Source organism: Duganella sp. GW822-FHT06D06 (genome assembly GCF_058799615.1).
On record NZ_JBXALQ010000017.1, the window covers coordinates 54921 to 111534 of the forward strand.

The 56614-nt window shown below is 64.7% G+C and carries 51 protein-coding genes (1 of these 51 running past the window's edge); 18 read left to right on the forward strand and 33 right to left on the reverse strand.

The annotated features are described in order from the left end of the window. Positions 1 to 27 precede the first annotated feature (27 nt). Positions 28 to 351, reverse strand: a complete 324-nt coding sequence (locus AC1RMD_RS24945) for a hypothetical protein (RefSeq protein ID WP_492930448.1) — start codon at positions 349 to 351, stop codon at positions 28 to 30. 121 nt (positions 352 to 472) lie between these two features. Here AC1RMD_RS24945 and AC1RMD_RS24950 point away from each other — a divergent pair, with 121 nt between their 5' ends. Together AC1RMD_RS24950 and AC1RMD_RS24955 are read left to right on the forward strand one after the other, a co-directional pair. Then, positions 473 to 2872 carry a TonB-dependent receptor gene (locus tag AC1RMD_RS24950; RefSeq protein WP_492930450.1) on the forward strand — a complete coding sequence of 800 codons (2400 nt, stop codon included), beginning with the start codon at positions 473 to 475 and terminating at the stop codon, positions 2870 to 2872. Next, positions 2872 to 4050, forward strand: a complete 1179-nt coding sequence (locus AC1RMD_RS24955) for a glycerophosphodiester phosphodiesterase (protein WP_492930452.1) — start codon at positions 2872 to 2874, stop codon at positions 4048 to 4050. Before AC1RMD_RS24950 ends, AC1RMD_RS24955 begins: the two co-directional genes overlap by 1 nt. A 95-nt stretch (positions 4051 to 4145) precedes the next feature. Here the strand turns inward: AC1RMD_RS24955 and AC1RMD_RS24960 are convergent, their stop codons facing one another. Together AC1RMD_RS24960 and AC1RMD_RS24965 are read right to left on the reverse strand one after the other, a co-directional pair. Then, positions 4146 to 5546 carry an ATP-binding protein gene (locus AC1RMD_RS24960; protein WP_492930454.1) on the reverse strand — a complete coding sequence of 467 codons (1401 nt, stop codon included), beginning with the start codon at positions 5544 to 5546 and terminating at the stop codon, positions 4146 to 4148. After that, positions 5543 to 6238: a response regulator gene (locus AC1RMD_RS24965; protein WP_492930456.1), complete on the reverse strand. Its 696-nt coding sequence runs from the start codon at positions 6236 to 6238 to the stop codon at positions 5543 to 5545. Before AC1RMD_RS24965 ends, AC1RMD_RS24960 begins: the two co-directional genes overlap by 4 nt. Positions 6239 to 6396: 158 nt before the next feature. Between AC1RMD_RS24965 and AC1RMD_RS24970 the strand changes: the two genes are divergently transcribed. Next, positions 6397 to 7176 carry a MipA/OmpV family protein gene (locus tag AC1RMD_RS24970; protein WP_492930458.1) on the forward strand — a complete coding sequence of 260 codons (780 nt, stop codon included), beginning with the start codon at positions 6397 to 6399 and terminating at the stop codon, positions 7174 to 7176. Here AC1RMD_RS24970 and AC1RMD_RS24975 read toward each other — a convergent pair. From AC1RMD_RS24975 to AC1RMD_RS24995, 5 genes are all read right to left on the reverse strand, one after another. Further along, positions 7170 to 7841 carry an SCO family protein gene (locus AC1RMD_RS24975; RefSeq protein ID WP_492930460.1) on the reverse strand — a complete coding sequence of 224 codons (672 nt, stop codon included), beginning with the start codon at positions 7839 to 7841 and terminating at the stop codon, positions 7170 to 7172. The two genes, AC1RMD_RS24970 and AC1RMD_RS24975, sit on opposite strands and share 7 nt — an antisense overlap. Further along, positions 7822 to 9108 carry a methanethiol oxidase gene (gene mtoX / locus AC1RMD_RS24980; protein WP_492930462.1) on the reverse strand — a complete coding sequence of 429 codons (1287 nt, stop codon included), beginning with the start codon at positions 9106 to 9108 and terminating at the stop codon, positions 7822 to 7824. The genes AC1RMD_RS24975 and mtoX overlap by 20 nt, the downstream gene beginning before the upstream one ends. Before the next feature lie 154 nt (positions 9109 to 9262). Beyond that, the gene (locus tag AC1RMD_RS24985) at positions 9263 to 10015 is read right to left on the reverse strand and encodes a DUF4440 domain-containing protein (protein WP_492930464.1); all 753 of its coding nucleotides are present in this window, start codon (positions 10013 to 10015) and stop codon (positions 9263 to 9265) included. A 57-nt stretch (positions 10016 to 10072) separates the two neighbouring features. After that, positions 10073 to 11254 (reverse strand): hemin-degrading factor, encoded by a 1182-nt coding sequence (locus AC1RMD_RS24990; protein ID WP_492930466.1) that lies wholly within the window; start codon positions 11252 to 11254, stop codon positions 10073 to 10075. 9 nt (positions 11255 to 11263) lie between these two features. Continuing rightward, a complete protein-coding gene (locus AC1RMD_RS24995; protein ID WP_492930468.1) occupies positions 11264 to 13597 on the reverse strand; it encodes a TonB-dependent receptor domain-containing protein in 2334 nt (777 codons plus the stop codon). 198 nt (positions 13598 to 13795) lie between these two features. Here AC1RMD_RS24995 and AC1RMD_RS25000 point away from each other — a divergent pair, with 198 nt between their 5' ends. Both AC1RMD_RS25000 and AC1RMD_RS25005 read left to right on the forward strand, forming a co-directional pair. Further along, positions 13796 to 14872 carry an extracellular catalytic domain type 2 short-chain-length polyhydroxyalkanoate depolymerase gene (locus AC1RMD_RS25000; RefSeq protein ID WP_492930470.1) on the forward strand — a complete coding sequence of 359 codons (1077 nt, stop codon included), beginning with the start codon at positions 13796 to 13798 and terminating at the stop codon, positions 14870 to 14872. 18 nt (positions 14873 to 14890) lie between these two features. After that, positions 14891 to 15358: a hypothetical protein gene (locus AC1RMD_RS25005; RefSeq protein WP_492930472.1), complete on the forward strand. Its 468-nt coding sequence runs from the start codon at positions 14891 to 14893 to the stop codon at positions 15356 to 15358. An 80-nt stretch (positions 15359 to 15438) separates the two neighbouring features. On the opposite strand, the gene AC1RMD_RS25010 is transcribed toward AC1RMD_RS25005, so the two are convergent. The 12 genes from AC1RMD_RS25010 to pyrG all read right to left on the reverse strand — a co-directional run bounded on the left by AC1RMD_RS25010 (position 15439) and on the right by pyrG (position 24762). Further along, positions 15439 to 15969, reverse strand: a complete 531-nt coding sequence (locus AC1RMD_RS25010) for a gamma carbonic anhydrase family protein (RefSeq protein ID WP_492930474.1) — start codon at positions 15967 to 15969, stop codon at positions 15439 to 15441. Positions 15970 to 15973: 4 nt separating this feature from the next. Beyond that, positions 15974 to 16594, reverse strand: a complete 621-nt coding sequence (locus AC1RMD_RS25015) for a glutathione S-transferase family protein (protein ID WP_492930476.1) — start codon at positions 16592 to 16594, stop codon at positions 15974 to 15976. 27 nt (positions 16595 to 16621) lie between these two features. Further along, positions 16622 to 17314: an aspartate/glutamate racemase family protein gene (locus AC1RMD_RS25020; RefSeq protein WP_492930478.1), complete on the reverse strand. Its 693-nt coding sequence runs from the start codon at positions 17312 to 17314 to the stop codon at positions 16622 to 16624. Positions 17315 to 17406: 92 nt separating this feature from the next. Continuing rightward, positions 17407 to 17796 carry a VOC family protein gene (locus tag AC1RMD_RS25025; protein ID WP_492930480.1) on the reverse strand — a complete coding sequence of 130 codons (390 nt, stop codon included), beginning with the start codon at positions 17794 to 17796 and terminating at the stop codon, positions 17407 to 17409. 49 nt (positions 17797 to 17845) lie between these two features. Then, positions 17846 to 18157 carry a DUF4124 domain-containing protein gene (locus AC1RMD_RS25030; protein WP_492930482.1) on the reverse strand — a complete coding sequence of 104 codons (312 nt, stop codon included), beginning with the start codon at positions 18155 to 18157 and terminating at the stop codon, positions 17846 to 17848. A gap of 78 nt (positions 18158 to 18235) precedes the next feature. Next, the gene (locus AC1RMD_RS25035) at positions 18236 to 19150 is read right to left on the reverse strand and encodes a L,D-transpeptidase family protein (protein ID WP_492930484.1); all 915 of its coding nucleotides are present in this window, start codon (positions 19148 to 19150) and stop codon (positions 18236 to 18238) included. 67 nt (positions 19151 to 19217) lie between these two features. Continuing rightward, on the reverse strand, positions 19218 to 19598 hold the full coding sequence (locus AC1RMD_RS25040; protein ID WP_492930486.1) for a VOC family protein: 381 nt from the start codon (positions 19596 to 19598) through the stop codon (positions 19218 to 19220). A gap of 42 nt (positions 19599 to 19640) precedes the next feature. Continuing rightward, positions 19641 to 20438 (reverse strand): substrate-binding periplasmic protein, encoded by a 798-nt coding sequence (locus AC1RMD_RS25045; protein WP_492930488.1) that lies wholly within the window; start codon positions 20436 to 20438, stop codon positions 19641 to 19643. Positions 20439 to 20445: 7 nt separating this feature from the next. Then, complete coding sequence (gene ftsB / locus AC1RMD_RS25050) at positions 20446 to 20766, reverse strand: cell division protein FtsB (protein ID WP_492930490.1); 321 nt, start codon at positions 20764 to 20766, stop codon at positions 20446 to 20448. 43 nt (positions 20767 to 20809) lie between these two features. Then, the gene (eno, locus tag AC1RMD_RS25055) at positions 20810 to 22093 is read right to left on the reverse strand and encodes a phosphopyruvate hydratase (protein WP_332855572.1); all 1284 of its coding nucleotides are present in this window, start codon (positions 22091 to 22093) and stop codon (positions 20810 to 20812) included. A gap of 129 nt (positions 22094 to 22222) precedes the next feature. Next, positions 22223 to 23077 (reverse strand): 3-deoxy-8-phosphooctulonate synthase, encoded by an 855-nt coding sequence (gene kdsA, locus AC1RMD_RS25060; RefSeq protein ID WP_492930493.1) that lies wholly within the window; start codon positions 23075 to 23077, stop codon positions 22223 to 22225. Then, positions 23074 to 24762 carry a CTP synthase gene (gene pyrG / locus AC1RMD_RS25065; RefSeq protein ID WP_492930495.1) on the reverse strand — a complete coding sequence of 563 codons (1689 nt, stop codon included), beginning with the start codon at positions 24760 to 24762 and terminating at the stop codon, positions 23074 to 23076. The genes kdsA and pyrG overlap by 4 nt, the downstream gene beginning before the upstream one ends. A gap of 223 nt (positions 24763 to 24985) precedes the next feature. Here pyrG and AC1RMD_RS25070 point away from each other — a divergent pair, with 223 nt between their 5' ends. Beyond that, positions 24986 to 25405: a PRC-barrel domain-containing protein gene (locus AC1RMD_RS25070; protein ID WP_492930597.1), complete on the forward strand. Its 420-nt coding sequence runs from the start codon at positions 24986 to 24988 to the stop codon at positions 25403 to 25405. On the opposite strand, the gene AC1RMD_RS25075 is transcribed toward AC1RMD_RS25070, so the two are convergent. Then, on the reverse strand, positions 25402 to 28575 hold the full coding sequence (locus AC1RMD_RS25075; protein WP_492930497.1) for an error-prone DNA polymerase: 3174 nt from the start codon (positions 28573 to 28575) through the stop codon (positions 25402 to 25404). The two genes, AC1RMD_RS25070 and AC1RMD_RS25075, sit on opposite strands and share 4 nt — an antisense overlap. A gap of 228 nt (positions 28576 to 28803) precedes the next feature. On the opposite strand from AC1RMD_RS25075, the gene AC1RMD_RS25080 reads away from it, so the two are divergent. From AC1RMD_RS25080 to AC1RMD_RS25115, 8 genes are all read left to right on the forward strand, one after another. Beyond that, positions 28804 to 31206 (forward strand): TonB-dependent receptor plug domain-containing protein, encoded by a 2403-nt coding sequence (locus AC1RMD_RS25080; protein ID WP_492930499.1) that lies wholly within the window; start codon positions 28804 to 28806, stop codon positions 31204 to 31206. Between the two features lie 161 nt (positions 31207 to 31367). Further along, positions 31368 to 31808, forward strand: coding sequence for a DUF2844 domain-containing protein (locus AC1RMD_RS25085; RefSeq protein WP_492930501.1), 441 nt, complete (start codon positions 31368 to 31370; stop codon positions 31806 to 31808). A 10-nt stretch (positions 31809 to 31818) separates the two neighbouring features. After that, complete coding sequence (locus AC1RMD_RS25090; RefSeq protein WP_492930503.1) at positions 31819 to 33597, forward strand: DUF3443 family protein; 1779 nt, start codon at positions 31819 to 31821, stop codon at positions 33595 to 33597. A 349-nt stretch (positions 33598 to 33946) separates the two neighbouring features. Then, complete coding sequence (locus AC1RMD_RS25095) at positions 33947 to 36043, forward strand: bifunctional 2',3'-cyclic-nucleotide 2'-phosphodiesterase/3'-nucleotidase (RefSeq protein WP_492930505.1); 2097 nt, start codon at positions 33947 to 33949, stop codon at positions 36041 to 36043. Between the two features lie 60 nt (positions 36044 to 36103). Further along, positions 36104 to 36847, forward strand: coding sequence for a tetratricopeptide repeat protein (locus AC1RMD_RS25100; protein ID WP_492930507.1), 744 nt, complete (start codon positions 36104 to 36106; stop codon positions 36845 to 36847). 72 nt (positions 36848 to 36919) lie between these two features. Beyond that, positions 36920 to 37204 (forward strand): hypothetical protein, encoded by a 285-nt coding sequence (locus AC1RMD_RS25105; RefSeq protein ID WP_492930509.1) that lies wholly within the window; start codon positions 36920 to 36922, stop codon positions 37202 to 37204. A 2-nt stretch (positions 37205 to 37206) separates the two neighbouring features. Beyond that, positions 37207 to 37497, forward strand: a complete 291-nt coding sequence (locus AC1RMD_RS25110; RefSeq protein WP_492930511.1) for a type II toxin-antitoxin system RelE/ParE family toxin — start codon at positions 37207 to 37209, stop codon at positions 37495 to 37497. A gap of 80 nt (positions 37498 to 37577) precedes the next feature. Next, positions 37578 to 38084, forward strand: coding sequence for a hemerythrin domain-containing protein (locus AC1RMD_RS25115; RefSeq protein ID WP_492930513.1), 507 nt, complete (start codon positions 37578 to 37580; stop codon positions 38082 to 38084). A gap of 18 nt (positions 38085 to 38102) precedes the next feature. On the opposite strand, the gene coaD is transcribed toward AC1RMD_RS25115, so the two are convergent. The 5 genes from coaD to AC1RMD_RS25140 form a co-directional block, all read right to left on the reverse strand. Next, a complete protein-coding gene (coaD, locus tag AC1RMD_RS25120) occupies positions 38103 to 39251 on the reverse strand; it encodes a pantetheine-phosphate adenylyltransferase (protein ID WP_492930515.1) in 1149 nt (382 codons plus the stop codon). A 32-nt stretch (positions 39252 to 39283) separates the two neighbouring features. After that, a complete protein-coding gene (locus AC1RMD_RS25125; RefSeq protein ID WP_492930517.1) occupies positions 39284 to 40672 on the reverse strand; it encodes an ATP-binding protein in 1389 nt (462 codons plus the stop codon). Continuing rightward, entirely contained in the window at positions 40669 to 41328 is a 660-nt protein-coding gene (locus AC1RMD_RS25130; RefSeq protein WP_492930519.1) for a response regulator, read from the reverse strand. The genes AC1RMD_RS25125 and AC1RMD_RS25130 overlap by 4 nt, the downstream gene beginning before the upstream one ends. 43 nt (positions 41329 to 41371) lie before the next feature. Beyond that, the gene (locus AC1RMD_RS25135) at positions 41372 to 42874 is read right to left on the reverse strand and encodes a Do family serine endopeptidase (protein ID WP_492930521.1); all 1503 of its coding nucleotides are present in this window, start codon (positions 42872 to 42874) and stop codon (positions 41372 to 41374) included. A 157-nt stretch (positions 42875 to 43031) separates the two neighbouring features. Continuing rightward, entirely contained in the window at positions 43032 to 43490 is a 459-nt protein-coding gene (locus AC1RMD_RS25140) for an Hsp20 family protein (protein ID WP_492930523.1), read from the reverse strand. 256 nt (positions 43491 to 43746) lie between these two features. Here AC1RMD_RS25140 and AC1RMD_RS25145 point away from each other — a divergent pair, with 256 nt between their 5' ends. From AC1RMD_RS25145 to AC1RMD_RS25155, 3 genes are read left to right on the forward strand one after another with little or no spacing between them, the layout of a single operon-like run. Next, a complete protein-coding gene (locus tag AC1RMD_RS25145; protein ID WP_492930525.1) occupies positions 43747 to 45621 on the forward strand; it encodes a M61 family metallopeptidase in 1875 nt (624 codons plus the stop codon). 60 nt (positions 45622 to 45681) lie between these two features. Then, complete coding sequence (locus AC1RMD_RS25150) at positions 45682 to 46608, forward strand: sensor domain-containing diguanylate cyclase (RefSeq protein ID WP_492930527.1); 927 nt, start codon at positions 45682 to 45684, stop codon at positions 46606 to 46608. A gap of 56 nt (positions 46609 to 46664) precedes the next feature. Next, a complete protein-coding gene (locus AC1RMD_RS25155; protein ID WP_116990312.1) occupies positions 46665 to 47012 on the forward strand; it encodes a hypothetical protein in 348 nt (115 codons plus the stop codon). A gap of 9 nt (positions 47013 to 47021) precedes the next feature. Here the strand turns inward: AC1RMD_RS25155 and AC1RMD_RS25160 are convergent, their stop codons facing one another. From AC1RMD_RS25160 to imuA, 4 genes are all read right to left on the reverse strand, one after another. Beyond that, positions 47022 to 48011: a thioredoxin fold domain-containing protein gene (locus AC1RMD_RS25160; protein WP_492930529.1), complete on the reverse strand. Its 990-nt coding sequence runs from the start codon at positions 48009 to 48011 to the stop codon at positions 47022 to 47024. Between the two features lie 70 nt (positions 48012 to 48081). Continuing rightward, positions 48082 to 48837, reverse strand: coding sequence for an alpha/beta hydrolase family protein (locus AC1RMD_RS25165; protein WP_492930531.1), 756 nt, complete (start codon positions 48835 to 48837; stop codon positions 48082 to 48084). A 31-nt stretch (positions 48838 to 48868) separates the two neighbouring features. After that, on the reverse strand, positions 48869 to 50347 hold the full coding sequence (locus AC1RMD_RS25170) for a Y-family DNA polymerase (RefSeq protein WP_492930533.1): 1479 nt from the start codon (positions 50345 to 50347) through the stop codon (positions 48869 to 48871). Next, complete coding sequence (gene imuA, locus AC1RMD_RS25175; RefSeq protein ID WP_492930535.1) at positions 50277 to 50996, reverse strand: translesion DNA synthesis-associated protein ImuA; 720 nt, start codon at positions 50994 to 50996, stop codon at positions 50277 to 50279. The genes AC1RMD_RS25170 and imuA overlap by 71 nt, the downstream gene beginning before the upstream one ends. A 133-nt stretch (positions 50997 to 51129) precedes the next feature. Between imuA and AC1RMD_RS25180 the strand changes: the two genes are divergently transcribed. Then, complete coding sequence (locus AC1RMD_RS25180; protein WP_492930537.1) at positions 51130 to 52383, forward strand: putative Na+/H+ antiporter; 1254 nt, start codon at positions 51130 to 51132, stop codon at positions 52381 to 52383. On the opposite strand, the gene AC1RMD_RS25185 is transcribed toward AC1RMD_RS25180, so the two are convergent. The 3 genes from AC1RMD_RS25185 to hrpA all read right to left on the reverse strand — a co-directional run. Further along, positions 52319 to 52672: an addiction module antidote protein gene (locus AC1RMD_RS25185; RefSeq protein WP_492930599.1), complete on the reverse strand. Its 354-nt coding sequence runs from the start codon at positions 52670 to 52672 to the stop codon at positions 52319 to 52321. The two genes, AC1RMD_RS25180 and AC1RMD_RS25185, sit on opposite strands and share 65 nt — an antisense overlap. 21 nt (positions 52673 to 52693) lie before the next feature. After that, a complete protein-coding gene (locus AC1RMD_RS25190) occupies positions 52694 to 53833 on the reverse strand; it encodes an extracellular catalytic domain type 1 short-chain-length polyhydroxyalkanoate depolymerase (RefSeq protein WP_492930539.1) in 1140 nt (379 codons plus the stop codon). Between the two features lie 78 nt (positions 53834 to 53911). Next, positions 53912 to 56614, reverse strand: the 3' portion of a protein-coding gene (gene hrpA, locus AC1RMD_RS25195) for an ATP-dependent RNA helicase HrpA (RefSeq protein WP_492930541.1). The gene runs 1632 nt beyond the window's last position; only the last 2703 of its 4335 coding nucleotides appear in the window; its start codon lies beyond the right edge, outside the window; its stop codon occupies positions 53912 to 53914.

The window sequence follows — 56614 nt, forward strand, 5'->3', positions numbered from 1 at the left end:
TGCTTTTTACATCGCCCCCTGCTCATCTCACGTCTTGGTGCAACGGGTTTCCATCACTTCGACCGCGCCCAGTGTTTGCGTGGACGTGGCGCTGCGCATCAGGTCGACCCGCTCGACGCAGGAACCGCGCAGGAAGCGCTCCTGGTTGCGGGTGCAGATCGTCACCGAGCCGGCGGTGCTGGTGCTGCAGTAAAAATCCTCGGCGCGCATGCGCACCAGCGCCTGCTCCAGCGGCATGCCCGGCTGTACCGTCTGCGTGACGAAGTTGCCCAGCCCCGCCTGGTTCACCGTGTAGCAGCCGGCCAGTTGGACCAGCCCCCCCAGCAGCGCCAGCATCAAAAGTTTGCGCATCGCGATCCTCTCATTATTTCCAGCCAGCAGTGTATCGCACCAGCGTCATGATCCGGTAACACTCGGTGCCTATCATGCGCAAAGTTTCCATTTCCTCCAACTGGTATCCAAGGCAAATCTGATGAACAAGAAATTATCCGCAGTGTGCTTCGCCGCGCTGAGCTTCCCTATGCTGGCGATGGCCGCCAACGTCGCCGCCGCCGTGGCCGACATGGCCGCCGATGCGCCCGCAGCGGCCGCGCAAGGCCAGGCTACGGAACTCGCAGCGGCGGTCGCCGCGCCGGTCGCCACGGTGGAAGTGTCTACCCGCAGAACCCGCTCCTCGGTGGCGCTGACCAAGGGCGATATGCAGAAAATCCTGCCGGGGATTAATCCTTTGAAGGCCTTGCAAACCTTGCCAGGCGTGAGCTTCCAGACCGCCGATCCATGGGGCAACAACGAGCAGAACCTGTCGCTGTTCGTGCACGGCTTCAGCGGCCCGCAACTGGGCTACACCATGGACGGCGTGCCGCTGGGCGACCAGCAGTACGGCAACTACAACGGCCTGTCGCCGCAGCGCGCCGTCATCAGCGAGAACGTCGGCAGCGTGATCCTGTCGTCCGGCGCCGGCGACCTGTCGACCGCGTCGACCAGCAACCTGGGCGGCACCATCGAGACCTTCTCCAGCGATCCGCAGCGCAGCCGCAACCTGGCCGTGCAGCAGACCGTCGGCAGCTACAACACCTCGCGCACCTTCGTGCGCTACGACACCGGCGACTTCGGCAACGGCAACAGCGCCTACCTCTCGGCCGTGCACCACGAACAGAAGGCCTGGGACTTCAACGGCCGCCAGGGCGGCAACCAGGTCAACGCCAAGTACATCAACCAAGGCAACGCCGGCAAGCTGACCCTGTACTTCAACTATTCGGACAAGATCGAACCGAACGAGGACGCCACCGTGCGCTCGGCCGCCGAGAAGTACCAGCCCTACACCCGTCCATTCATGTACCCGAACTTCCAGACCGCGCTGGCCTACCTGTCGCCGACCGGCGCCACGCCCGCGGCCGAAGGCAACAACTACCGCAACTACTACAGCGACGCCCAGCGCAAGGACTACTTGACCTACGCCAAGTACGACATGAGCGTCGGCGACTCGAGCACCTGGTCCAACCAGGTCTACTACCACAACGACGACGGCGTCGGCGTGGTGGCCGGTCCGATCGGCGTGGCCGGCCTGCCTGGCCTGTTCGCGGTCTACTTCCCCGGCCAGAACCTGAAGCAGGTGTTCGGCAACTCCGGCTACGCCACCCGCACCACCGAATACGCGATCAACCGCAACGGCTGGCTGTCGACCCTGACCAGCGAGTTCGGCAACCACAAGCTGCAGGCCGGCCTGTGGCTGGAGCATAACCGCTCGTCGGCCTACCGCCGCTGGTACGCGCTGGATGTGAACCACCCCAGCTCGCCATACGACCGTCCAGGCAATCCGCTGATCACCCAGTACGGCAGCGAGATCAACAACAAGGTCGTCCAGCTCCACCTGCAGGACGAATGGCGCGTGCGCGACGACCTGGCTCTGCAGGCGGGCTTCAAGTCCAGCCTGCAGTTTGCCGATGGCCAGTACCCGGTGCAGCCGGCCAAGGGCGCGATCGCCAACGGTTCGCTGGCGCTGCCGGTGGGCGAGATCATCACCAAGAAATGGTTCCTGCCGCAGGTCGGCGCGCGCTGGGACATCACGCCGCAAGACCAGATGTTCGTCAACGTGCAAAAAAACATGCGCCAGTTCGTCACCTACGGCGGCGGCGGCGCTTCGCCGTGGAGCCTGGCGAGCCAGGCCGCGTTCGACCTGTTCAAGAGCAGCGCCAGGCCTGAAACCTCGATCACCTACGAACTGGGCATGCGCACCAGCCACCAGCTGGACCTGGGCCCGCTGAAGGCCATCGACGGCCAGGTCAACCTGTACCACGTCGACTTCAAGGACCGCCTGCTGACCATCAGCCCGACCCCGGTGATCACTTCCATCATCGGCGGCAATCCGGTGCTGGCCAACGTCGGCAGCGTCAAGACCGACGGTATCGACATCTCCGGCACGCTGCATTTCGGCCGCATGTTCTCGTTCTACGATGCGCTGTCGTTCAACCGTTCGACCTACTCGGACAACTACAGCAACGGCAAGGACATCGTGCAGACCGCCGGCAAGGCCGTGCCGGGCAGCCCGGAGTGGATGAACAAATTCGTCGCCACGATGACCGTGGCCGACACCGAGTTCCAGCTGATCGGCGACTACGTCGGCAAGCGCTACGCCACCTACACCAACGACCTGGACGTATCGAGCTACTTCCTGATGAGCCTGGGCGTATCGGGCAAGCTGCCGTTCCTGAACAACAGCTGGGTGAAGAATGCGCGCTATCGTCTGAACGTCAGCAACCTGGCCAATCGCGAAGGCAACCTGAACGTGGTGGTCGGCGCGGCCAGCGGGACTTACAATACCTTCCCGATCGCACCACGCCAGGGTTTCCTGACTTTGATGGCTGACTTCTGATGAACCATCTTTATTTGCCCAAGCGCCTGTCGCGGCGCGGCTTCATCCAGGCGGCGGCGCTGACCGCCGCTACCACCGCTTCGTCTCTGATCCTGCCGGGTTCGGTGCTGGCCGCGACCACGCCGGACCTGTCCGGCATGCCGGGCGTCGGCCCGGTCGGCGCCGGCGCCAAGACCCCGCTGGTGTTCGGCCACCGCGGCGCCAGCGCGCTGCGTCCCGAGCACACGCTGGCCTCGTACGCCAAGGCCATCGCCGACGGCGCCGACTACATCGAGCCGGACCTGTGCAGCACCAGGGACGGCGTGCTGGTCGCGCGCCACGAGGCCTTCCTCAGCGAGACCACCGACGTCGCCAGCCATCCAGAATTTGCCAGCCGCAAGACCCGCAAGACCATCGACGGCGAAACCCACGAAGGCTGGTTCGTCGACGACTTCACGCTGGCCGAACTGAAGACGCTGCGCGCGGTGGAACGCCTGCCGCAATACCGCCCGGCCAGCGCGCAGTACAACGGCATGTTCCAGGTGCTGACGTTTGAAGAGATCATCGATTTCACCGCGGCGGAAGCGGCGGCGCGCGGCCGCATCATCGGCCTGGTGCCGGAGCTGAAGCATTCGACCTACTTCGCCAGCGTCGGCCTGCCGCTGGAGGACCGCTTCCTGTCCATCCTGGCGGCGCACGACTACACGCGCCGCAATCCGGTCGAGATCCAGTCGTTCGAAGTGGCCAACCTGAAATACATGCGCGGCAAGCTGGGGCAGCGCGCCAATTTGCGCCTGATGCAATTGGTAATCGGCGAGAACGTGCGGCCGATGGACGTGGCCAAGGCCGGCGGCACGCTGACCTTCTCGCAGATGTGCACGCCGGCCGGCCTGCGCGACATCGCGCAGTACGCCGACGTGGTGGCGCCGCCGACCCGTTCGCTGATTCCGTTGAAGAAGGATGGCAGCCTGGGCCAGCCAAGCGCGCTGGTGGACGATGCGCACAAGGCCGGCTTGCGGGTGGAGCCGTGGACCTTCCGTCCGGAGAATCATTTCCTGGCGGCGGACTTCCGCAACAACGCCGGCGACGCCGCGCGCAACGAGGCCGGTTCGATCGCCGAAATCAAGCGCTACATCGCCACCGGCCTGGATGGTTTCTTCACCGACGATCCGGCACTGGGCCGCGCCGCCCTCGCCTAAAGGCCGGGGGTCAAGTCTGACATTCAGGCCGGGGGTCAAGTCTGACATTCGGACACGAGCTCTACCGCTGTTGCGGTAGAGCTCGTGTCCGAATGTCAGACTTGACCCCCGCACAGCGGCAACTGGACCGTTGCCAACAGGCCGCCGCCCTGCGCGTCGCTCAGTTCGATGCGGCCACCGTGGCTGGCCGCCGCCGTGGCCGCGATCGCCAAGCCCAGTCCGCTGCCGCTCTTGGTCTGCTGCGGATCGCGGAAAAAGCGATCGAACACCCTTACCCGCAGTTCCGGCGCGATGCCCGGCCCCTGGTCCTCCACCGTCAACACCGCCTGCCCACCCGCGCAGGCCAGGCCGACCCGCACCACCCCATGCGGCGGACTGTACTTGATCGCGTTCTCCACCAGATTGTCCACCAGCGACACCAGGCTCTCGCGCTGCCCCAGGATGCTGGCCGGCGCCGCCACTGCCAGCTCCAGCTCCACACCCTCGCGCGACGCCAGCCCCGACAGCGCCGCCAACCGGTCCTGCAACAAGGCATCCAGCGCCAGCCGCACCTGCGGTTCGCTGCCGGTGGCGTCGCTGCGCATCAGTTGCAGCAACTGGCCGACCAGCCGCCCGGCGCGGTTGCCGCTGCTGAGTATGCCGTTCAACAATTCACGCTGCACCGGGCCGTTGGCCTGCCCCTGCATGGCTTCCGCGTTGACCCGCATGGCCGCCAGCGGCGTGCGCAGCTCATGCGCGGCATCGGCGATGAAGCTGCGTTCGCGCAGCGCGCTCTGGCTGACCCGCAGCAGCAGGGCATTGACGCTGTCGACCATCGCCGCCAGCTCGCGGTGCGGCGGCTTGAACGTCAGCGGCGTCAAGTCCTGCGGGCCGCGCGCCGCCACTTCCTGCGCCACCCGCCGCCACGGCCGCATGGCGATCCGGATCGACCACCACGCCGGCAAGGGCAGCAACGGCAGGCTGATCAACAAAGGCAGCAGGAAATAGCCGCGCGAATTGATCGTCATGAACACATTCAGGATGCCGACCGGCGCCGCCACCATCACCTGGGTGTCCGACGTCGGCGAGCGCACGGTGCGCGTGCGATAGCGCTCACCCTGCAGATGCACGGTATGGATACCCTCCGCATCGCCGCGTCGCAGGCCCGGCGGCATGGCTTGCGTATGGTAGACCAACCGTTCGCCTTGCCACACCAGCAGCAGCGGACCGAGCGATTCCAGTTTGCTGTCATCGAACTCCTCGCGCAGCGCGCCGTCGATCGCGGCCAGGCTCTGTTGCTGCCGGGCCGGCTGGCTGGCCAGGCTATCGGCCACGCTGACGATCGCATCGAAGGTCCTGAACGAGTTCAGGTAGCTGGGGCTGTCGCCGCCGTTGTGGACCACGATGGCGACCACGCCGCCCCACATCACCAGCACCAGCACCACCTGCACCAGCATCAAGCGCCGCACCAGGGTCGGCTCGGCGACCACCCGCCACAGGCGCCGCAGCCAACTCATGCCGCACCGCCCGGCGCCTGCTGGTCGATCACATAGCCGATGCCGCGCACGGTGCGGATATAGCCCTCGCCTATCTTGCGCCGCAGGTTGGCCATGTGGACGTCCAGCGTATTGCTGGCATTGGTCTGGCTGCCGGGCAGGGTTTGCTCCTCCAGCACGCGCCGGGTCAGCACGCGGTCGGTGCGCATCATCAGCATCTTGAGCAGCGAGTACTCGCTGGCCGTCAGCTCCACCGCGCGGCCGGCCACGCTGACGCGCCGGGTCGGCGCATGCAGCACCAGGCCGCGCACGTCGATGGTCTCGCCGTCGTAGCCGTAGCTGCGGCGCGCCAGCGCGCGCACCCGCGACAGCAGCTCGGCCAGCACGAAGGGCTTGACCAGGTAGTCGTCGGCGCCGCCGTCCAGGCCGGCCAAGCGATCGTCCAGCGTGTCGCGCGCGCTGAGGATCAGCACCGGCAGGCCGCCGCTGCTGTCGCCCTGCGCCTTGTTGCGGCGCAGCTGTCCGAGCAGGGTCAGGCCGTCGCCGTCGGGCAGGCCGAGGTCGAGCAGCACCAGGTCGCAACCGTCGCGCGCCAGGCTGCGCGCGGCGTCGTCCAGGGTGCGCACCCACACCACCTCCATGCCCTGCTCCGACAGCGCGATGCGCACGCCGTTGCCCAGGTCCAGGTCGTCTTCTATCAACAGGATTTTCATAGGCCGTATTAGACCATCCGAATCTGAAGATGAGCTAAAGAAGTCGTCTTCATGTTTCCTTCATCAAAGGCTCAGATTACCTTCATGGCAGCTGGCCATACTGCACCCAGTTGACCGGGCCATCGTGGCGCCGGTACTACTTCCGAATGGATGCAACCATGAACTTACGCCTGATCTCCACCGCAGCGGCTTGCCTGCTGCTTCCCTCCCTGGCCACGGCGGCCGACGACAGCCAGTTCGTGCTCGGCGGCGGCGTTGCGGCCGGCGCCCGTTACTCCGGCTCCAAGCAGAACACCGTCGCGCCGCTGATCCTGCTGGACTACAGCCATGCCAGCGGCTTCTTCGCCAGCACCATGCGCGGCGTCGGCTACGGCGGCCAGGGCGGCCCGCTGAGCTACAGCGCGGCCTTGGGCTATCGCGGCGAACGCAAGGAAAAGAACGAGAAGGGAGCCTTCGGCAACACCGGCAGCGCGGAACTGAAAGGCATGGGCGACATCAAGGGCAGCGCCAGCGCCATGCTGAGCCTGGGCTACAAGCCGGTGTCCATGCTGGAGCTGAACGTCAGCGCGGACATTCCGCTGTCGCAGCGCGAGAACGGCAAGAACTTCCACGCCGGCGTGAGCGCCCAGCTGCTCGACGCACCCAACGACCAGCTGTCGCTGAGCGCGGCGGCGGGCTTTGCGGACAGCAAGTACGCGCAGACCTACTACGGCGTGACGGCCAAGCAGGCGTCAACGTCGAAGTTCAAGGCCTACCAGGCCAAGTCCGGCCTGTACGAAGCGAACCTGATGCTGAGCTGGCAGCACAAGATCGACCAGAAATGGAGCGTCACCACCATGCTGGGCGCCAACCACCTGCTGCGTGTAGCGTCGCGCAGCCCGCTCACCCAGCGCAAGACCAGCCCCACCGGCGCGGTCTACGTCAGCTACGCCTACTGAGGTTCCAGCAGCAGGGTCTGGATGTCGCGGTAGATCAGCTCGGGCTGCAGGAAGGCCGGGCTATAGATCTCGCGCACCCGCCCCTGCCGGTCGAGCAGGAACAGCTTGACCTGGTGGTAGTACAGCCGCGTCGGCTTGCCCTCGTTGTCGAGCTGGACCGAGGTGCTCTGCCCCAGCTCGTCGAGGATGGGTTGCAGTTGTCCCACCGAGCGCGAGGTCAGGAAGTGCCAGCGCAGCTGCTGGCCGGGCAGCGCCAGCGCGCCGCCATAGTTTTTCATGGCTTCCGGCGTGTCGTTGACCGGGTCGAAGGAAATGCTGACGAACTGCACCCCGCGCGCCAGCCCTGGCGCGGCCAGCAGGCGCCCGCGCAGGTCATGCAGCGCGGACAACAGCGCCGGGCAGCCGACCGGGTCGCTGCAATAGGTGTACATGAAGTTGAGCAGCGTCACGCGGCCACTGGTGTAGCGCTCCAGCGGCACGTCGCGGGCCTCGCTGTCGAGCACCACGCCGTGCGGCCCCGGCTGGATCACCGGCAGGCTGTAGCTGCCGGCCGCCGGCACCATCAGTTGCGGCGGCGCGGCCGCCGGCCGCTGCGCCGCATCGGTTCCACTCAACAACAGCAGCACCAACACCAGCGGCCAGAAATCAACGCGACGACGCCACATTCGGGGCCGGCCTGGCGCTGAACTTCATGTGGTGCGGACGACCCAGTTTCTCCTTGTAGAAATCGATCTTCCATTGCTGGGCCAGCTCCTTGCCGTCCCAGTGGAACAGCTTGATGAAATGGTCGTCGTTGTCCAGGTCCCAGTGTTCCAGCAGGCTGGTGGTGATGTACAGGCGCTTGCCGTCCCAGCTCTGGCTGACCATGTTGACGTGCTTGCCGGTGACTTTTTCATAGACCTGGCGCGGCGCTTCCGGATTGCTCAGGTCGAACAAGCGGGTCTTGCCGTCCATGAAGGTGTTGACCCACAGGCCCTTGCCGTCGGCCGTGATCGACATATCGACCGGCAGCGGAATCTTGGCCGGGTCGCCGATCGGTCCGACGTCGCGCGCCTGCCAGCGGCCGCTGGCGTCGGGCTTGACCAGCCACAGCTTGGAGGTCAGCGCGGTGGCGGTGATCGCCCAGTTGTCGCCGCTGGCCTGCGACCAGCGCACTTCCAGCGGCGCGCCGGGGGTGCTGAAGATCTGCAGCGGCTTCATGGCCTTGAAGTCCCACAGCACCATGGTGTTGCCGAATTTTTGCATGGCCGCCGGGTCCTTGATCAGCTTGCCCAGGTCGGTGCGGTAGTTGTGGTAGCCGGTGAAGCTGGAGCTCAGCATGGCGTTGCGGGCGGGGTTGATCGCCAGGTCGTAGCCGTAGCCGTCGCCCTGCACGTCGCCGATCTTGCCGGTCGGGTTGGGATAGCTGGCCACCACGTCGCCCTTGTTGTTGTACACCGCCATGCCGGTGGCGCCGCCCATGTCGCGCGGGTTCGACAGGAAGCCGACCAGCATCCGGCCCGGCAGCGCATAGAAGGTGTGCGGGCCGACGAAACCGCTCTTGTCGACCACGTCATTGATGGTCTTCACCAGCTTAGGGTGGGCCGGGTCGGTGCCGACGTCGAACACGAAGATCTTGCTGTCCTGCAGACGCCCGGCCCACAGGTATTTGCGGTCTTCGGTGAAGCCGACGTGGTGGGCGTCGCCACGGCCCGCCACCGACAGCTTGTTGATCACCTTGCCGTATTGCGGCGAGGCCGGGTTGGCGTCGATGGTGACCAGCTTGTCGTTGCCGTCGCCGATGCCCTTGATGCCCAGCGTCCAGACGTGGACGTAGTCTTCCTGGCCCTTGATCAGGTTGGACATGTAGGGGGAGTTGCAGGTTTCGTCGGCGCCGGCCGGGCCGGACAACAATGCGGCAACGAGCAAACTGGCGATAGGCAGCGATTTCATTCCGGACTCCGTATATGTTTATTAATATATACAATTTGACATCGTCCGATTGAAAAATCAACCGTTACTTTTGTCTAGAGCGAAAAGCAACACGTCGCTATCGGTATGCAAGTTCCGCCAAAGTTTGCTCATTTTGCGAGATCTGCCGCGCCTGCTACACCACCGCGCTGCTGTGAACCACCGCCAACTGCCACTGGCCCTTGTCCGCTTGCCGCCAGATGCGGGTGAAGCGCAGCAAGGCTTCGAAATTCTGTCCGCCGTAGGAGCCGTCGAGCTTGACGCAGATCGAGGTCATCGGCAGGGCCGCATTGCCCAGCACTTGCAACTCGACCGTTTCAACGCTGCGGAAGCGCAGCGTGCCGGAGCGGTGCAGCGCCAGGTCCTGCGCCTTGTCGATGACCTGCCCCATGTGGTTGGTGAACAGCAGGTCGTCGGCCAGGATCTGGTCCAGCTCCTTGACGTCCGAGGCCAGCATGGCCAGCCGCAGGCGCTCTTCGGCCGCGCGGATTTCCACGTGCCGCTTCAACGCGCCCAATACCTCGGGGAAGTCGCCCACCACCATCGGCCCGAACGCGGCTTCCTGCGGTCCGCTGATCTCGGTGCTGTAGCTGATGCGCGTCTGGCCCGATGGCAGCGCCTCGATGCGGTGGAACACCAGCACCCGGTTGCCGTCGACGACGGTCTCGTCGTTGAACTCCTGGTTCTCGCGCACCGCCCGCAGGGTGCTGGTGAAGATGGCGTCGCCTGGCACCTGCATGGTGAAACCGGTGCCTTCCGCGAACGGGCCGTGCAGTTCGATGTTAACGATGCCGGCGTTCCAGCGCTTCCAGCCGGCGACGTCCGAGAACAGCGCCCAGACCTGCGCCGGCGTGGCGCTGGTTTCTATGCTTGCTACGTGGGTCCACATGGAATTCTCCTTGATTCGATGGAGGCCCAGCATAGCGAAGCATTAACAATAAAGCGATCAGCGACTGGCCTGGCGCGCCACGGCGTCCGGTTTGGGCAGCGCGGCCGTCATGTCGACCCAGCTTTGCGGCTGCGGCTTGTTACGCTCGCGCACGCCGAAGAAGCTCACCACCAGCTCGCCGTTCTTGTCGAAGAATTCCACCGACGTCACGCCGGCGCGCTTGATCACGTAGCCGCTGTTGAAGGCGTTGTCGCGCAGGTGCAGATTGAATTCCGGGTCCAGCACGTTGAACCAGCCGCCCGCCTCCTGCACCTTGTTGACCTTGCCGCTGAAGATCTGGATCGTCGACTCATTGCCGAGGAAGGCCATGATGTCCAGCTTCTGCTTGGCCGATTCTTCCAGCAACTGGCGCACCGCCAGCGGCGTGACGCGTTGCACCGCGCTGGCCGGCGCCAGCCGCATCGCCTGCTCGCGCGAGACGCCGAACTCGGCCAGCAGACGGTTGAACTGGTGCACATCGGTCAGTTCGTTCCACGCCAACTGGAATTCCTTGGCGTCGACCGCGCTGTCCGGTTTCTCGGCCACCTTGGCTGGCGCGGCAACGACCTTCAGCTCAGCGCTCTGCACCGGGTTGCGGAACTCGGCCACCAGCTTGTCGAACACCGGCACGCCGGCCTCGCTCTTCACATAGATCTTGTGCGCGGCGTTGCCGTGCGTGTCGAAGAATTGCAGACTGCGCGTGAGCGCGCCATCCTTGCCCGGCTGGACCACGGCGAACGCGTACTTCCAGTTCTTGAAGGTGAAGCGCAGGTCGATCTCGCCGCCCAGGTAGCCGCCGGCGATGTTGCGCAGGCGGGCTTCGCGTTCTTTTTCCTTGTCGGCGTCGAGGCCGACGATTTCTTCCTGCGGCTTGAGGCGGGTGGCGACGCCGGTGCGTTCCAGCACGCCGTTGTCGTTGCGCGTCAGCGCCATGACGGTGCCCAGGTCCAGCGCCCGGCGCATGATTTCGCGCGGCACGTTATCGCCTTCCCGCAAGCGGGTGACGGTCTTGCCGATGCCGACCGCCAGCAGCTCGGCCTCGGAGACGTTGAGCGTCTTGGCGGCGTCGCGCAGTTGCAGCTTCGGTTGTTCGGCGCGCAGCGCGTCGTAGCGCTCGGCCAGGCTGGTGGCGTTGGCCGTCAGGTTGGTGAGCAGCAAGGCGCCGGTCAGCGCCAGGGCAAAACGGTGATGAGCTTTCATGTGGACTCCTTAGTAGATCACTTTGAGGTTGACCGCGTAGTTGCGGCCCGGACGGACGTTACGTTCGATATCGGCCAGCGTCGCGGCGGTGGTGCCGGCCGGCAGGCCGCGCGCCGACGCATAGTCCCAGTACTTCTTGTCGCCGAGGTTGTAGACGCCGGCGTTGATGACGGCGTGCTTGCCGATGTTCCAGTAGGCGGTCAGATCCATCACCGTCGAACCGGGCACGGCAAAGCGCGTGACGGCGGCGTCGGCGATGATGTCGTCGCCGGCTTTCTTGCCGCGCACGGTGCTGACCACCAAGGCCGCGCCGCCGCGCAGCGCCGGATCGTCGTAGGCGAAGGTGGCGTTGGCCTTGTACGGCTGGATCGACGACAGCTCGCCTTTCTTGCCGGTCAGGCGGTTCTCAGCCGTGCCGCGCGATACGCCGCCTGCCAATGCCACGCTATAGCCCTTCATCTGCTCGATCCACTGGCCCAGCAGGAACCGGCTGCTCACCTCGCCGCCCCAGGTGGTGGCCTTGCCGACGTTTTCCGGACGGAACAGGCCGGATGTAATGGTCGGGTAGTTGACCGGATCGGGCGCCTGCGCGGCGTATTCGATCAGGTTGCTGTAGCGGGTGTAGAACACCGAAGTGCTCAGTTCCACGCCGCTGCTTGGCCCACCTTTCAGGCCCAGCTCGAAGGCGTTGCTGGTTTCCTTTTTCAGGTTCGGATTGCCCAACACCGCGTAGCCGTTGCCGGCGCCGGTGTAGCTGAACGAATCGTAGGTGCCGGTGCGTTCGGCCGCAGTCGGCAGGCGGGTGCCGCGGCTGTACTGACCGTAGGCACTGAAGCCCGGCGCCAGTTCGACTGACAGGTTCAAGCTGGGCGTGAAGAAGGAATCGGTGCTCTCCTTGATTTCCTTGGCCGCGCTCGGCACGGCGATCAGGTAGGCCGCCAGGTTCTTCGGCGTCAGCTTGCGCTGCTCGCCGCGCAGGCCGGGCGTCAGCGTGGCCTGCCGGCCCAGCAGCGTGAAGCCGAACTCGCCCCGCACATAGGCGGCCAGCTTGTCGGTGTCCATGTCGGCCATGCGGTTCTTCATGGTGACCTGGTGCGCGCCGGTCTTGATGACGGTGCGGTCCTCCAGCCACGGACGGCGCGACTCCTGCTGCTCGTAGCTGACGCCGTAGCTCAGCAGGCTCAGCGGATCGAGCTGCCTGGTGGCGTCCAGCGCCAGGCCCTTGCTGTTGTTGTAGAAGCCGGTCGAGATATTGCGCAGGTAGGGTTGGCCGCCGGTGAGGTAGCTGGCGCGGGTCAGGTCCACCACCGACGAGTTCTGCGTGTAGGCGCGGGTGTCCAGCGTGTCGAACAGCAGACCGGAACCCGGCGTGTAGCGATGCTCGACGCTGTAGCGGGTGCGCTCGGTGCGCGAGTCCTGGGTCGTGCCTTCCGGATAGGTCGGGCCCAGCTTGTTGGAGAAGATACGGTCGTGCTGGGCCTTGTAGTTGTCGACGGTGAAGTTCAGTTGCTGGTCGCGCGCCAGCTTCCAGTTCAGCTTGGCCAACACGGCGTCGGAGCTCCAGTCGTCCGGGTTTTGCGGCGCGCTGCCCTTGCTCTTGCCTTGCTCGCCTTCGCGGTGCACGCCGACGATCAGGCCTTTCAGGTTTTCGCTGAGCTTGGCGGCGGCGGTCACCGCGTGCATGCGCTGCGCGTGGTCGGAGGTGTAGCCGAACTTGTAGTCGGCGTAGAGGTTGCGCGTGCTCAGGTAGTCTTCCGGCGCCTTGGTGATGAACGAGACCGAGCCGCCGATGCCGGGCGTGCCGGCGCCGGCCGGGCTGGTGCCGGAACCGATGCGCACTTCGCGGAAGGTCTCGGGATCGAAGTAGTCGCGGCCGATGCCGAAGGCGTTGGTGCTGGTGCCGTCCGGTTTGGGCGCGGCCTCGGGCAGCGCGACGCCGTCCAGTTCCAGGCTGACGCGGTTGCCTTCGACGCCGCGGATATTGAAGCCGGTATTGCCGGCGCCATCCCAGATATTGCCGGATCCGCTGGCGGCGGCGGGGACGCTGACCAGCGGCGAATAGCGGGCGATGTTGGCCATGTCGATGGCGTTGTTCTGGCTGATCTGCTCGGCGGTGACGACGACGGCGGCGCCGCTGCGGGTGTTGCCGCTGTCGTCGCGCTTGGCTTTGACGACGATCTCGCCCAGCGCGGTCGCGACGGGCGCGTCGGCGGTTTCGGCGGCATGGGCGGGCAGCAGCGCGGCGCCCAGCAGGGTCAGCAAGGCGGATTGCACCGCCAGCGTGACGGCGTGGAGGGACAAAGGCGCGGCCGGATGCCGGGCGCCCGAAATGATAGCGGCCATAGAGTTCCAAGAGTGGGGTGACGGCTGGCTCTCGGACCTACGGCGATTGCTGGCAAAAACACATCTTAACAATAATGATTCTCATTTACAAGCATCGATTGATTCTACGCGTATCTTGATGGGGATCAACAACCTTCCATGGGGCGGCCCGCAGAATACCGCTTCTACGCGATGACTTAACCCCACCGGAGGTCCACGATGGTTGCAAATGCAAACGGGAAAATTGTACAACTCGGATCGTACCAGGCGTCGAAGCAGAACAACTCCGTCTCCGGCCTGTCGTCCGGGGCCTTCATGACGGTGCAGCTGCACTTGGCGCGCTCGGCCAGCTTTGCCGGCGCCGGCATCATCGCCGGCGGGCCGTTCCGCTGCGCCGAGACCTACCAGCCGAGCGGGCTGGTGACGCCGGAGGATGCCCGCATCGAGAACTCGCTGTACATCTGCATGAATCCGCTGACCGCGCAAACCGGCCCGGATGCGCGCCGTCTGGTCGCCATGGCCAGGAACACCGCCGAGGCGGGCCTGATCGACGACATCGCCAACCTCGCCGACGACCGGCTCTACATCTTCACCGGCAGCAAGGATGACAAGGTGTCTTCCGACGTCGTTGAAAAAACCCGGCAGTTCTACGAAATGCTGGGCGTACCGCAGCAAAATATCAGCTACCGCGACGACGTGCCCGCAGGCCACAGCATCATCACCGACAACCCGGAAGATTCGGCGCTGGAGCTCAACCAGCCGCCCTACATCAACAACGGCGGCTTCATGCAATCGCACGACATCCTGCGCCATATTTACGGCGACCTGAAGGACCCGGTCGAGCAGCTCGCCGGCAAGTTGCTGTGTTTCGACCAGCGGGAATTTGTTGGCGACGATGCGCCGTGGGCCAGCATGAGCCACTTCGGCTACGCCTATATCCCGTCCAAGGTGCTGGCCGGCAGCGTGAAGCAACCGCGCGTGCATATCGCCCTGCACGGCTGCAAGCAAGGCTACAACTACACCGACTTCGTCAACGGCCGCGCCGACACCGCCAACCAGCCGCCGTATGGCAACCGCTACATTACGACCACCGGCTACAACCACATCGCCGAAAGCAACGACATCATCGTGCTGTATCCGCAGGCCGAAGGCACGGACAACGGCCAGATCCAGAATCCGGACGGCTGCTGGGACTGGTGGGGCTATAGCAACAAGAATGAAAACTCACCCTACTATTCGCGCGATGCGGTCCAGATCAAAGCGATCCACGCCATGCTCGACCGCCTTTGCGCTTGAGCGAACCAGGAGTATGCAATGAGCAAATTTCCCATTTCCATGCCAAAAGACGGCGTCGTCGCCGAAACCGTGGCGCTGGCGACGAACACGATGGCGCCGCTGGCGCATGCGATGACCGCGCAACGACTGGTGCAGAAAGACGCCACCCACCTGCTCAACAACGGCACCATGACCCTGGCGCTGGCGGCGAAGCTGTGGGATCCGGTCGTCTGGAGCGAGTGGACCCAGTTGCAGGCCGCCATCGTGCAGCGCCTGTACACCCAGCACCAGGACTGGCACAAGGGCTGCGCGATCCTGGTCGATGACTACGGGCAGCTACGGCAGGCCAACACCATGTCCAAGCTGCTGGAAAAGCAGGGCAATCTCATCTCGCAATCGACCGCGTTGCTGACCAGCCAGGCCACCAATTTCATGGTGCTGCTGGAAACCATCGACGTCGATTTTGGCTACTGGGCCAGCCAGAAACTCCAAGGGGGTCAAGTCTGACATTCGGACACGAGCCCAGCTGTAGAAGGTTAAGCGGCCGAGCTTGTGTCCGAATGTCAGATCTGACCCCCGGCGTTTTTTTAGCCGGCGAGGTAGTTATTTTTCACGCGCACGTAGTGCTCGGCCGAGTACTTCAGGTAGGCGATCTCCTCGTCGGTGAGCGCCCTCACCTTCAGCGCCGGGCGGCCAACGTACAGATGGCCGCTCTCCAGCACCTTGCCGGGCGAGACTAGGCTGCCGGCGCCGACCATCACGTGGTCCTGCACGACGACGTCGTCCATGATGATGGAGCCCATGCCGATCAGGCACTCGTTGCCGATGGTGCAGCCGTGCAGCAGCACCGAGTGGCCGATGGTGACGTAGTCGCCGATGATCAGCGGCGAGCCGTCCGGCTTGGCGGCGTTCTTGTGCGAGACGTGGCCCATGGCGAAATCCTGCACGTTGCTGCACGCGCCGATGACGATGCGGTTGACGTCGCCGCGCAGCACGGTGTTGCACCAGACCGAGCTGTCGCGGCCGATGCGCACGTCGCCGATCACTTGCGCCGAGGCGTGCAGATAGATGTCCTCGCCGAGGACGGGGCTGGTGTTCAGATAGTTCGATACAGGCATGGCGTTAAGCGACATAAGTGCTGTCGCCGTGCGGCGCAGCTTGGAAGGCAGGCAACGCTTCAGCCTGGCGCGAGAATTCAACTTGCAGCGGATAGCGCGACGCATCGACCACTTCCGGCAGCATCTGCTGCATGAAGTGCCAGGTCACGGCGGTCATCACGCCGGCATGGTCCAACTGCGCCACCGACAGCGGATGCGCGCGCAGCTCGGCTTCCAGCGCATCGAAGGCCGCCAGCATCTGCACGGTCACGCGCTCGGCCCACGGCTGGTGCACGGTCGGACGCACCATGCGCTCGTACACCAGCTGCACACCCTTGTCGCAGGCGGCCAGCGCCAGGCCCAGCACGCGCAGCGAGCGCAGCAGCTCGGTCGGCATCGACGGCGTCAGGCGGCTGGCCGGCATGGCCAGCGCTTCCGCGTACTGCACGATCAAGGTCGAGTCCATCAGCACGGTGCCGTCGTCGGCCACCAGGGTCGGCGCCTTGACCACCGGATTGAGCTGGCGGAACTGCTCGAAGGTGCTGAACACCGACAGCGACTGGTGCTCGAAGCGCAGGCCCATCAACTGCAAGGTCACCGCCACGCGGCGGACGTAAGGGGAATCGAGCATGCCGATTAGTTTCATATTTTTCTCCAGTAGTTATGTCAGCAACTAAGCCAGCGCCCACTCGGCGGCCTTGCGCGCATGAATGGCGGTGGTGTCGAACAGCGGCACGTCGGCGTCCGGCTGCGCGACCAGCAGCGAGATCTCGGTGCAGCCCAGGATGATAGCCTGTGCGCCCTGCGACACCAAGCCGGCGATGATGCGGCGGTACTCGTCGCGCGAGGCGTCGACGATGCGGCCCAGGCACAGCTCTTCGTAGATGATGCGGTGGACGATGTCGCGGTCGTGCTGGTCCGGCACGATCACGTCGAGGCCGTGACGCTCGCGCAGGCGGTCCTTGTAGAACGCCTGCTCCATCGTGAAGCGGGTGCCCAGCAGGCCGACCTTGCCGTAGCCGGCGTGCTTGATTTCAATGGCGGTGGGATCGGCGATGTGGAACAGCGGAATGTCCACCGCCGCCTCGATGGCGTGCGCCACCTTGTGCATGGTGTTGGTACACAGCACCAGGAAATCGGCGCCGGCGGCGCGCAGCGAGCGCGCGGCGTCGGCCAGCAAGGCGCCGGCCGCGTCCCAGTCGCCGGCATGCTGCAAGCGCTCGACTTCGTGGAAGTCCACGCTGTACAGCACCACCTTGGCCGAATGCAGCCCGCCCAGATGCTGCTTGACCGTCTCGTTGACCTGACGGTAGTAAGGCACCGTCGATTCCCAGCTCATGCCGCCTATCAGTCCGATTGTTTTCAATTGCGCTCCTCCAGAAATCCGGCCTCGCGATCCGCAGCCTCTGGACGCAAGCATACACGGCGCGGCGTTTTTCCGCTGCGGACGCGCTCGCTTCAGGCTTCTGGTCGAGCGTAGCTGACGGTCAGGATTTCCCACTGGTGGCCGCCCGGCTCGTTCCAGTAGACGATGCTGCCGCCGTGGTAGCTGCCAACCTGATGATCGACCTCGGCATGCACCGAGCTGCGATAAGGAATGCCGGCGGCCCTGATGCGGCCAAGGATGGCGTCGAAGTCGGCCTGTTCCACGCGGAAGCAATAGTGCTGCAGCGGGATGGGTTCCGGCCACTGGTCGAAGTCGATGGTCAGGCCGTCGTTGACGAACACCGGCGCGAACGGACCGACGCCGGTGGGCGACCACGGCACGTCCAGCAATTCCGCCAGCTGCTTTGCCGCCACGAGCTTGTCGCGCACCGGCACCAATAAATGATCAAGATGAATAGTCATAAGCACCTCCACCGCCATTTTAAAACAGCCCGGCGGCGGCAGGCGCGAGTCAGGACTGCCGGCTGGAAGCCTGTTGCGGCGCGGCCTGTTGGCGCGGACGATAGTTCGGCGCCAGCAGCTTGTATTGCTGGCGGCGTTTGAATTCCGCGTCGCGCTGCTGCCAGGTCGGGCCGTTGGCTGGCGGCGCCGGCAGCACGGTCGGCTCGCCGTTCATTTTCAACTCGGCGATGGGCGCGTCGCCGGCATCGTCCTTGTTGTCGGTGTAGTGGATGCGGCCTTGGGCGTCGGCCCATTTGTAGATTTGCGCGTGGCTGCCGGCGCTGGCGCACAGCAAGGTGAAAGTCAGTAGTGTGCGGAACATGGAGGATTGTTCTCATGAAGAATCGACCCGCCGATTGTACAAAAAATTTCCATATAGAAATCTATTGAAATGTCACCACTATTGCAACAGCACCACCGCACCGCGCACGATCGAGCGCACCACGGCCATCACGTCCCAGTTGGTCAGGCGGATGCAGCCGTGCGATTGGGTCTTGCCGATCTTGCCCGGCTCGGGCGTGCCGTGGATGCCGTAGTGTTCCTTGCTCAGCTCTATCCACGCCAAGCCGACCGGGTTGTTGGGACCGGCCGCGAGGCGGGCCTTGGCGTCGCCGGCCTTGGCGTCCCAGAACAGCTTGGGGTTGTAGCGGTATTCGGGATTGGTGGCGACGCCGCGCACCTGCCAGCGGCCTTCGGGCAGCGGATCGTGCTTGCTGCCGGTGCTGGCGGGGAACTGCGCGAACGGCATGCCGCCGGCGTCGAGCAGGGTCAACGTGCCTTCGCGCGCGTCGACCAGGATGGAGCTGGCTTTCGGCAGCGGCTTGGCGGCGGCCACGTTGGGCACCGTCAACTGGGTGCCGGCGCGGGTCAGCGACTTGCCGGGATTGAGGCGGCGCAACAGATCGGGGCTGCAATGGAAACGTTCGCCCAGCGCTTCTACCAGGCTGGCGTAGCCCAGCGCGGGCAGCTTGGCCTTGGCCATCATGCCGGCCGGCACCGGCGCGTACGGACCGGCGACGTCCTGCGCGGTGATGGTGTAGCTGTCCAGCACCGGCGCCTGGTCGCGCTCCAGCTCGGTCCAGGTGGCGGCATCGAGCACGCCGGTCAGCGGCAGCTGGTGCAGCTTCTGGAAGCCGCGTATGGCCTGGCGCATATTGCTGCCGTAGGCGCCGTCCATTTCGCCCGACGAAAAGTGCGCGCGGTCCAACAGCACCTGTGCCCGCAGCACCTGGGCGCCCTTCGCGGGCGGCCCGGCGGTGGCGGCGTTGGCGATGCCGGACAGCGCCAGCACTGCCGCAAAAAATAAGACTCTCAAACCAAAACTCGCAGAACGAAGGGGGCGCCTATTCTAGCTTAAGCGTGCTCGCCGCGGCGCTTGCAAGTCAGGCGGCGGCGTCGTTGATAACCGCCTCGATACGATGGCCATCCGGGTCGACCAGGAAGGCGGCGTAGTAATGGTCGCCGTAGTCGGAGCGCAGGCCGGGGGCGCCGTTGTCGCTGCCGCCGACGCGCAGCGCGTCGGCGTGGAAGGCGTCCACGGCGGCGCGGCTCGGCGCGGCGAAGGCCATGTGGAAGCCGGCGCCCGGCGCTGCGGCGGCGTCGCGCTGCTTCAGGCACAGCAGGTCCTTGTCTTCTTCCAGGCCGTAGCCGATGGCTTCATCGTCCTCGAATACGCGGCGAAAGCCGAGCGCGCCCAAGGCGGCGTCGTAGAAAGCGCCGGCTAGCGCAAGATCGCGCACGCCAAATGAAATGTGATGCAGCATATTAGGAATCCAGTTTTTGATTGATGGCGCCGGGATGGATTGCTACTCCGGCTTGCGGTATTTTTGCATCACGTCGCCGAGGCGGCCGCGGTGCGCGTCCAGCCAGCTCCACAGCGCTTCGACCTGCTCGCGATGGGCGCGGTAGTAGTTGGCGTTGAAGGCCAGCCACAGCCGTGTGTTGATCAGCGGCTGCGGCAGTTGCACCACCGCGCCGCGATAGCGCTTCAGCGTGGCCGCCAGGTGCTCGGGCTTGACCAGGTTGACCACCACGCCGTCCACCCGGCCCAGCTTGAGCTTCTCGATATTGCGCTCCAGGTCGCGGGCGCCGTCGTCCAGCGTCAGGCCGGACTCGCGCAGGCGCGCGTTGTAGCCATTGCCCTGCGCCGAACCCAGCACCCTGCCGCGGAAGTAGTCGTTGGGATTGGTAGCGGCCGGGATCTTGTCCTTGGCGCGCACCAGCACCACCAGCGTGTTGTGCAGCGCGCGGTTGCGGTCGACGTTGCCGTCCCTGTCGCGCGGCAGCGCGATCTCGGCCGCGTAGCTCGGTTGTTCGCCGAGCGGCGTCATGTCGATGTCGCCCGATTCCAGCGCCACCCGCAGGCGCGCCACCGGCAGGCGCACCAGCGTCGGCAGGCAGTTGAAGCCGGAACCCATCACCGCATTGCGGATCAGGTCGACCGCCGCGCCCGGCGGTTCAGGCACTTGCTCACCCTCGCCTATCCAGTACGGCGGCCGGTTCTGATCCATATAGCCGACCCGCAATGGCGTGCAGACGCCCGCGCCATGCGCAACCGGGACAAGCGTGGCCAACATCAGCAGTATGCCAGCACGGATCGTCATGGAGGACTCAGTGTTCGGGAGGTTTGGGCGCCAGCGGCGGCGGCGCTGCGGCCTGGCCCTTGCCGACGATCTGGATGAAGATTTCGTTTTGCTTGATCATGCTGAGCTCGTAGCGAGCACGCTCCTCCACTGCGCCGGTGCCGTCCTTGAGGTCGCGCACTTCGGAGTCGAGCTTGGCGTTGCGGGCGATCAGTTCCGCGTTTTTCTTGTGGGAGGCGTCGACCTGGCCCTCGAAGTCCTTCACGCGCAGCCAGCCCCCCTTCCCCAGCCAGAGCGGGTACTGTATCAGCAGCAGCAGGGCTGCCAGTGCGAGGGTGATCAGACGCATGGAATCGACAGCGGCCGGAGCTGGTCCGGCCGCGCTTGCTTAATTACTTCAGATTATAGAACGCGTCGCGGCCCGGGTAGGAAGCGATATCGCCCAGATCTTCTTCGATACGCAGCAGCTGGTTGTACTTGGCCATGCGGTCCGAACGCGACATCGAGCCGGTCTTGATCTGCAGGGCGTTCATGCCAACGGCGATATCGGCGATGGTCGAATCTTCGGTTTCGCCCGAACGGTGCGAGATCACGGCGGTGTAGCCGGCGCGCTTGGCCATCTCGATGGCGGCGAAGGTTTCGGTCAGGGTGCCGATCTGGTTGATCTTGATCAGGATCGAGTTGGCGATGCCCTTCTGGATGCCTTCTTTCAGGATCTTGGTGTTGGTGACGTACAGGTCGTCGCCCACCAGTTGGATCTTCTTGCCCAGTTCCTTGGTCAAAATCGCCCAGCCGTCCCAGTCGCCTTCGTGCATCGCGTCTTCGATCGAGATGATCGGGTACTTGTCGCACCAGGTCGCCAGCAGGTTGGTGAACTCGGTCGAGGTCAGGCTCAGGCCTTCGCCTTCCAGCTCGTACTTGCCGTCCTTGTAGAACTCGGACGCCGCGCAGTCCAGGCCGATGGCGATCTGGGTGCCTGGCTCGTAGCCGGCTTCTTCGATCGCCTGGATGATCAGCTTGATCGCTTCTTCATGGTTGGCCAGCGATGGCGCGAAACCGCCTTCGTCGCCCACCGAGGTGCTCAGACCCTTCTTGTGCAGGATCTTCTTCAGCGTGTGGAACACTTCGGCACCGTAGCGGACCGCTTCCTTGAAGGAAGGTGCACCGACTGGAATGATCATGAATTCCTGGATGTCCAGGTTGTTGTCGGCGTGCGCGCCGCCGTTGATGACGTTCATCATCGGTACCGGCAGTTGCATCGCGCCCGAACCGCCGAAGTAGCGGTACAGCGGCAGGCCGGCTTCTTCAGCGGCGGCCTTGGCCACGGCCATCGACACGGCCAGCATGGCGTTGGCGCCCAGGCGGCCCTTGTTCTCGGTACCGTCCAGGTCGATCAGAGTGCGGTCCAGGAAGGCTTGCTCATTGGCGTCCAGGCCCATGATGGCTTCCGAGATTTCGGTGTTGATGTTCTCGCAGGCTTGCAGCACGCCCTTGCCGAAGTAACGCTTCGGATCGCCGTCGCGCAGCTCGATCGCTTCGCGCGAACCGGTCGATGCACCCGACGGCACGGCGGCGCGGCCCATGACGCCCGATTCCAGCAGCACGTCGCATTCGACGGTAGGATTGCCGCGCGAGTCAATGATTTCACGTCCGATGATGTCAACAATAGCACTCATGTCATTCTCCAAAGTTAGGCGATGCGAAGTCGCTACGCGTACTGATGCGCGTTGCGGACGAAATAACGGGGATTGTACCCGGCGCAGGAGCGCCACTCATACGAAAACTCGTACGCCAGGTATGCTGCATTAGTTGAAGCTGTTTTCCAGGAAGCCAGCTTTCTTGGTGATGCGGTCCAGCTCGATCAGCGTGGACAGCAACTCCTTCATGCGACCCAGCGGCACGGCGTTCGGGCCGTCCGACAGGGCTTCTGCAGGGTTGGGATGGGTTTCCATGAACAAGCCGGCCACGCCGACCGCCACCGCCGCGCGCGACAGCACCGGCACCATTTCGCGCATGCCGCCCGAAGAGGTACCGTTACCGCCCGGCAGCTGCACCGAGTGGGTCGCATCGAACACCACAGGGCAGTTCGATTCGCGCATGATGGCCAGCGAACGCATGTCCGATACCAGGTTGTTGTAGCCGAAGGAAGCGCCGCGCTCGCAGGCCATGAAGTTGTCTTCGTTCAAACCCTTGGCCCTGGCGGCCAGGCGGGCTTTGTCGATGACGTTCTTCATGTCGTGCGGGGCGAGGAACTGGCCCTTCTTGATGTTGACCGGCAGGCCGGACTCGGCGCAGGCGACGATGAAATCGGTCTGGCGGCAGAGGAAGGCCGGGGTTTGCAGCACGTCGACCACCGCCGATACTTCGGCGATTTCGTCGATCGAGTGCACGTCGGTCAGCACCGGCACGCCCAGTTCGCGTTTGACGTCGCCCAGGATCTCCAGGCCCTTTTCGCGGCCGGGACCGCGGTAGGTGGTACCGGAGGAACGATTGGCTTTGTCGAACGAGGACTTGTAGATGAACGGGATGCCCAGCGCGGCCGTCATTTCCTTCAGCGCGCCGGCGGTGTCGAACGCCATCTGGCGCGATTCGATCACGCAGGTGCCGGCGATCAGGAAGAACGGCTGGTCGAGGCCAACGTCAAATCCGCACAGTTTCATGCCGCATCTCCTTGCAAAGAATCAGTCACAGCGTGCAGGCGGTTAGCGCCGGCGGCCTTGTGGGCCAGTGCTGCCTTGATGTAGGACGTGAACAGCGGGTGGCCGTCACGCGGGGTCGATTTGAATTCTGGGTGGTACTGCACGCCCATGTACCAAGGGTGCGAGTTCTCGCCGGTACGCGGCAGTTCCATGATTTCGCACAGGTCTTCGGTCGGGGTACGGGCCGCGACCACCAGGCCGGCCGCTTCCACGCGCGGCAGGTAATGGTTGTTGGCTTCGTAGCGGTGACGGTGACGCTCGGTGACCACCGCGCCGTAGATTTCCGACGCCAGGGTGCCCGGCTTGATGGCGCAGGTTTGCGCGCCCAGGCGCATGGTGCCGCCCATGTCGGAATTCTCGTCGCGTTTCTCGACCTTGCCGTCCTGGCCTTGCCATTCGTCGATCAGGGCGACCACCGGCTGCGAGGTTTCCAGGTCGAACTCGGTCGAGTTGGCGGTGGTCAGGCCGGCCTTGTGGCGGGCGTATTCGATCAGCGCCACCTGCATGCCGAGGCAGATGCCCAGGTAAGGGATCTTGTTTTCACGGGCGAACTGGGCGGCCATGATCTTACCTTCCACGCCGCGCTTGCCGAAGCCGCCCGGTACCAGGATGGCGTCGTACTTGCCCAGCGCGGCGCAGCCGGTGGTCTCGATCTCTTCCGAGTCGATGTACTCGATGTTGACCTTGGATTCGTTCTTGATGCCGGCGTGGCGCAGCGCCTCGGTCAGCGACTTGTACGATTCGGTCAGTTCCACATACTTGCCGACCATGCCGATCGACACTTCGGTCTTCGGATGTTCCAGCGTGTAGATCAGGCGGCTCCAGACCGACAGGTCGGCCGGGGCCGGGTTCAGGTCCAGCGCTTCGCAGATGATCGCGTCCAGGCCCTGGTCGTGCAGCATCTGCGGTACTTTGTAGATGGTGTCGACGTCCCACACGGAGATCACGGCCTGCTCTTCGATGTTCGAGAACAGCGAGATCTTGGCGCGTTCGTCGTCCGGGATCGGGCGGTCGGCGCGGCACAGCAGCGCGTTCGGCGAGATGCCGATTTCGCGCAGCTTCTGCACCGAGTGCTGGGTCGGCTTGGTTTTCAGTTCGCCGGCGGAGGCGATGAACGGCACCAGCGTCAGGTGGACGAAGGCGGTGTTCTTGCGGCCGGCGCGCAGGCTCAGCTGACGCGCCGCTTCCAGGAACGGCAGCGATTCGATGTCGCCCACGGTACCGCCGATTTCGCACAGGGCCACGTCGTAGCCTTCGGCGCCGCGACGGATGTAGTCCTGGATTTCGTTGGTGATGTGCGGGATCACCTGCACGGTCTTGCCCAGGTACTCGCCGCGGCGTTCCTTGCGGATCACCGATTCGTAGATTTGCCCGGTGGTGAAGTTGTTCACCTTTTTCATGCGGGTGGAGATGAAGCGCTCGTAGTGGCCGAGGTCGAGGTCGGTTTCGGCCCCGTCGTCGGTGACGAATACTTCACCGTGCTGCATAGGGCTCATCGTGCCAGGATCGACGTTGATATACGGGTCGAGCTTGAGCATGGTGACTTTGAGGCCGCGCGATTCGAGGATCGCGGCGAGAGAGGCGGCGGCAATCCCTTTACCAAGGGAAGACACGACGCCGCCGGTGACGAAGACAAATTTGGTCATTGCAGATGGTGCCGAACGGCACGTGCGGGAAATTGAAATTATACCCTAAAACGTCCGATTCTTCACCTTCCTGCCCGGAAAAATCCGCAACCGGCCGGGAAAGTCCTATGAAAGAAAGTGCAAAAATAGCCAGTTTGCCTATCCGCCAGCACTGTGTTGCACCGTACAGACCGGCGCCTTCAACAAGGCAAAAATGACAACTCACTCAATCAGGGAGGTCATGATGAACTATGAAGAACTCGATGCCTTGGGCATGTATGTCGACCACGGCCACAAAGGCCCCGGTCCGGAACTGATGGGCGCCGATACGCTGATCGGCAATCACGTCCACAACCTGCAGGACGAACACCTGGGCGAGATCAAGGAAATAATGCTCGACATGCGCACCGGCAACATCGCCTATGCGGTGATGTCGTTCGGCGGCGTGTTCACGCTGGGCGAAAAGCTGTTCGCCGTGCCGTGGGAAGCGCTGACGCTGGACACCGTCAACAAACGCTTCTCGCTGAACCTGGACAAGGAACGCATCGAAGCGGCGCCCGGCTTCAATAGCGACGAATGGCCGAATATGGCCAACCAGACCTGGGCCAGCCAGATCCATACCTATTACGGCACCAGCGGCAACCGCAGCGCCGGCCTGCGCTAACAGAAATCGCGGCTGATGGTCGGCAGCCGTCCCAGCAGGTGGGACATGTCGACCAGCCGCTTGGCGACCAGGTGGCGCACGATGCCCTCCTGCTGCCAGACGCCATACACCCCGAGCAGCGGCGCCCCCAGCACTTCGCGCCGCTGCTGCTCCACCAGCGCCGGCCAGATGATGACGTTGACGTTGCCGGTCTCGTCCTCGATGGTGACGAACAGCACGCCCTTGGCCGTGCTGGGACGTTGCCGCACCGTCACCATGCCGCAGGCCCGCGCCAGCATGCCGTTGGTGTAGGTGTTGAGCGTGGACGCCGGCAGGAAGCGGTGCTCCAGCAGCTTGGGGCGCAGCAGCGCCAGCGGATGCCGGCCCAGCGTCAGTCCCTGCGAGCGGTAGTCGCCCAGTATTTCCTCCCCTTCCGTCGGCGGTTTCAGCAGCGGGATCTCCTCGTCCGGCGTGGTCGGCCGCAGCAGGTCCTTGTCCGGCGTGGCGCCGACCGCCTGCCACAAGGCTTGCCGCCGGTTGCCGGCCAGCGCTTGCAGCGCGTTGCCGCCGGCCAGCACTTGCAGGTCGTGGCGGTCGAGGTCGGCCCGGCGCGCCAGGTCGGCCACGCTGGCGAACGGTTGCGCGGCGCGTGCCTGCTCGATGCGCTCGGCCGCCTCGGCGCGCATGCCCTTCAGCAGCGACAGGCCCAGCCGCACCGCCGGCTGATTGCGCCGCCCCACCCGCTCTTCCAGCGATGAATCCCAGCCGCTGACGGTGACGTCGATCTCGCGCACCTGCACGCCGTGCCGTTTGGCGTCCTGCACCAGTTGCGACGGGCTGTAGAAGCCCATCGGTTGGCTATTCAGCAGCGCGCACAGGAAGGCGGCCGGCTCGTGGCACTTGAGCCAGGAACTGGCATAGGTCAGCAGCGCGAAGCTGGCGGCGTGCGATTCGGGAAAGCCGTATTCGCCGAAGCCCTGGATCTGGCTGCAAATGGCGGCCGCGAACGCTTCGTCGTAGCCGCGCTCGCGCATGCCGTCCATGATGCGCTGCTGGTATTTGTCGACCCCGCCCTTGCGCTTCCATGCGGCCATCGCCCGCCGCAGCTGGTCGGCCTCGCCCTCGGTGAAGCCGGCGGCGATGACGGCGATCTGCATCACCTGCTCCTGGAAGATCGGCACGCCCAAGGTGCGGCCCAGCGCTTCCTCCAGCCGCGGCGGGAAGTGGACGTCCTCGCGCCGCATGCGCCGTTGCAGATAGGGATGGACCATGCCGCCCTGGATCGGTCCCGGCCGCACCAGCGCGACCTCGATCACCAGGTCGTAAAACACCCTTGGCCGCAGGCGCGGCAGCATGCTCATCTGCGCCCGCGATTCGATCTGGAACACGCCGATGGTGTCGGCCTCGCACATCATGTCGTAGGTGGCCGGGTCCTCGACGGGAATGTCCTGCATGCGGAACGGCGCGCCGCGCTGCGCGCCCACCAGCGCCAGCGCGCGCCGCAGCGCGGTCAGCATGCCCAGCGCCAGCACGTCCACCTTCATCAGGCCCAGCTCTTCAAGATCGTCCTTGTCCCACTGGATCACGCAGCGCCCTTCCATGGTCGCCGCCTCGATCGGCACCAGCCGCGACAGCTTTTCGTGCGAGATGACGAAGCCGCCGGGATGCTGCGACAGGTGACGCGGGAAGCCCAGCAAGGTCACCGCCAACGCGGCCCATTGCTGCGCCAGTTGCGATTCCGGGTCCAGCCCGCACTCGGCGAGCCGGCCCAGCAGGTCGTTGCGGCCGTCGAACCAGTGGTGCGCCTTGGCCACCTTCTCGACGATGGCCAGGTCCACGCCCAGCGCCTTGCCGCTGTCGCGCAGCGCGCTCTTGGGCCGATAGCTGATGACGACGGCCGCCAGCGCGGCCCGGTCCGCGCCGTATTTCTTGTAGATGTACTGGATCACTTCCTCGCGCCGCTGGTGTTCGAAGTCGACGTCGATGTCGGGCGGCTCGTCGCGCTCGCGCGAGATAAAACGCCCGGTCAGCATATTGCTGCGCTCGGGATCGACCTCGGTCACGCCGAGGCAATAGCAGACCACCGAGTTGGCCGCCGAGCCGCGCCCCTGGCACAGGATGTCCTGCGAACGGGCAAAGCGGACGATGTCGTAGACCGTCAGGAAATAAGGCTCGTATTTCAGCTCGCGGATCAGCGCCAGCTCCTTCTCGATCTGCCCGCACACCTTGTCGGACACGCCGGCCGGAAAGCGCCGCTGCGCGCCGGCATACACTTCCTGCCGCAGATAGCTGCCCGGCGTGTGGCCCGGCGGCACCAGCTCATGCGGATATTCGTAGCGCAGCTGGCTCAGGTTGAAGCAGCACTGCCGCATGATGTTCAACGTTTCCGCCAGCGCCTGCGGCGGATACAGGTTCGCCAGCCGCAGCCGCGAACGCAGGTGCTGCTCGGCGTTCTGCGCCAGCGCGTAGCCGCACTCGGCCACCGGCTTGCCGACCCGCACCGCGCACAAGGTGTCCAGCAAGGGCTTGCGCGAACGCACATGCATGCAGACATGTCCCAGCGCCACCACCGGCATGCCATGCTGCAGCGCCACCTCGTCGATGCTGAGGCGGTGCGCCTCGTCCAGCGCGCGCTGCAACAGGTTCAGGCCCATCCAGCTACGGCCGGGAAACGTCACCTCCATCCACGCCGCCTGCGCGTGCAGGCGGTCGACGTCGTCCGGCTGGAACGCCGGGTAATGCGGCAGCAGGATCATCAGGCAGCCGGGCAAGCCTTTCAAGTGGGCATAGGCCGGCGGCGGCGCGGCCAGGTCGGTCGGCGTGAGCAGGTAGCTGCCCTTGGCGACCCGGTTGCGCCCTATCGTGATGAGTTCGCAGAGATTGCCGTAGCCCTCGCGGTCCTGCGCCAGCGCGATCAGCGACAGGGCCGGGCTGCCGTCGGGATGCTTCAGATGGAAATGGCTGCCGATCAGCAGCGGCAGGCCGGCCTCCCTGGCCTGGGCGTGAGCGCGCACTACGCCGGCCAGCGAGCATTCGTCGGTGATGGCCAGCGCGGCGTAGTCCAGCTGCACGGCGCGCGCGACCAGCTCCTCGGCGCTGGAGGCGCCTTGCAGGAAGGAGAAATTGGTCAGGCAGAACAGCTCGGCATAGGCCGGCAAGCCCTGCATGGTCGGGGTAATGACAGACGCCATGATTTTACGCTGTGTTTTTATACAGCATAGTACACCCTGCGCCGCTTGCTACCAGATAGATGAAGCAATAATTGACTAAAACTATGGCACTACGTAGCACTACGTAGTGCCGACACCACTCTGGCGCAGCAAAACAACAGTAAATAAAGTTTGGATGCAAAATTATCAAAAAAGTCATGCCCTGATGAGCTATTTGACTAGAATCAGTTTTTTCACGGGAGAGAAAACTTGTTCGCCAACACACCATTACGTCATGCAGTACTGCTCAGCCTTTACGGCGCAGCCGCCCTCAGCCTCGCACCATCCGCTTTCGCGCAGACCGCGCAGGAAGCCAAACCAGACACCCCGCTGCAATCGGTCAGCATCGTCGGCTCACGCCGCGCGACCACTTCGTCCACCGACACCGTGGTGCCGGTCGATATCATTCCGATGAGCAAGTCCACCGAACAAGGCGGCCAGTTCGACCTGGCGCAAACGCTGACTTACATCTCGCCATCGTTCAATTCGACCCGCCAGAGCGGCTCCGACGGCGCCGATCTGGTCGACTCCGCCGCGCTGCGCGGCCTCGGCTCCGACCAGACCCTGGTGCTGGTCAACGGCAAGCGCCGCCACACCACCGCGCTGGTCAACCTGTTCGGCGCCCGCAACCGCGGCAACACCGGCACCGACATGAACACCATCCCGCTGCTGGCGATCAAGGACGTGCAGGTGCTGCGCGACGGCGCCGCCGCCCAGTACGGCTCGGACGCCATCGCCGGCGTGATCGACATCGGCCTGAAGAAAAGCAAGGGTTGCGAAGCCATCGCCGGCTTCAGCGAATACTCCAAGCGCGACGGCAAGAACTACATGACCTCGGCCTACTGCGGCTTTGAGATCGGCAACGGCGGCACGCTCGGCATCACCGGCGAATACCTGGACCGCGGCCGTTCCAACCGCGCCGAAGCCGACAATCCGCGCATCATCGGCGACACCAAGACCAAGAACCAGACCATCTACCTGAACGGCGACCTGCCGACCACCGGCGCCGGCAAGCTGTACTTCACCGCCGGCGGCCAGACCCGCAACGCCTCCAGCGCCGCCTTCGCGCGCGGCGGCATCGGTTCCGACGACATCCCGAGCCGCAACTCGGCGGCCATGTACCCGAACGGCTTCGTGCCGTTCATCAACGCCGACATCGACGACCAGTACGCCATCGTCGGCCATCGCAACACGGTGGGCGACTGGAACCTGGATGTGTCGCAGACCTATGGCTACAACAAGATGCGCTACAACATCAGCCATACGATCAACGCCTCGATCGCCAACAAGGACTTGCTGGCCGGCGGCAAGGGCATCAGCCCGGACCGCTTCGACGCGGGCGGCTTCTCGTTCCAGCAGCTGACCACCAACCTCGACCTGAACCACTACTACGACGGCCTGGTCGGTGACGGCCTGAACGTCGCCTTCGGCGGCGAGTACCGCAGCGAGTCCTACAAGATCTTCGCCGGCGAACCCGGTTCGTACAACGACGTCGACGGCATCGGCTTCGGCGGCAACGCCGGCAGCCAGGGCTTCCCCGGCTTCCAGCCGGCCGACCAGGTCAACGCCAAGCGCCACAGCACCGCCGCCTACCTCGACCTGGAAGCGGACCTGAGCCGCACCGTCAAGCTGCAAGGCGCGCTGCGCTACGAGAAGTTCAGCGACTTCGGCTCCACCGTCACCGGCAAGCTGGCCGGCAGCGTGCGCGTGGCCGACAGCGTGCTGCTGCGCGGTTCGGGCAGCACCGGCTTCCGCGCACCGTCGCTGCAACAAGTTTATTTCTCGTCGACCTTCACCGACTTCATCGGCGGCGTCGCCACCGACGTGGTGCTGGCGCCGAACGGCGGCACCGTCGCCAACGCGGCCGGCATCCCGAAACTGAAGGAAGAAAAGTCGACCAGCTTCACGCTGGGCACCACCTGGACGCCGAACGCCGCCGTCTCGGTGACCGCCGACCTGTACAACATCAAGATCAAGGACCGCATCGTGCTGTCGGGCCGCTTCAACGCCGACACCTATCCTGACCTGGCCGAGCGCCTGGCCAAGCTGGGCGTGGGCGAAGCGCAGTTCTTCGTCAACTCGGTCGACACCAAGACCCAGGGCCTGGACCTGACCGCGTCGCACAAGACCAACTTCGGCTCCAACAAGCTGACCACCTTCCTGGCGCTCAACGTCAGCAAGACGGAAGTGACCGGCATCCACGCGCCGGCTTCGCTGAAAGGCTTCGAGGACGTGCTGCTGTCGGAGAAGGAACGCCTGTACATCGAGCAAGGCGCGCCGCGCTCCAAGGCCACGCTGGGCTTCGACTACGTGACCGGCCCGTGGGAAAGCGACCTGAAGATCATCCACTTCGGTCCGCAGACCCTGGGCACCTTCGACGGTACGGCCGGCGGCGTGCCCAACCAGCACTACGAGTCGAAGACCTCGGCCGACCTGAGCTTCACCTACAGCATCAACAAGAACATGAAGTTCACCTTCGGCGGCAACAACATCTTCAACGTCAAGCCGACGTCGCAGAACGTCGACCAGACCGACAACGGTTTCAAGTATGAAAGCGTGCAGTTCGGTTTGAACGGCGCTTCGTACTTCGGCCGCCTGTACGTCAAGTTCTAAGCTCACTGTCCTTTGCATCGACGGCGCCTGCGGGCGCCGTTTTTCGTTGGCCGCAATCGTAACGTTTGCTTACATATCGCTAACGCTATCCAACCCGCTGTCGTTCTACACTGCCTACATCTCAGGCACAGGAGCGTTTCATGCGCCGCGCATTCTTACTCATGTTGGTCCTCTCCCTGCTGCAAGGCGCGCTGGCCTATGCCGCGCTGGGCAGCGCCCCGTCCAATTTCGGCACCACGCCGGTCAGGCAGGGCGCGCGCAGCCTCGCGGCGGCCAACGCCGACAGCACGGCGGTCTACACCGTCAGCCAGAGCACGCTCGACAGCGGCACCGTCGTGCGCGAATATGTGAACACGCAGGGCACGGTGTTCGCCGTCAGCTGGAGCGGCCCGGCCCTGCCCGATCTGCGCACCCTGCTGGGCGACAAGTTCGCGGTGCTGACCAGCACTGCCGGCAAGCGCCCCAAGGCGGGACACTCGCAGCTGGCGGTCGAGCAATCGGACCTGGTGATCGTCTCCGGCGGCCATATGCGCGCCTATGCCGGCCATGCGTGGATACCGAGCGCGCTGCCGGCGGGCTTCGATACTTCCACCATCGAATAGGGAGTCGCGCATGGTCCGCTTCCTCCCCATCGACCGGCTGCTGCATCGCGCCGGCGCGGCCTTGCCGGCCGCGTCCGGTTCGACCTGGTTCCTCTACCTCGCCAGCCTGACGCTCGCACTGATACTCGGCGGCTGCGGCGGCGGTGGCGGCGACAGCACCGCCGCGACCACCAGCACGACCCAGGCCGTCGCCGCCGTCACGCCGGTGGTCAGCATCAGCGCCACGCCGACCGCCGCCACCGTCGGCCAGGTCGTCACGCTGAGCTGGAGCGTCAGCAATCCCGGCGCGACCGGCTGCACCGCCTCGGGCGCGTGGAGCGGCGCGCTGGACAACAGCGGCTCGCAAACCGTCACGGCCGGTGCGGCCGGCACCGCCTTCTACACCGTCACCTGCAGCGGCGTCAGCAAGACCACCAGCGTCGTCGTCAGCACGCCGCCGCCCTCGCCCACCGTCAACCTGACGCTGGCGCCGGCCAGCATCAGCACCGCGCAGACTTCGGTGCTGAGCTGGTCGTCGGCCAACGCCGGCAGTTGCACCGCCAGCGGCGCCTGGAGCGGCGCCAGGGCCAGCTCGGGCTCGATCAGCATCGCGCCCAATGCGGCGGGCAACTTTGTCTACACCCTGTCCTGCACCGGCGACGGCGGCAACGTCAACGCCAGCGCCGCGCTCAGCGTGACTGCGCCACTGAGCAACAGCACCGCCATCGTGGTCGACAGCGGCCCCACCGGCATTAACGGCGCGATCAATATTCCGTACGTCAGCGTGACGGTGTGCCAGCCCGGCACCAGCACCTGCCAGACCATCGACCACGTGCTGCTCGACACCGGCTCCTACGGCCTGCGCCTGCTGGCGCCGCTCGACGCGGCGCTGAACCTGCCGACCGTGAAAACGCCGTCCGGCGCCGACGCCGGCGCATGCGCCAAGTTCATCAGCGGCTACACCTGGGGCGCGGTGCGCCAGGCCGACGTCAAGCTGGCGGACGAAAAGGCGGCCGGCATTTCGATCCAGGTGATCGCCGACAGAGGCGCCAACTACGCCGCCATCCCGTCCAGTTGCAGCAGCGCCGGCAACAACCTCGGCACGCTGGCGGCGTTGGGCGCCAAGGGCGTGCTCGGCGTCGGCCTGTTCAAGCAGGACTGCGGCGACAGCTGCGCCAGGTCGGCGGTCAGCGGCGCCTACTACGCCTGCACCAGCAACGGCTGTACCGCCAGCAGCATGGCGCTGGCGGCGCAGGTCAGCAATCCGGTGGCTTCGTTCGCGGTCAACAACAACGGCGTGCTGGTGGTGCTGCCCAGCGTCGGCACGGCCGGCCTGACCTCGGTCAGCGGCACGTTGATCTTCGGCGTCAACACCCAGGGCAACAACAGCATCGCCGGCGAGACGCTGTACAAGACCAACAGCAGCGGCGACTTCAGCACCACTTACAAAGGCAAGACCTACGGCGCCAGCTTCATCGACAGCGGCTCCAACGGCTACTTCTTCAGCGACAGCACGATACGCACGTGCTCGGGAGGGGATTTCTATTGCCCGGCTGCGACGCTCGCGCTCAGCGCCACCAACGCGGCCGCCGACGGCAGCGCCAGCGGCGTGGTCAACTTCAACGTCGCCAACCTGGTGCAACTAGCGTCGACCATCTCGGCGGCGCAAGTCGGCGGCACAGTGGGCAGCAGCACCAGTGCGGGCAATTACTTTGATTGGGGATTGCCCTTCTTCTACGGCCGCCGCGTGTTCGTCGTATTTGAAGGAGGCGCCGCCAACGGCAAGACCGGGCCGCTGTGGGCCTATTAGGATCGCACAACGCCCGCCGTTGCCGGCAGCGCCCGATAAGCGCTGCCGTCAGAGCCGCTGTTGTGGTCCATCTTTTGGGTAGTTGCCTACCTTCTCTCCGTGGGTGTCTGGTCGAAGGATGATGCATCTCTGCGCGCACCGGCGGTTTGTGACCCCGGTACGACTTGCCAGCATAGCGGGCGACGCCTGAGCGGTATCGCGAAATCACGACAAATCCCTGTTAAATCGCGCCACGGCTCGCCAGGCCCGGCGATAGCGGTCCGCCAAGCAATTGTTTGCGTTTTGTCACGGCCATGTCATGTGCATTGGGTACAGTCGCCACCTTGAATTTTCTTAATTTGAGGGTGCAATGAAAACAAATCTGGTGATGTTGGCTGCGTTGACGGCAGCGGGTCTGGTTGGCTGCGGCGGCGACTACACGGCGCCCCCGGCGATCGCGGAAGGCACGACCGTCACGCTGGCGCTGATGGAAACCACCGACATCCATGCCAACGTGATGAGCTACAACTACTACTCGTTGGCGGAAGACACCAGCCTGGGCCTGGAACGCACCTCGACCCTGGTCAGCGCGGCCCGCGCGGAAAACCCGAACAACCTGCTGCTGGACGACGGCGACGTGATCCAGGGCACGCTGCTGGGCGACCTGCAAGCGGTCACCAAGCCGATCGCCTGCACCGACACCCTGGCCGTGCACAAAGTCATGAACGCCATGAAATACGACGGCGGCGGCTTCGGCAACCACGAGTTCAACTACGGCCTGCCGCTGCTGAGCCAGATCACCAATACCGACTTCGGCATTCCCGGCGTGGCCAAGCCGACCGGCAGCTGCGGCGCGCCGGCCTTCCCGCTGGTGCTGACCAACGTCACCGGCGTCGCCAGCAACAAGCCCATCGTGCAGCCCTACACGCTGCTGCCGCGCACCTTCAGCGCCACCAAGCTGGACGGCACCAAGGTCGACGTCAAGCTCAACATCGGCATCATGAGCTTCGTACCGCCGCAGATCCTGGACTGGGACCAGAAGAACCTGGCCGGCAAAGTCGCCGTGACCGGCGTGCAGGAAGCGGCCAAGCAGTACGTGCCGGAAATGCGCGCCAAGGGCGCCGACCTGGTGGTGGCGCTGTCGCACGGCGGCCTCGACCCAAGCGCCTACAGCCCGAAAATGGAGAACGGCAGCTACCACCTGACCAGCACCGGCATCGACGCGCTGCTGATCGGCCACTCGCACCTTATCTTCCCGAAAGGTAAAGAGACCGGCGCGGCCGCGCTGGATCCATCGTTCGCCGCCTTCCCGGCCAGCGCCAAGATCGACGCCGTCAACGGCTTCGTCAACGGCGTGCCGACCGTGATGGCGCAAAGCTGGGGCCGCCGTCTGGGCATCATCAAGCTGACCTTGGTCTTCACCGGCGGCAAGTGGGTGGTGCAGCAGGACAAGACCAGCGTGGAATCGCGCGGCTTCAAGTACGCCGACGGCGTCACCAACGTCAAGGTCGATCCGGCCATCGCGCCCCTGGTCGCCAGCGAGCACGCGGCCACCATCGCCTATGCCAAGCAGCCGCTGGGCGTGACCACCGACTTTGAAATGTCGGCCTACTTCTCGCTGGTCGGCGACGTCAGCGCGATCCAGCTGGTCAACCAGGCGCAGCTGGACTACGTGAGAAAATTCATCGCCGCCAGCACCGATGCCACCCTCGCCAGCTACAAGAACATTCCGGTGATCTCGTGCAGCGCGCCGTTCAAGGCCGGCCGCAACGGCCCCTCGGACTTCACCGACGTCGCGCCGGGCGCCAGCGCCGCCGCGCCGGTCGGCCTGCAAGTGCGCAATCCGGGCGACCTCTACCTGTACAGCAACAACAACCTGCAGGCGGTGAAAATCAAGGGTTCGGACCTGAAGGCCTGGCTGGAAACGGCGGCCAAGCAGTTCGGCCAGATCGACCCGGCCAAGACCGCCGAGCAGGACCTGGTGCCGTCGTATGGCACGATCTACAACTACGACGTGTTCTACGCCGAGAACAACGCGCTGACCTACCAGATCGACGTGACCAAGCCGGTCGGCAGCCGCATCGTCAACCTGAGCTACCTGGGCAAGGCCGTGGCCGCCGGTGACGACTTCATCGTCGCCACCAACGACTACCGCGCGGGCGGCGGCGGCGCCGTGCCTGGCATCGACGGCAGCAAGACCATCATCAAGTCGCCGGACGCCAACCAGACCGTGGTCAGCAACTACCTGACGGCACAGGGCGCGGCCAGCGGCAAGGTCACGCTGGCCGGCAACGGCAGCGCGCGCAGCTGGAGCTTCGTCAAGGTGGCGACCGCCGGTCCGGTGATCCTGCGTTCGGCGCCTGGCCATCTGGCATTGGCGAAGAGCAGCGGCATCACCGCCGTGACGGCCGAAGGCGCGCTGGACGCCAGCGGCTTCGCCAAGTACTCGGTGGATCTGAGCAAGTAAATGTAAGCGTGGTGCGCGGGGCCGGTGAACGCCGGCTCCGCCTATCGTGAGGTTCTTATCATGCAAGCTAAAAATTATCCTGGTGTCGTCCTGGTCGGTCTGCTGGTCGGCGTGTTCCTGTTCGGCTGCCAGCTGCAACAGGAGAAGCCGAACTCGGCGCAAATCGAAACTGTGGGCATGAAAGCCATGCAGCAGGCCGACGCCGGCGCCGAGCGCAAGCTGATGTCATGGTCGGCGCAGAACATGCCGGTGGCGCAGCGCGAACTGGGGTTGCTGTATCAGACCCGTCCGGAACAGCGGGCGGCATCGCTGAAGCTGTTCGAGCAGGCCGCGCGCGGCGGCGACGTCGACGCCGCCTACCAGCTGGGCGAGATGTTGCGCGTGGGCGTGGCCGGCGTGCCGGCGGCGCCCGCAGCGGCGGCGCCGTGGTACGCCATGGCGGCCAAACAGCATCACGCCCGTGCGGCGCTGATGCTGGGCCTGCTCCACAAAAACGGTGACGGCGTCGCGCGCGATGACGCGCAGGCCGCGCACTGGCTGAACGTCGCCAGCGAGCTAGGCAATCCACACGCCATGTTCCTGCTCTCCTACATCTACCGCGAAGGCCGCGGCGTCGCGCAGGACGGCGCCTTGGCCCGCCACCTGCTGGAAGAAGCCGCCGAGCATGAATATCCACCGGCGATCCAGGAACTGGCGCTGACGATGCAACTGGGCGACGCCCTCAGTCCCAAAGACGAACGCCGCGCCGGCCACCTGCTCAAGGAAGCCGCCGAACACCGCCACAACAACTGGAATCGTTTCTGACGCGCGTTTGATTACGCCGCAAGTCAACCATGCCTGCAGTGCTAGAATTATTTCTCACTGCGGGAGGATGCCATGCCTAAGTTCACCATCGAATTACCGTCAGCACTCAGCTTAAGACTCAAAGCGATAACCGATAGCGACAAGGTAAAAACGCAAGAATTCATTCTGGAGTCTATTGCGGAAAAAATTGCCCTGCTGACCGAGAGAGAAGATGTCTGCGCGATCGCCGACGATCGGTTCGAAGAATTTTTGAAAGATAGGCAATCCGTTCCTTGGGCAGAGGTCAGCAGCTATCTGGAACGGCGCGCTGCCGGCGAAACAATGCCGCCGCCAGTGCCTAAAAAATTCATCCCCTGATCATGGCACGTGTTGAACTGATGCCTAAGGCGATCGATGATCTCGACCGTATTCTGGATTTTTTAGTTCAAAACAAGACGCCGAACGCTCCCACCAAAATCCTGGAAATTCAGCAATCTATCAATGTTCTACAGCTTACACCTTTGATTGGCCATGCCCTGCGCGACAACAAGTGTGAGCTCGTCATTGGGAAACGGAGGCATGGCTATATCGCCATATACCGGTATCTGGCCGACATCGACACGGTGTTTGTACTCGCCATCCAAAGCCAACGACAACAACGAATCCGTTGAACAACGCACAGACCGTCTTTGATCGCGCTCCTAGACTGGGTAAGCAGTTCCCCCATTCATTCGCCACGCAAGGAGCCGATATGAGAACCACCGCCCATCCGCACAATAAAATCCCCAAGCCGATTCCAACTGAAACCGATCCGCAGGATGCGATCACGCTGCTGACGGAAGACCATGAGCACGTCAAGTCGCTGTTCGAACAATACGAGGGACTGGGCGACCGTGCTCGTGTCAGCAAGCAAAAGTTGGCCTTGCAGATCTGCACCGAACTGACCAAGCACGCCACCGCCGAAGAGGAGATCTTCTACCCCGCCGTGCGCGCCGCCACCAAGGATGACGACTTGCTCGACGAGGCCGTCGTCGAGCACGCCTCGGCCAAGGACTTGATCGCACAGATCATCGCGATGGAACCCACCGACGATCTGTACGACGCCAAGGTCAAGGTATTATCCGAGCTGATCGACCATCACGTCCAGGAAGAAGAGACCGAGATGTTCCCCAAGGCCCGCAAGGCCAAGCTCGACCTCGATGCGCTGGGCACCCAGATCGCCGCGCGCAAGGAGCAGGTCGAGCTGCCGCCGCACTAACACCGGTTCAGCGCAACATCACTTCGCCGCCAGCCGTTCCATCTCGCGCTGCATGTTGTCGATGGCGCGCTCGTTGTACTGGTCGGCAAAGTAGTCGTTGCCGAACAACTGGCCCGCATCGGCTTTGCGGCACAAGTGGGCCAGCGCGCCGCCGCGCTGTTCGCGGTACTTGGCGTCCGGCAGGTGGATATATTCCTTGCGGATGGCGCGCGCATAGTTCTGGTAGACCTCGTCGTCCTGCCCCAGGATGGCCAGGTCGACGCTGAGCAGGGTGTCCTTCAGGCGATGCGTGATCGAGGCTTCCTGGAAATGGTCGGTGGCGCGTATCAGTTCGGCGGCGTCGCTCATCTCCTGGCCCAGGTGGCTGCCCAGCCACAGTTGCGCGCTGGCTTCCTCGTTGGTCAGCGCGCCCGGCTCGCCGCTGTGGCCGTACTCGGCGTCATGGAACCAGAACGCCTGCTTGACGATGTCGACGTCGGCCGGATCGGGCCGGGTGTTGGCGGCCCACACGCGGATCTCGCACAGGCCGTGCACCAGGTGGTCGAGGTTGTGATAGTGGCGCGCCGGGCCGCCGTAGGCCGTGGCCCCGGTCAGCTGCACGAACCACTGGTCGGCGTGGGCGATGGCGGTGGCGTCGCGGTGCTCGTAGTCCCACAGCGTTTCCCATTCCTTGCGCAGCCAGCTCAGCACCCAGGCGTGGTAGGCCGGGCCGGGCACGAATTTCTTCATGATCCAGTTCCAGCCGATCGGCCCTTCCAGCGCCTTGACGAAGCTGGAGCTGACCGAACCGAGGTCGCGCGGCGGCATCACGAAGATGGTCTTGGCGCCCTGCAGCACGTCGACGTTGGTTTGCTGGATCAGGTTTTCGTAGTCGAAATCGGCGGTGGTGCGGATGCCGCGTATCAGGCAGTGCACGCCCTGCTTCTTGGCGGCGCGCGCCGTGTAGTCGCCCTTGACGATGACCACCTGCACATTGTCCCAGCCCTGCTCGGCGCAGCTGAGGGCGATGATGCTCTTGCGCTCCTCGGCCGAGAACTTGGGCTTCTTAGCCGGATTTTCGGACAGGAAGACCACCACCTCGTCCGCCAGCGAACGGGCTTCGTTCATCACCCACATGTGACCGTTGGTGATCGGGTCCAGGGTGCCCGAAAAGCCGATTTTCTTCATACGCCACTCCAACGCCATGTCAAAGTGGCATTTTAGACTGGAGTGGCCCTTGCAGTCTCAGGAAAATCGAGTTTGATCAGCAGCCCGCCCAGGCGCTCGGACTCGCCCAGGGTCAGCGCGGCGCCGTGGCGTTCGGCGATCGACTTGATGATCGCCAGCCCCAGCCCGCTGCCGCCGGCCGGGCTGCCCGGCACGCGGTAGAAGCGGCTGAACACGCGCTCGCGCTCTTCCGGCGGGATGCCGGGGCCGGAATCCTCGACCGTGAGGACGACGCGGCCCGGCGCGGCCTTTGTGGCGCCGGCGCTACGGCGCAGCTCGATATCGACGGTGCCGCCGGCCGGCGTGTACTTGGTGGCGTTGTCGATCAGGTTGCGCAGCAGGATGATCAGCGCGTCCGGCTGGCCGTCGACCGAGGCTTCGTCGGCGTGATGCAGGCCGAGGTCGATCTGGCGCGTTTGCGCCAGCCCGGCCATGTCGCCCAGCGAACGCTTGACCAGCTCGCTCAGGTTGACCGGCTCCAGCTTGACATCGTTGACCGAGCCTTCCTGCCTTGCCAGCACCAGCAGCTGCTCCACCAGCCGCGTGGCGCGTTCGATGCCGGCCGTGACGCGGCCGACGGCGACGCTGCGCGCCGCCTCGTCCTGCGCGCGCTCCAGGCTCAGCACCTGCAATTTGAGCGCCGCCAGCGGCGAGCGCAGTTCGTGCGCGGCGTCGGCGACGAAGTGCTGCTGGGCCTCGAAGGCGGTGCGCACGCGGCCGAACAGCAGGTTCAGTTCGTGCACCAGCGGCAGCACCTCGTCGGGTAAATCGTTTTCGGAGACGGGCGACAGATCGTCCGCCTGGCGCGCCGCCACCTGGCGCTTGACACGCGACACCGGCGCCAGCGAGCCGCTGACCACCCACCACACCACCAGCATCAGCACCGGCGCCATGACGGCGATCGGGCCGACCGTGCGCAGCGCCAGGGTGCCGGCCATGCGCTGGCGCACCGCCATGTCTTGCGCCACCTGCACCGTCTGGTTGCTGGTCTGCACCGAGAAAATCCGGTAGGTGGTCTTGTTGACCTTGACCGTGTCGAAGCCCAGCACGGCGCGCTGCGGCAGCGCCGCGCGCGACAGCGAACGGAACACTTGCGCGCCGTCCGGCGTCCATACCTGCACCACCAGGTCGTCGTTCTCGGGATCGGCCGCCGTGTCGGCGGCCTTGTTGGTCAGCGTGGCGCTGGAACGCAGCGACATCGCCATTTGCTGCATGTGATAGTCGAAGATCTGGTCGGCGTCGTTGAGCGCGCTGCGGTAGGCGATCATCGCCTGTGCAATGGCCGCCATCGTGATGGCGGCCAGCAGGAACCACAGCAAACGTCCACGCAGCGAGTGCGTCACCACGGGCACCCGCGGCAGCGACGGCATCTTCACTTTCATAACTTGGGCACCATGTATCCCAGGCCGCGCACGTTCTGGATCAGTTCCGCGCCGAGTTTCTTGCGCAGGCCGTGGATGTAGACTTCGACCGCGTTGCTGTTGACTTCATCCTTCCAGCTGTACAGTTTTTCTTCCAGCTGATGCCGCGACAGCACGATGCCCGGCCGCGCGATCAGCGCTTCCAGCACCGCCCATTCGCGCGCCGACAGGCTGACCGCCTTGCCGTCGGCCAGCACTTCGCGGGTTTGCGGATTGACGCTGACGCCGCCGTGCTCGAAGACCGGCTCGGCGCGGCCGGCCGAACGGCGCAGCAAGGCGCGGATGCGCGCCAGCAATTCGTCGAGGTCGTAGGGTTTGAGGACATAGTCATCGGCACCGGCGTCGAGGCCGGCGATGCGCTGTTCCTTGGCGTCGCGCGCCGTGGCCACCAGCACGGGAGTGAGCTCCTTGCGCGCGCGCATCGAGCGCAGCACTTCAAGGCCGTCCTTGCGCGGCAGGCCCAGGTCCAGCAGCACCAGATCATAGGTCTGGGTTTGCAGCGCGGTGTCGGCCATCGCGCCATCCTTGACCCAGTCGACCGCGTAGTGCTCGGCCCTCAGCAGGTCGAGCACCACCTCGCCGATCATCGTATCGTCTTCCACCAGCAGAAGTCGCATATTATTTCCTTTCTATTTTTGTGTTGCGTTCTGCCGGCCCGACTTAACCTAGTCGCACCGGTATGAAGATTTTATCGTCGCCGCGCTGTATCAGCAACGCCACCGACTTGCCGGACTTGTCGACCACTTCGCGTACCTGGTCCACCGTGTTGACCGGACGGCCGTTCACCGACAGCAGCACATCGCCCGGCTGCACGCCGGCATCGGCCGCCGCGCCGCGCGCATCCTCGATCAGCAAGCCATTGGCGATGCCGGACTGGCGTTTCTCCATGTTTTCCAGCGGACGCAGCGACAAGCCCAGCTTCAGCTTGGCGCTGGCCGGTCCGCCGCGCTCGCCGTCGGCCGCCGCCGCGACTTTGTCGTTGGCATTGCCCAGCGTGGCGCTCAATTGTACCGGCTTACCCTGGCGCCAGACTTCCATCGTCACTTTATCACCGGGCGTGGCCAGGCTGACGATCGCCGGCAAATCGCCGGAACTGACGATCTTGTTGCCGTTGAGCGTGCGGATCACGTCGCCCAGCTTCAGGCCGGCCTTGTCGCCGGGACCGCCCTTCTCGACGTTGGACACCAGCGCGCCTTCCGGCGTGGCCAGGTTGAACGAGTCGGCGAAGCCCTGGTTGATCTCCTGCACCGTCACGCCCAGCTTGGCGTGGGTGACCTTGCCGGTCGAGACGATCTGGTCCTTGATCTTGCCGGCCACGTCGATCGGGATCGCGAACGACAAGCCCTGGTAGCCGCCGGTCTGGCTGTAGATCTGCGAGTTGATGCCGACCACTTCGCCGCGCGTGTTGAACAGCGGGCCGCCCGAGTTGCCGGGGTTGACGGCGACGTCGGTCTGGATGAAAGGCACGTTGCCGTCCGGTAGCGAGCGGCCCTTGGCGCTGACCACGCCGGCGGTGACGGTGTTGTCGAGGCCGTATGGCGAGCCGATCGCCAGCACCCATTCGCCCACTTTCAGGTCGTTGCCCTTGGCCAGCGGCACCACCGGCAGGTTCTTGGCGTCGATCTTCAGCACGGCGACGTCGCTTTTCGGATCCGAGCCCAGCACCTTGGCGCGGAACTCGCGACGGTCGGTCAGCTTGACCACCACTTCGCTGGCGTCGCGCACCACGTGGGCGTTGGTCAGGATGATGCCGTCGGCGCTGATGATGAAGCCGGAGCCGAGGCCGTGGGTCGGCACGTTGCGCTGGCCGCCGCGCTGCTGCGGCCCCTGGAAGCGGCGGAAGAATTCGTAGAACGGATCGTCGGCGAACGGATCGGCGCGGCCGGCCTGCTCGGCGCCCTCGTAGGCGGTCTTGGTGCTGCCGGTGACGCTGATGTTGACCACCGCCGGGCCGTTGTGGGCGGCGATGACGCTGAAGTCGGGCAGCGCCATCATGGGCGCAGGCACGGCGACTGGGGCGGCCTGGGACGGTGCCGCGGCTTGCAGCACAACGGGGGCGGCGGCAACGGCATTGCCTTGTTTGACGGCGACGGCGCCGCCGACGCCTATCACGCCCAGCACTGCCACGGCGAGGGCTGCACGTTTGAGGGTAGATTCGGACATAGCTGCACTCCTGAATTGACTGAGGTTTGTAGATGTATCCAATATGAGGGTAAAAACTTAGACCCGTCTTAACTACACAATTGCTTACAATCAAGACGGGTGGACGTAGAACTGGCCGGATATACCGGCCAGTCAGTCACTACTCAGCTACAGCGGATCAGGCGGCCTGGCGCTGCTCCAGGGCGGTGACCTTGTCGCTGCCGTCGATGACGATCTTGCGTGGCTTGAGCGCCTCGGGCACTTCGCGCACCAGTTCGATGTTCAGCATGCCGTTGTCGAAAGTGGCGCCGGTCACTTTGACGTGGTTGGCCAGCTGGAAGCGCTGCTCGAAATCGCGGGCGGCGATGCCGCGGTGCAGATAAGTGCGCTCGGTGGCGTCCTTCTGCTTGCGGCCGACGATGTGCAGCGAATCGCGTTCGAAGGTGATGTCGATTTCCGAACGGTCGAAGCCGGCCAGCGCCATCACGATGCGGTATTGGTCGTCCGACACCAGTTCGATGTTGTACGGTGGGTAGCTCGGGGTGGAGTCGCCGCGCTGGGCGTCGTTCAGCAGTTGTGCCAGACGATCAAAGCCGATGGCGGAACGATACAGTGGGGTCAGGTCAAAAGTACGCATGATGAATATCCTTTTAAAGTTAAGCGATATGGGTGGGGAAGGTTCCCCTCGGTGGTCCCCATCTGGGCAACCACTGAGTCCGATATAGTTTGGTTTTCCGGCCTTTCAAGGCCTTGAAAAACGGCCACAAGATCCCCAGAGCCGCAAATTTTTTAAAAATATTTTCGCTGCAGCGCGCCATCGTTTTGCCAGATTTACAAGTTGCCTGCGTGCTACACTCGCCCTCTTGTCCAACCTCGTTATCGACCACATGTCCATGTCCCGTGCCGCCCTCGCCGTCCTGTTGGCTACCGCCTTCAGCGCCCAGGCAGAAGCCATCTCCGAACAGCCTTACCCAGGCACCATCGTCTTGAAAGTGGACGCCACCAACACGGCGCAGCAGATCTTCCGCGTGCGCGAGAACATCCCCGCCAAGCCGGGCAAGCTGACGCTGCTCTATCCGCAGTGGATACCGGCCAACCACGGCCCCAGCGGCGCGCTGAACCAGTTCGCCGGCCTCAAGGTCAGCGCCAACGGCAAGCCGCTGGACTGGAAGCGCGACACGGTCAACGTCTACGCCTTCCACATCGAGGTGCCGAAGGATGCGTCGTCGGTGGACGTGGAATTCCAGTACCTGTCGCCGATGGAGGCGAGCCAGGGCCGCACCACGATGACCAACGACATCGTCGGCGTGCAATGGCAATCGCTGACCCTGTACCCGGCCGGCTACAACAGCCGCCGCATCACCATGCAGCCCAACCTGACGGTGCCGGCCGGCTGGCAGTACGGCACCGCGCTGGAGACGGCCGCGCGCAACGGCGACGAGATCGCCTTCAAGCCGCTGGACCTGGAAACGATGATGGATTCGCCGCTGTTCGCCGGCCGCCATTTCCGCCGCATCGACCTCGATCCGGGCGCGAAAGTGCCGGTGCACCTGAACGTCGTGGCCGACTCGGCCGAGCAGCTGGAAGCGACGCCGGAACAGATCGCGCCGCACCGCGCGATGGTGCAGCAAGCCTACAAGCTGTTCAACTCGCGGCACTACCAGCACTACGATTTCCTGTTCGCCATCAGCGACGAGTTCGGCGGCATCGGCCGCGAGCACCACCAGTCGAGCGAGAACGGCGTCAAGCTGGGCTACTTCGCCGAGTGGGCCAAGCACGAGGCGCGGCGCGAACTGCTGCCGCATGAATTCACCCATTCGTGGAACGGCAAGTTCCGCCGTCCGGCCGACCAGAACGTCCCCAACTTCAACACGCCGCTGCAGAACTCGCTGCTGTGGGTGTACGAAGGCCAGACCCAGTACTGGGGCGCGGTGATCGCCGCCCGCTCCGGCCTGATCAAGCAAGAGCACACGCGCGACCTGCTGGCCGCCACCGCCGCCCGCTACGACAACACCCGCGGCCGCGAATGGCGCGCGGTGCAGGACACCACCAACGATCCGATCGTCAACGCCCGCCGTCCGCAAGGCTGGAACAACTGGCAGCGCGCCGAGGATTACTACTTGGAAGGCGAATTGATCTGGCTGGACGCCGACACGCTGATCCGCGAAAAATCCGGCGACAAGCGCTCGCTGAACGACTTCGCCCGCAGCTTCTTCGGCGTCGACGACGGCGTCTACGTCGCCAAGCACTACACGTTTGACGACGTGGTGAAGGCGCTCAACGCGATCCAGCCTTACGACTGGGCCGGCTTCCTGCGCACCCGCCTCGACGGCCACGGCCCCGGCGCGCCGCTGGACGGTCTGGCGCGCGCCGGCTGGAAACTGGTCTACACCGAAAAGCCGACCGACTTCCTCAAGGCCCAGGAAGAGCTCAACAAATCGGCCAACTTCCAGTATTCGCTGGGCTTCTCGGTCGGTGCGGATGGCAAGCTGGAAGCGTTCCAGTGGGAAGGCGTGGGCTTCAAGGCCGGCCTGTCGGGCGGCAGCACGCTGCTGGCCGTCAACGGCCGCGCCTACAAGGCCGAGGTGCTGCGCGCCGCCGTCACCGCCGCCAAGACCGGCATGGAGCCGATCAGCCTGCTGGTCAAAAAGGGCAATTTGTACCAGACCTATGCGCTCGACTACCACGGCGGCCTGAAGTATCCGCGCCTGGAGCGCATCGACGGCACGCCGGACCGTCTTGATGCAATTTTGCAACCATTGAAGTAATTAACACGCAGGAGGGAGCCGGTTGATGGTGCCGGCTCGCCATCGGGTTATACTGGCCCCATGCCAGATCGGACCGACACCAGCCCTCCACCGCGCACTGAGCTGGATGAACTGCGCGCGTCCGAGCGCATCTTCCACGCCCTGCTCGACAATGCGCCGATCCTGATTTCGACCAAGGATTTGCAAGGCAATATCACGATGGCCAACCGCCATTTCGATATCCTCGACGGCTATAACGCCGCCACCTTTGTCGGCTCCAATGTCTTCGAACTCTTCCCGCGCGAGATCGCCGAACAGCTGTGGCGCAACGACCGCACGGCGGCCTTGGAACGGCGCGCCATCAACGAGGAAGAATCGGTCTACCACCGCGACAAGACGCTGCACACCTACATGACCGTGAAGTTCCCGCTGCTCGACGACGACGGCCGGGTCTACGCCACCTGCGCCGTCTCCACCGACATCACCGAAGCCAAGGCCGCGCAGAACGACAGCGTGACCGACGAGCTGACCGGGCTGAAAAACCGGCGCTACTTCAACATCCGCTTCAGCGAAGAACAAAAGCGCGCGCGCCGCGACCAGCGCCTGCTGACCTTGCTGTTGATCGACGTCGACCGCTTCAAGGAATACAACGACAGCTACGGCCACCCGCAAGGCGACCAGGTGTTGAAGGCGGTGGCCGACGCCATGCGCCAGGCGTTGAGCCGCCCGGGCGACCTGAGCTTCCGCATCGGCGGCGACGAGTTCGCTTGCCTGTTTTCCAGCAACAGCGCCGACGAAAGCGTCACGCTGGCCGAGCAGATCCGCGCCGACCTGGCGGCCCGCCTGATCCCGCACCAGGGCAACCCGCCCTGCGGCCACGTGACCTTGTCGCTGGGCCTGGCCTTCATCGCGCCGGACGCCGCGCCGAGCCAGGAAGAGATCTACGAGCAGGCCGACCAGGCCTTGTACCGGGCCAAGCACCAGGGCCGCAACACCGTCTCGCGCTAACCTGCCGGGCCGGGCGTGGCCTTGGCGTTTTGCTGTTTTGGTGTATGCTAATCGCTATGAACAAAGACACCGACATCCAACTCAGCGGCCCCTTCAAGGCCTCCGACGGCTCCGGCCGTGCCCACGACGCCAAAGCGATCCGTATCTTCGACGAAGGTTACGGCGCGATTGACGTGTATGTGGACTTTTCCGCTTCGATCAGCGGCCTGCACAAGGACAAATCGCTGATCGACGCCGTGGTCGCGCAACTGCGCACCGTCGGCTACAAGGGCCCGGCCCTGACCGCCGGCGATTCCGTGCTGCAGGAAAGCAAACTGCTGGTGCTGGAAGCGCCGGACGAATTCAACACCTTCGCCGCCGGCAAGGGCTGGAAAGACCTCGCCGAAGAATTCGACGACGAGTAATCCCAGGCCTTAGTTAAACAACTTCTTCAACGCATCTTTCACGTCTATCTTGATTTTCTTCGGCGACTCGCCTGCCTGCGCGGCAGCGGGTTGCTGCGGGTCGTTGGCATTGTCCGCCGCCGCGACCAGCCACAGCGGCTGCTTGGCCGCCGCCAGCTTGGGCATGCCATCGCTGCCGAAATTCTTCTTCATATACGACAAGTCCATATCGGGCTTGTTGTTCAAGATAGAGCCATCTTCACGCAGGATGGTGGGCGTGCCGCCGACGCGGCTGCCCACCGCCGCCAGCACCTGCTCCAGTTGGCGCGCCGACTGCTCGGCATTCTTCGGATCGAATTCGCACGTGCTGCCCGGCGCCGCCTCCAGCGTGTTCCAGTATTTTCTCCACGCGGCGGTGCTGTTGTCGGCGCACCAGATGCGCGACACGGTCTGCCACTTCGCCATGCCGGCGCCGCTATAAGCCTGCAGCGACATCGGCACCACGTAGAAGGTGGTGTTCACGCCGCCGCCTTTCTTCATCAGGTCCTGCTCGAAGCGCTGGCAGAAGCCGCAATCGACCGCCGAGAACAGCACCATCTTGCGGCCGCCGCCATCGCCGTAGCTGACCTTGATCAGCTTGTCGTACTCGATGGCCGCGATCACCTCCTGCTGCAAATCGCCCAGTTCTTCCTTGGTCATCTTGCGTGGCGGGGCGCTGGTGGTGCTCAGTACCTGGAAGCCGTTGACGTCGCCGTAGATGGTGCCCGCTTCGTTGATCAGGCCGATGAACGCGCCCTTATTGTCGTTCAACACGTACATGCCGCGCACCAGCGTCGGTATGGCGCGGCTATTGTTTTCCGTGATGCCCAGACTGCGGTTGGCGCGCGCCATATTGGCCAGCAGGTTGTGCGTCGCGCTGCGACCATCCGCCTGCGCCGGCGGCGCCAGCAGCGCGCCGGCCATGCCGACGACGGCGCCCAGTGTACGCCACTGCCCGAAGCTCTGTTTGAATACGTTCATCGCTAACCCTTCCTGATTTGCCGGCGCCGCCAAGCATTAAATAAAAAAAAATATTATATAACAACGTTGTTCAGATATAGCGATCGCTCCAGGCCGCGATCAGATTGGCCACGTAGACGGCGTCGTCGCGCTCGGTCAGCAGGTGGTCGGCGCTGTCGAGCGAGATGAAGCTCTTCGGATGCTTGGCGGCGGTAAAGATCTCCATCGCATTGCTGATGCCGACCGTGTCGTCGCCCGGCGCGTGCATCACCAGCAAGGCCCGCTTCAGGCCCGCGATCTTCAGCTTCAAATTGTGTCCGCCCGCATCCTCGACAAATTGCTGCTTGATGCGGAAGGGCCGGCCAGCCAATTGCACCTGCGCCTCGCCCTCGCTGGCGATCTGGTCGAGATGCCGGCTGAACAAGCCGGTCACCCGCAGCGGATCGCTGGGCGCCGCCAAGGTCACCACCGCCTTGGCCTCCGGCACCTGCCCGGCCACCGCCAGCACCGCCGCGCCGCCCAGGCTGTGGCCGATCAGCAGACTGGGCGCCTTGTGGCCGGCGCGCAGGTAGGCGGCCGCCGCCAGCAAGTCCGCCAGATTCGACGAAAAATTGGTGTTGGCGAATTCGCCCTCGCTGGCGCCCAGGCCGGTGAAGTCGAAACGCAGCACGGCGAAGCCATGCTCGGTCAGCGCCTGCGCGATGCGGCTGGCGGCAAACACGTCCTTGCCGCAGGTGAAGCAATGGGCAAACAGGGCGTAGGCCCGGATGGCGCCGTCCGGCACATCCAGCCGGGATGCCAGCTTCTGGCCGTCGGCGCCGAGGAATTCCTGTCGTTGTGATCGCATGCGCTGTCCCGTTGATGTTGCCAGACGCTATTTAACCAAACAAACCGTGCAGATACCAGCGCGCCGACTGCTCGCCCTCGTGGCCGGTGCGTTCGCGGTACAGCCAGTAGTGGGCGTAGTCGTCGCCCTCGGCCATGAAATAGTCGCGGGTTTGCATGGCGCCCCACCAGCCGGCCTCGATGCGCTCGCCGGTCGACATGATCTTCAGCGGCGAGCCGTAGAACGGCCGGTGGTCGCGCATCAGCAAGGGGATCGGCTTGGCCAGCAGCCAGGCCGGACGCGGCAGGCCGGGCATGTCCGGCGGCAGCTGGGCGCGGGCGTCGGCGGGACGGATTTTTTCCTGCACGCTGACCCAGGCGTTGGCCTGCTCGGGGCGGTAGTCGGCACGCGGCGCCGCTTGCAGCACGTTGTCCGGCCCCAGCCGCGCGGTCAGCAGTTCCAGCAGGCGCTGCCAGTCCTCCTTGCTGCCGCCCGGCTCGGGGAACAATGAATCGCTGGGCGGCGCCATCGCCTGCACCTGCGGCGCTTCCAGGCACAGGCCGATCACCGGCGCATCCAGCACCTGCTTGGCCAGCCGCTCCTTGAGCAGGCGCACCAGATGCTCGTCGCGCCAGGTCGGCTCGGCCAGCACGATGTCGATCACCGTCGGCGGACCGGCCACCTTGCCGCGCTCATGCTCGAGCAGCAGCCGGATGCGCTCGACCGCGAACTGGCGCGCGCTGAGCCAGCCGGTGAGCTGCTGCAACAAACGGCGCGCGCCGAACAGCAACGCTTCGGCGTTTTCCACGCGGTCGAACAATTCCAGCTTGGCGCTGAAGCTGGCCGGCGCTTCCAGCCAGCTATGCATCTCGGCGCGCTCGCCGTAGGCATCGTCCAGCATGTCCAGCAAGGCCCGGCCGCAGCGGCGCTGCAAACCGGGGCGCGGTAGGCGGCGCATCTCGCCCAGCGTCAAGCACCCTATGCCTTCCAACCAGCTCAGGTAGGGCCGAGCCGGAGGCAGCAGGCTGCCGGGCAAGCGGTCCATGCGCCGCACTAACGCGTCCATCGTCAAGGCCCGCCCGGCGTGGCTGCGGGCCAGCAGCCAGGCGCCGCGCGCGGTGGGGGCGCAGCTGAGCGTGGCCGTGAAACCAAGCGCCTCCATGCTGGCCGCCACCTGCCGGCACAGCGCGCGGATGCCGCCGAACAGGCGCAGGCTGGCGCCGACGTCGAGCAGCAGCGTGGCCTCCTCCGCCTGCGCCAGCTGCGGCGTAAATTGCAGCAGCGCCATCGCCACCGCCTGTTGCGCGCCCACCTCGCGCTGCGGCGCGCGCTGCTGGAACTGCGACTGCGGCGCCAGCATCAGCGCGCCGCCGCGCCGCATGCCCACGGCTACGCCGGCCTGCCGCGCCAGCGCCGACATGGCCACTACCCGCTCCTGCTCCAGCACCACGGTGCAACCGTCAGCCGACCAGCGCGGGCAGAATACTTCGAGCGGGAGCCGTGGCAGGTGTAGTCCGATCCAGAGGCGCATGGCGTTGTAAGAGCGATGGGGTTAAGGGCAAAAATAATGGGGTGTCGCGCTGCGGTCCTCGTCGTTTGACAAAGCCGATGTTGATGCCGCCCGGCGCCGTGTGCAGCGACAGCCGCAGCGGCGCCGGCGAGGCATCCTGCGCGGCCGCCAAAGGCCGCAGCATGCAGAACAGCGTGTCCCCGCTTTGCGCCGCCAGATGCAGGCGGCGCAGCGTTTCGCCGCGCGCATGGTTTTGCCACAGCAGCAGCGCGCCGCAACAGCCGCTGCGCAGCACTTGTTCGGCGGCCCACAAGGCGTCGCCGCTCTTGGCGCCGCTGCGTATCCAGATCAGCTGCGACGGCTCCAGCCCCAGGGCCGCCAGCGCCAGCGCTTGCGGCGCATGCGGCGGTTGCAGCAGCACGATGGGCCGCTTGCCCAGGCCCAGCAAAGCCGGCCGCAACAGGCGCAGCTCGCCAATGCCGTGTTGCTGCACCAGCAGGTCGGTCAACACGCCCAGCGGCCAGCCGCCGCCCGGCAGCTGGGCCGACAAGGCGGCAAAACCGGTGTCGACGCAGCGGGTGGCGCTGTGCGCCAGTTGCGACGCCAGCCATAACGCTGGATGGACGGCTTCGGGCGCAAGCGGGGCGGAATGGGTGGCGGATCGGTTCATGATGTGGAACGGATTTTACCGCAAATACTGTATAAATACACAGTACTATTTGTTGGCGTTTTTGGCAAGGCCAATCTGTATCGTGCGGCTCATGCTGTACCATGTGGCTCAGGCAACTCAACAAGGACATCCTTTGCAAACCATCCAATTGGTCGGCGCCATCCTGTTCGGACTGGCGCTGCTGCACACCTTCGCAGCCAAATCCTTCGAGGTGCTGTCGCACCGCCACCCGCGCCACGCGGGCCTGTTCCATCTGTTGGGCGAAGTGGAAGTGGTGTTCGGCTTCTGGGCCTTTATCCTGATTATCGCAATGGCGCTGCTGAGCGGCGGCGGCGCCGCCATCCAATACGCCGAGTCGCGCCAGTACACCGAGCCGTTGTTCGTGTTCACCGTGATGGTGGTGGCGGCCTCGCGGCCGGTGCTCGACATCATGGAGCGCATGCTGCTGGTGCTGGCCAAGCTGCTGCCGATGCGCGCCGAACTGGCGCTGGTGTGGTTCGGCCTGGCGCTGGTGCCGCTGACCGGTTCGCTGATCACCGAGCCGGCCGCGATGACCCTGGCCGCGCTGATGCTGGCGCCGCTGATTTTCCGCGACGGCATGCCGGAGTGGCTGAAGTATGGCGCGCTGGGCGTGTTGTTCGTCAACGTCTCGATCGGCGGCACGCTGACCGCCTACGCCGCGCCGCCGGTGTTGATGGTGGCCAGCACCTGGCAATGGGACAGCGCTTTCATGGCCACGCATTTCGGCTGGAAGGCGGCCATCGCGGTGATGATCAACGCGACCGTGATCACCTTCGTGCTGCGCAAGCATTTGCGCGCGCCGGCCGCGCCGCCGGCTGACGTCGTGGCGGCGCCGGCGGTGCCGTTGACGGTCACCGCGATCCACCTGGTGTTCCTGGCGGCGGTGGTGGTGTTGGGCCATCACCCGGTGCTGTTCCTCGGCATCTTCATGCTGTTCCTGGGATTCACGCAGGCTTACCAGCGTTACCAGAATCCGCTGATCATCAAGGAAGGCTTGCTGGTTGGCTTCTTCCTGGCCGGGCTGGTGGTGTTGGGCGGCATGCAGCAATGGTGGTTGCAGCCCATCGTCGAGAGTTTGCCGCCGGTGGCGCTGTTCTTCAGTGCGCTGGGCCTGACGGCGATTACCGACAATGCCGCGCTGACCTATCTCGGTTCGCTGATCCAGGGGATTTCGGCCGAGTCGCAATACATGCTGGTGGCCGGCGCGGTGGCCGGCGGCGGCCTGACGGTGATCGCCAACGCGCCGAATCCGGCCGGCGTATCGCTGCTGCGGCGCGGCTTCCAGGACGAATCGATAGGCGCTATCGGCCTGCTGGCCGGCGCGCTGGCGCCGACGGCGGTGGCTGCGCTGGCTTTTCTGCTGTAGCCACTTCGACCTGGAATTTCAATCCAAGCGCGCGCATGACTTTCAGAATGGTCGCGAAGCTTGGATTGCCATCGGCGGAAAGGGCTTTGTATAAGCTTTCGCGGCCCATTCCCGTTTCGTTGGCAAGTTGCGTCATGCCGTATGCTCGGGCGATATTGCCCAGCGCCTTGGCAATGAACGCCACGTCATCTCCCGCCTCTTCAAGACAAACCTCGAAGTAGAGGGCCATGTCTTCTTTAGTCTGAAAATATTCGGCACTATCCCATTTTTTCAACTCAAGCATCGCGATAACCTCCTGCACCATGTCAATTCATGTGCGCTGGTGACGTGAGAAAAATTCTAACATCATTTTGCTGGCATCCGGTCCGGCCTTGGCGTTGAAGGCCAGCGCCGGATCGCCGCCGCTCCAGGCGTGCTCGAGGTCGGCGATCTGGGCGACGCGCAGCAGCAGTTTTCTTCCTTCGTAAAAATCGTGCAGCTGGTGGGCGTTGTGGCGGCCGCCGCGGCCTTGCGGATTGTGGGTGACCTTCGGCGCCGCCGACAGGCGGTTCAGCAGCCGGCTTTGGCGCGCCAGCTGCAGTTGGTTGATCGGGCGGACCACCTTGTCGCCCTCCCCCTGGATCAGGATCGCGGGCATGCCGGGGAATTGCGGATGGCGCAGCATTACCTCGTGCGCGGCGGCTTCGGTGCGCGTGGCGGCGCCGTGCTGCATCACGCCCAGTGCGCCGATGGTGTTGTGGCCGGCGCCGAACACCGGGCCTGAATGCAGCCCGACGGCGGCGAACAGCTGCGGGTGATTCAACGCGACGATGTTGGCCATGCCGGCGCCGGCCGAAATGCCGGCGATGTAGATGCGCGAACGGTCGATGGCGTATTGCGACATCACCTTGTTGATCATGCCGACGATGACGGGGACGTCGCCGCCACCCTCCTGCGTGGCGCGGTCGTACCATTTCCAGCAACGCTGCGCATGGACGCTGACCAGTTGCTGCGGATAGAGGACGGCGTAGCCCATCTGCTCGGCCCACTGGTTCATGCGCGTGCCTTGGGCGAACTGGGTCGCGGTCTGATGGCAGCCGTGCAGCATCACCAGTAGCGGCAGGCCTTTAAGTTGCGTGTCTTCAAGCGGATTGTTTGGCAGGTAAAGCCAGTAGCTCATGCGGCGTGCCGGCGTGCCGACGCCTGGCGGTGCGCTGAAGTGGGAGGCCAGCCATTTGCCCGGCGATGGGGGGACGTGTGTGGCGACGGACGTCGTGGCACGCACACGGGGTGCGGCCGGCTTGGCCGGCTTGACGGCGCTCGTGGCCTTGACGGCCGGCTTGCGTTTTCGTTTAGGCTTGGCGGCTGCGGGGGCGGCGAACAACGCCGTCACCAACTTGCTGACGGAACGGCTCTGCCGCTTCCCCGTGCGAACCAAAGTGCGTAACAAACTGCTGGCTGCTCTCTTCATGGCGACGATCTCCTGTTGCCATAAAGTCTACTACCAAACCCGTCCCAGCCTGCGTGCGCCAGCGCTCATAGCAACCAATCAGCGCTGCATCGACTCCCATACTTTCAGCAACCGCTTGGCCGATACCGGCATCGGCGTGCGCAGCTCCTGCGCGAACAGCGATACGCGCAATTCCTCCAGCATCCAGCGGAATTCCACCATCTTCGGATCGGTGTTCTTGCCGGCCGATTTGTCCTTGTTGGCGCGCTGGTACAACGTCGCCGCCTGCTGCCATTCGGCCATCAGCTTGGCGTCGCGCGCGGGGTCGCCGCGCAGCTTCTCGATGCGCACGTTCATCGCCTTCAAATAACGCGGAAAGTGCGACAGCTGGCTGTACTCGTTCTCCGACAGGAAGCGCTTGTTGACCAATCCCTGCAACTGCGACTGCATGTCTGCCGCCGCCTGCGCGGGCAAGCCTTGCAGGCGCTTGGGCAGGCCATGGAACTCGGTCAGCACCTGCGACAGCAAACGCGCGATCTCGTTCACCAGCAGCACCAGGCGCGATTTACCCTCGTCCTTGCGCTTGGCGAAACTGGCCGCATCCAGCGGCAACGGATCCTGCAGGCAGGCGATGTCCAACGCCTTGTTGATGATCTGCTCGCGCAGTTCCTCCTGTGTGCCCATGCTCATGAACTGCATGCCCATCTGCTGCAAGCCGGGGATGCCCTTTTCGATGAACTTGATCTGGTCCTTCATCTGCAAGGAGAACAGGCGACGCAGGCCGATGCGGTGCGTGCGCGCGGCCACGGTCGGATCGTCGAACACTTCCAGGTCGCAGTGCGTGCCCTTGTCGACCAGCGCCGGGAAGCCGATCAGCGTCAGCTTGCCCTGGGCGATTTCCAGCAGCTCCGGCAGCTCGCCGAAGGTCCACGAGGTCAGGCCGGTCAGCGTGATGCCGCTGGCGGCCGTCGACGCAACGGCGGCGGGTGCGCCCTTGCCTTGTGCGGCAGGTGCGCCGGCTTTCGCCGATATGGACGGTGCGGCGCTGCCGGCACTGCCACCGGTGCCCAGCGCGCGCAGGTTGACGCCCTGGCCGCCCGACGACTCGGCCATCTTCTGGAAACTCTCGCGCGCCTGCGTGCCGAATTCCGCTTGCAGCGTGGCCAGGTTGCGGCCCATCTCCAGCTGGCGTCCGTGCTCGTCGATCACCTTGAAGTTCATGAAGTGGTGAGCCGCCAGCGTTTCCGGCTTGAAGTCGCTGGTCAGCACCGAGATCGTGATCTGCTTGCGGATGTCGGCGATGATGGCGTCCACCAGATCGCCACGGCCGAACACACCCGCTTCATGCACACGCTCACAGAACTTGGCCGCGTAATCCGGCAGCGGCACGCAATGGCGACGCAGCTTTTGCGGCAGGGACTTGAGCAGCAGGTGCACCTTCTCCTTCAACATGCCCGGCACCAGCCACTCGCAACGTTCGCGCGGCAGCTGGTTCAAGGCATACAGCGGCACCGCCATGGTCACGCCATCGCGCACGCTGCCAGGTTCGAAGTGATAGGTCAGCTGCATCTCCAGTCCCGTCACCGACATCATCTTCGGGAACAGGTCGGTGGTGACGCCGGCCGCTTCGTGGCGCATCAATTCGTCGCGGTTCAGGTACAGCAGCTTGGGCTCGGCGGCCGTCGCGTCCTTGTGCCACTTCTCGAAGCCGGCGCCGTTGACCACGTCGGCCGGTATCAGCTTGTCGTAGAAGGCGGCGATCAGTTCATCGTCCACCAGCACGTCGAGACGGCGCGACTTGTGCTCAAGGTTTTCGATTTCCTTGATCAGCTTATGGTTGTGCGCGAAGAACGGCGCACGCGTTTCGTAGTCGCCGCCGACCAGCGCATCGCGAATGAAGATCTCGCGCGCCTCGGTCGGATTGAACAAGCCGTAGTTGATGCGGCGCTGGCTGTACACCACCAGCCCGTACAAGGTGGCCCGTTCGGACGCGCTGACCTGCGCCGATTTCTTCTCCCAGCGCGGCTCGCCCCAGGATTTCTTCAGCAGGTGGCCGCCGACCTTCTCCAGCCACTCCGGCTGGATCTGCGCCACGCAACGCGCGTACAGGCGCGTGGTGTCGACCAGTTCGGCCGCCATGATCCACTTGCCCGGCTTCTTCAGCAGCGAGGAGCCCGGCCAGATATTGAACTTGATGCCGCGCGCGCCCAGGTAGCCGGCGCCCGGTTCGTCCTCGCCCTTGAAACCGATGTTACCCAGCAGGCCAGTCAGCAGCGCCAGGTGCAGGTTCTCGTAGGTGGCCGGCGTTTCGTTGACGCGCCAGCCCTGCTCCTTGACGATGGTCAGCAGCTGCGAGTGCACGTCGCGCCACTCGCGCAGCCGCAGTTGCGACAGGAAGTTGGTGCGGCAGTTGTCCATCAGCTGGCGATTGGTCTTCTTGTGCTCGATCGCGTTTTCGAACCACTTCCAGATCTTGATGTAGCTGAGGAATTCGGACTTCTCGTCGGCGAACTTCTTGTGCGCTTCGTCGGCGGCCTGCTGGTGCTCCATCGGACGGTCGCGCGGATCCTGCACCGACAGCGCGGAGGCGATGATCAGCACTTCGTCCAGGCAGACGTTGTCCAGCGCGGCCAGGATCATGCGGCCTACGCGCGGATCCAGCGGCAGCTTGGAGAGCTTGTTGCCCAGTGGCGTCAGCTGGTTGTATTCGTCGACCGCGCCCAGTTCCTGCAGCAGCTGGTAGCCGTCGGCGATGGCGCGCGCCAGCGGCGGCTCGATGAACGGGAAGTTCTCCACGTCCGT

What these genes read in the sequence shown, in the direction of transcription:
- AC1RMD_RS24945 (WP_492930448.1), bottom strand. Translation starts at nt 351, where the DNA reads ATGCGCAAACTTTTGATGCTGGCGCTGCTGGGGGGGCTGGTCCAACTG.
- AC1RMD_RS24950 (WP_492930450.1), top strand. Translation starts at nt 473, where the DNA reads ATGAACAAGAAATTATCCGCAGTGTGCTTCGCCGCGCTGAGCTTCCCT.
- AC1RMD_RS24955 (WP_492930452.1), top strand. Translation starts at nt 2,872, where the DNA reads ATGAACCATCTTTATTTGCCCAAGCGCCTGTCGCGGCGCGGCTTCATC.
- AC1RMD_RS24960 (WP_492930454.1), bottom strand. Translation starts at nt 5,546, where the DNA reads ATGAGTTGGCTGCGGCGCCTGTGGCGGGTGGTCGCCGAGCCGACCCTG.
- AC1RMD_RS24965 (WP_492930456.1), bottom strand. Translation starts at nt 6,238, where the DNA reads ATGAAAATCCTGTTGATAGAAGACGACCTGGACCTGGGCAACGGCGTG.
- AC1RMD_RS24970 (WP_492930458.1), top strand. Translation starts at nt 6,397, where the DNA reads ATGAACTTACGCCTGATCTCCACCGCAGCGGCTTGCCTGCTGCTTCCC.
- AC1RMD_RS24975 (WP_492930460.1), bottom strand. Translation starts at nt 7,841, where the DNA reads ATGTGGCGTCGTCGCGTTGATTTCTGGCCGCTGGTGTTGGTGCTGCTG.
- mtoX (WP_492930462.1), bottom strand. Translation starts at nt 9,108, where the DNA reads ATGAAATCGCTGCCTATCGCCAGTTTGCTCGTTGCCGCATTGTTGTCC.
- AC1RMD_RS24985 (WP_492930464.1), bottom strand. Translation starts at nt 10,015, where the DNA reads ATGTGGACCCACGTAGCAAGCATAGAAACCAGCGCCACGCCGGCGCAG.
- AC1RMD_RS24990 (WP_492930466.1), bottom strand. Translation starts at nt 11,254, where the DNA reads ATGAAAGCTCATCACCGTTTTGCCCTGGCGCTGACCGGCGCCTTGCTG.
- AC1RMD_RS24995 (WP_492930468.1), bottom strand. Translation starts at nt 13,597, where the DNA reads ATGGCCGCTATCATTTCGGGCGCCCGGCATCCGGCCGCGCCTTTGTCC.
- AC1RMD_RS25000 (WP_492930470.1), top strand. Translation starts at nt 13,796, where the DNA reads ATGGTTGCAAATGCAAACGGGAAAATTGTACAACTCGGATCGTACCAG.
- AC1RMD_RS25005 (WP_492930472.1), top strand. Translation starts at nt 14,891, where the DNA reads ATGAGCAAATTTCCCATTTCCATGCCAAAAGACGGCGTCGTCGCCGAA.
- AC1RMD_RS25010 (WP_492930474.1), bottom strand. Translation starts at nt 15,969, where the DNA reads ATGCCTGTATCGAACTATCTGAACACCAGCCCCGTCCTCGGCGAGGAC.
- AC1RMD_RS25015 (WP_492930476.1), bottom strand. Translation starts at nt 16,594, where the DNA reads ATGAAACTAATCGGCATGCTCGATTCCCCTTACGTCCGCCGCGTGGCG.
- AC1RMD_RS25025 (WP_492930480.1), bottom strand. Translation starts at nt 17,796, where the DNA reads ATGACTATTCATCTTGATCATTTATTGGTGCCGGTGCGCGACAAGCTC.
- AC1RMD_RS25030 (WP_492930482.1), bottom strand. Translation starts at nt 18,157, where the DNA reads ATGTTCCGCACACTACTGACTTTCACCTTGCTGTGCGCCAGCGCCGGC.
- AC1RMD_RS25040 (WP_492930486.1), bottom strand. Translation starts at nt 19,598, where the DNA reads ATGCTGCATCACATTTCATTTGGCGTGCGCGATCTTGCGCTAGCCGGC.
- AC1RMD_RS25045 (WP_492930488.1), bottom strand. Translation starts at nt 20,438, where the DNA reads ATGACGATCCGTGCTGGCATACTGCTGATGTTGGCCACGCTTGTCCCG.
- ftsB (WP_492930490.1), bottom strand. Translation starts at nt 20,766, where the DNA reads ATGCGTCTGATCACCCTCGCACTGGCAGCCCTGCTGCTGCTGATACAG.
- eno (WP_332855572.1), bottom strand. Translation starts at nt 22,093, where the DNA reads ATGAGTGCTATTGTTGACATCATCGGACGTGAAATCATTGACTCGCGC.
- kdsA (WP_492930493.1), bottom strand. Translation starts at nt 23,077, where the DNA reads ATGAAACTGTGCGGATTTGACGTTGGCCTCGACCAGCCGTTCTTCCTG.
- pyrG (WP_492930495.1), bottom strand. Translation starts at nt 24,762, where the DNA reads ATGACCAAATTTGTCTTCGTCACCGGCGGCGTCGTGTCTTCCCTTGGT.
- AC1RMD_RS25070 (WP_492930597.1), top strand. Translation starts at nt 24,986, where the DNA reads ATGAACTATGAAGAACTCGATGCCTTGGGCATGTATGTCGACCACGGC.
- AC1RMD_RS25075 (WP_492930497.1), bottom strand. Translation starts at nt 28,575, where the DNA reads ATGGCGTCTGTCATTACCCCGACCATGCAGGGCTTGCCGGCCTATGCC.
- AC1RMD_RS25085 (WP_492930501.1), top strand. Translation starts at nt 31,368, where the DNA reads ATGTTGGTCCTCTCCCTGCTGCAAGGCGCGCTGGCCTATGCCGCGCTG.
- AC1RMD_RS25090 (WP_492930503.1), top strand. Translation starts at nt 31,819, where the DNA reads ATGGTCCGCTTCCTCCCCATCGACCGGCTGCTGCATCGCGCCGGCGCG.
- AC1RMD_RS25095 (WP_492930505.1), top strand. Translation starts at nt 33,947, where the DNA reads ATGAAAACAAATCTGGTGATGTTGGCTGCGTTGACGGCAGCGGGTCTG.
- AC1RMD_RS25100 (WP_492930507.1), top strand. Translation starts at nt 36,104, where the DNA reads ATGCAAGCTAAAAATTATCCTGGTGTCGTCCTGGTCGGTCTGCTGGTC.
- AC1RMD_RS25105 (WP_492930509.1), top strand. Translation starts at nt 36,920, where the DNA reads ATGCCTAAGTTCACCATCGAATTACCGTCAGCACTCAGCTTAAGACTC.
- AC1RMD_RS25110 (WP_492930511.1), top strand. Translation starts at nt 37,207, where the DNA reads ATGGCACGTGTTGAACTGATGCCTAAGGCGATCGATGATCTCGACCGT.
- AC1RMD_RS25115 (WP_492930513.1), top strand. Translation starts at nt 37,578, where the DNA reads ATGAGAACCACCGCCCATCCGCACAATAAAATCCCCAAGCCGATTCCA.
- coaD (WP_492930515.1), bottom strand. Translation starts at nt 39,251, where the DNA reads ATGAAGAAAATCGGCTTTTCGGGCACCCTGGACCCGATCACCAACGGT.
- AC1RMD_RS25125 (WP_492930517.1), bottom strand. Translation starts at nt 40,672, where the DNA reads ATGAAAGTGAAGATGCCGTCGCTGCCGCGGGTGCCCGTGGTGACGCAC.
- AC1RMD_RS25130 (WP_492930519.1), bottom strand. Translation starts at nt 41,328, where the DNA reads ATGCGACTTCTGCTGGTGGAAGACGATACGATGATCGGCGAGGTGGTG.
- AC1RMD_RS25135 (WP_492930521.1), bottom strand. Translation starts at nt 42,874, where the DNA reads ATGTCCGAATCTACCCTCAAACGTGCAGCCCTCGCCGTGGCAGTGCTG.
- AC1RMD_RS25140 (WP_492930523.1), bottom strand. Translation starts at nt 43,490, where the DNA reads ATGCGTACTTTTGACCTGACCCCACTGTATCGTTCCGCCATCGGCTTT.
- AC1RMD_RS25145 (WP_492930525.1), top strand. Translation starts at nt 43,747, where the DNA reads ATGTCCCGTGCCGCCCTCGCCGTCCTGTTGGCTACCGCCTTCAGCGCC.
- AC1RMD_RS25150 (WP_492930527.1), top strand. Translation starts at nt 45,682, where the DNA reads ATGCCAGATCGGACCGACACCAGCCCTCCACCGCGCACTGAGCTGGAT.
- AC1RMD_RS25155 (WP_116990312.1), top strand. Translation starts at nt 46,665, where the DNA reads ATGAACAAAGACACCGACATCCAACTCAGCGGCCCCTTCAAGGCCTCC.
- AC1RMD_RS25160 (WP_492930529.1), bottom strand. Translation starts at nt 48,011, where the DNA reads ATGAACGTATTCAAACAGAGCTTCGGGCAGTGGCGTACACTGGGCGCC.
- AC1RMD_RS25165 (WP_492930531.1), bottom strand. Translation starts at nt 48,837, where the DNA reads ATGCGATCACAACGACAGGAATTCCTCGGCGCCGACGGCCAGAAGCTG.
- AC1RMD_RS25170 (WP_492930533.1), bottom strand. Translation starts at nt 50,347, where the DNA reads ATGCGCCTCTGGATCGGACTACACCTGCCACGGCTCCCGCTCGAAGTA.
- imuA (WP_492930535.1), bottom strand. Translation starts at nt 50,996, where the DNA reads ATGAACCGATCCGCCACCCATTCCGCCCCGCTTGCGCCCGAAGCCGTC.
- AC1RMD_RS25190 (WP_492930539.1), bottom strand. Translation starts at nt 53,833, where the DNA reads ATGAAGAGAGCAGCCAGCAGTTTGTTACGCACTTTGGTTCGCACGGGG.